The 54,800-nt window shown below is 65.1% G+C and carries 56 protein-coding genes and 1 pseudogene (2 of these 57 only partly in view); 21 read left to right on the top strand and 36 right to left on the bottom strand.

Annotated elements, in window-relative coordinates; all coding sequences use genetic code 11:
- On the top strand, window positions 1–496 hold the 3' portion of the coding sequence (locus tag QRQ56_RS17565) for a L,D-transpeptidase (protein WP_438741805.1). The gene continues 191 nt to the left of window position 1, outside the view; 496 of the gene's 687 nt are visible here — the last part of the coding sequence; its start codon lies off the left edge, out of view; its stop codon occupies window positions 494–496.
- A 36-nt stretch (window positions 497–532) separates the two neighbouring features.
- Here the strand turns inward: QRQ56_RS17565 and QRQ56_RS17560 are convergent, their stop codons facing one another.
- Window positions 533–1,663 carry an extensin family protein gene (locus QRQ56_RS17560; protein ID WP_438741804.1) on the bottom strand — a complete coding sequence of 377 codons (1,131 nt, stop codon included), beginning with the start codon at window positions 1,661–1,663 and terminating at the stop codon, window positions 533–535.
- A gap of 64 nt (window positions 1,664–1,727) precedes the next feature.
- On the opposite strand from QRQ56_RS17560, the gene QRQ56_RS17555 reads away from it, so the two are divergent.
- Together QRQ56_RS17555 and QRQ56_RS17550 are read left to right on the top strand one after the other, a co-directional pair.
- Window positions 1,728–3,356: a fatty-acid--CoA ligase gene (locus QRQ56_RS17555; protein ID WP_438741803.1), complete on the top strand. Its 1,629-nt coding sequence runs from the start codon at window positions 1,728–1,730 to the stop codon at window positions 3,354–3,356.
- Window positions 3,357–3,568: 212 nt separating this feature from the next.
- A complete protein-coding gene (locus QRQ56_RS17550) occupies window positions 3,569–4,423 on the top strand; it encodes a DUF1499 domain-containing protein (RefSeq protein ID WP_438741802.1) in 855 nt (284 codons plus the stop codon).
- A 118-nt stretch (window positions 4,424–4,541) separates the two neighbouring features.
- On the opposite strand, the gene QRQ56_RS17545 is transcribed toward QRQ56_RS17550, so the two are convergent.
- From QRQ56_RS17545 to QRQ56_RS17530, 4 genes are all read right to left on the bottom strand, one after another.
- A complete protein-coding gene (locus QRQ56_RS17545) occupies window positions 4,542–5,465 on the bottom strand; it encodes an MBL fold metallo-hydrolase (protein ID WP_438741801.1) in 924 nt (307 codons plus the stop codon).
- A 170-nt stretch (window positions 5,466–5,635) separates the two neighbouring features.
- Window positions 5,636–6,850: an acyl-CoA dehydrogenase gene (locus tag QRQ56_RS17540; RefSeq protein WP_438741800.1), complete on the bottom strand. Its 1,215-nt coding sequence runs from the start codon at window positions 6,848–6,850 to the stop codon at window positions 5,636–5,638.
- Between the two features lie 179 nt (window positions 6,851–7,029).
- Window positions 7,030–8,106 (bottom strand): 3,4-dihydroxy-2-butanone-4-phosphate synthase, encoded by a 1,077-nt coding sequence (ribB, locus tag QRQ56_RS17535; protein ID WP_438741799.1) that lies wholly within the window; start codon window positions 8,104–8,106, stop codon window positions 7,030–7,032.
- 174 nt (window positions 8,107–8,280) lie between these two features.
- Entirely contained in the window at window positions 8,281–10,011 is a 1,731-nt protein-coding gene (locus tag QRQ56_RS17530) for a cation:proton antiporter domain-containing protein (RefSeq protein WP_438741798.1), read from the bottom strand.
- Between the two features lie 67 nt (window positions 10,012–10,078).
- Between QRQ56_RS17530 and QRQ56_RS17525 the strand changes: the two genes are divergently transcribed.
- Together QRQ56_RS17525 and QRQ56_RS17520 are read left to right on the top strand one after the other, a co-directional pair.
- Window positions 10,079–10,606, top strand: coding sequence for a DUF3124 domain-containing protein (locus QRQ56_RS17525; RefSeq protein ID WP_438741797.1), 528 nt, complete (start codon window positions 10,079–10,081; stop codon window positions 10,604–10,606).
- An 88-nt stretch (window positions 10,607–10,694) separates the two neighbouring features.
- The gene (locus QRQ56_RS17520) at window positions 10,695–11,927 is read left to right on the top strand and encodes a PLP-dependent aminotransferase family protein (RefSeq protein ID WP_438741796.1); all 1,233 of its coding nucleotides are present in this window, start codon (window positions 10,695–10,697) and stop codon (window positions 11,925–11,927) included.
- Between the two features lie 10 nt (window positions 11,928–11,937).
- Here QRQ56_RS17520 and hpaD read toward each other — a convergent pair whose 3' ends face one another.
- Window positions 11,938–12,792 (bottom strand): 3,4-dihydroxyphenylacetate 2,3-dioxygenase, encoded by an 855-nt coding sequence (gene hpaD, locus QRQ56_RS17515; RefSeq protein ID WP_438741795.1) that lies wholly within the window; start codon window positions 12,790–12,792, stop codon window positions 11,938–11,940.
- Window positions 12,793–12,810: 18 nt separating this feature from the next.
- Window positions 12,811–13,083: a helix-turn-helix domain-containing protein gene (locus tag QRQ56_RS17510; protein WP_438741793.1), complete on the bottom strand. Its 273-nt coding sequence runs from the start codon at window positions 13,081–13,083 to the stop codon at window positions 12,811–12,813.
- 157 nt (window positions 13,084–13,240) lie between these two features.
- Here QRQ56_RS17510 and QRQ56_RS17505 point away from each other — a divergent pair, with 157 nt between their 5' ends.
- Both QRQ56_RS17505 and QRQ56_RS17500 read left to right on the top strand, forming a co-directional pair.
- Window positions 13,241–13,693: a hypothetical protein gene (locus QRQ56_RS17505; protein WP_438741792.1), complete on the top strand. Its 453-nt coding sequence runs from the start codon at window positions 13,241–13,243 to the stop codon at window positions 13,691–13,693.
- 95 nt (window positions 13,694–13,788) lie between these two features.
- Window positions 13,789–14,019 (top strand): hypothetical protein, encoded by a 231-nt coding sequence (locus tag QRQ56_RS17500; protein WP_438741791.1) that lies wholly within the window; start codon window positions 13,789–13,791, stop codon window positions 14,017–14,019.
- A 225-nt stretch (window positions 14,020–14,244) separates the two neighbouring features.
- Here QRQ56_RS17500 and QRQ56_RS17495 read toward each other — a convergent pair whose 3' ends face one another.
- The 5 genes from QRQ56_RS17495 to QRQ56_RS17475 form a co-directional block, all read right to left on the bottom strand.
- Complete coding sequence (locus QRQ56_RS17495; protein ID WP_438741790.1) at window positions 14,245–15,063, bottom strand: aldo/keto reductase; 819 nt, start codon at window positions 15,061–15,063, stop codon at window positions 14,245–14,247.
- 248 nt (window positions 15,064–15,311) lie between these two features.
- A complete protein-coding gene (locus QRQ56_RS17490; protein ID WP_438741788.1) occupies window positions 15,312–16,886 on the bottom strand; it encodes an alkaline phosphatase D family protein in 1,575 nt (524 codons plus the stop codon).
- A 336-nt stretch (window positions 16,887–17,222) separates the two neighbouring features.
- Complete coding sequence (locus QRQ56_RS17485; RefSeq protein ID WP_438741787.1) at window positions 17,223–17,642, bottom strand: hypothetical protein; 420 nt, start codon at window positions 17,640–17,642, stop codon at window positions 17,223–17,225.
- A 110-nt stretch (window positions 17,643–17,752) separates the two neighbouring features.
- Entirely contained in the window at window positions 17,753–18,754 is a 1,002-nt protein-coding gene (locus tag QRQ56_RS17480; RefSeq protein ID WP_438741785.1) for an NAD(P)H-dependent flavin oxidoreductase, read from the bottom strand.
- A gap of 65 nt (window positions 18,755–18,819) precedes the next feature.
- A complete protein-coding gene (locus tag QRQ56_RS17475) occupies window positions 18,820–19,557 on the bottom strand; it encodes an SDR family oxidoreductase (protein WP_438741784.1) in 738 nt (245 codons plus the stop codon).
- 160 nt (window positions 19,558–19,717) lie between these two features.
- Between QRQ56_RS17475 and QRQ56_RS17470 the strand changes: the two genes are divergently transcribed.
- Entirely contained in the window at window positions 19,718–20,182 is a 465-nt protein-coding gene (locus QRQ56_RS17470) for a winged helix-turn-helix transcriptional regulator (RefSeq protein ID WP_438741783.1), read from the top strand.
- Window positions 20,183–20,295: 113 nt separating this feature from the next.
- Here QRQ56_RS17470 and QRQ56_RS17465 read toward each other — a convergent pair whose 3' ends face one another.
- From QRQ56_RS17465 to QRQ56_RS17455, 3 genes are all read right to left on the bottom strand, one after another.
- Window positions 20,296–21,909 (bottom strand): DHA2 family efflux MFS transporter permease subunit, encoded by a 1,614-nt coding sequence (locus QRQ56_RS17465; RefSeq protein ID WP_438741782.1) that lies wholly within the window; start codon window positions 21,907–21,909, stop codon window positions 20,296–20,298.
- The gene (locus tag QRQ56_RS17460; protein WP_438741780.1) at window positions 21,906–23,066 is read right to left on the bottom strand and encodes an HlyD family secretion protein; all 1,161 of its coding nucleotides are present in this window, start codon (window positions 23,064–23,066) and stop codon (window positions 21,906–21,908) included. Before QRQ56_RS17460 ends, QRQ56_RS17465 begins: the two co-directional genes overlap by 4 nt.
- Window positions 23,067–23,449: 383 nt before the next feature.
- A complete protein-coding gene (locus QRQ56_RS17455; RefSeq protein ID WP_438741779.1) occupies window positions 23,450–23,824 on the bottom strand; it encodes a PRC-barrel domain-containing protein in 375 nt (124 codons plus the stop codon).
- Between the two features lie 160 nt (window positions 23,825–23,984).
- Between QRQ56_RS17455 and QRQ56_RS17450 the strand changes: the two genes are divergently transcribed.
- From QRQ56_RS17450 to QRQ56_RS17435, 4 genes and pseudogenes are all read left to right on the top strand, one after another.
- Window positions 23,985–25,781 carry a thiamine pyrophosphate-requiring protein gene (locus QRQ56_RS17450; RefSeq protein WP_438741778.1) on the top strand — a complete coding sequence of 599 codons (1,797 nt, stop codon included), beginning with the start codon at window positions 23,985–23,987 and terminating at the stop codon, window positions 25,779–25,781.
- Between the two features lie 2 nt (window positions 25,782–25,783).
- A complete protein-coding gene (locus QRQ56_RS17445) occupies window positions 25,784–26,011 on the top strand; it encodes a hypothetical protein (protein ID WP_438741777.1) in 228 nt (75 codons plus the stop codon).
- 85 nt (window positions 26,012–26,096) lie between these two features.
- Window positions 26,097–26,648 carry a DUF4142 domain-containing protein gene (locus QRQ56_RS17440; RefSeq protein WP_438741776.1) on the top strand — a complete coding sequence of 184 codons (552 nt, stop codon included), beginning with the start codon at window positions 26,097–26,099 and terminating at the stop codon, window positions 26,646–26,648.
- 225 nt (window positions 26,649–26,873) lie between these two features.
- Window positions 26,874–27,763, top strand: a pseudogene (locus QRQ56_RS17435) (SDR family oxidoreductase).
- A 77-nt stretch (window positions 27,764–27,840) separates the two neighbouring features.
- Here the strand turns inward: QRQ56_RS17435 and QRQ56_RS17430 are convergent.
- Together QRQ56_RS17430 and QRQ56_RS17425 are read right to left on the bottom strand one after the other, a co-directional pair.
- Window positions 27,841–28,035 carry a hypothetical protein gene (locus tag QRQ56_RS17430; protein ID WP_438741775.1) on the bottom strand — a complete coding sequence of 65 codons (195 nt, stop codon included), beginning with the start codon at window positions 28,033–28,035 and terminating at the stop codon, window positions 27,841–27,843.
- The gene (locus QRQ56_RS17425) at window positions 28,019–28,177 is read right to left on the bottom strand and encodes a hypothetical protein (RefSeq protein WP_438741774.1); all 159 of its coding nucleotides are present in this window, start codon (window positions 28,175–28,177) and stop codon (window positions 28,019–28,021) included. The genes QRQ56_RS17430 and QRQ56_RS17425 overlap by 17 nt, the downstream gene beginning before the upstream one ends.
- 171 nt (window positions 28,178–28,348) lie before the next feature.
- Between QRQ56_RS17425 and QRQ56_RS17420 the strand changes: the two genes are divergently transcribed.
- Window positions 28,349–28,597, top strand: a complete 249-nt coding sequence (locus QRQ56_RS17420) for a hypothetical protein (RefSeq protein WP_438741772.1) — start codon at window positions 28,349–28,351, stop codon at window positions 28,595–28,597.
- A 138-nt stretch (window positions 28,598–28,735) separates the two neighbouring features.
- On the opposite strand, the gene QRQ56_RS17415 is transcribed toward QRQ56_RS17420, so the two are convergent.
- The 3 genes from QRQ56_RS17415 to QRQ56_RS17405 form a co-directional block, all read right to left on the bottom strand.
- The gene (locus tag QRQ56_RS17415; protein ID WP_438741771.1) at window positions 28,736–28,942 is read right to left on the bottom strand and encodes a hypothetical protein; all 207 of its coding nucleotides are present in this window, start codon (window positions 28,940–28,942) and stop codon (window positions 28,736–28,738) included.
- Between the two features lie 69 nt (window positions 28,943–29,011).
- Window positions 29,012–29,143 (bottom strand): hypothetical protein, encoded by a 132-nt coding sequence (locus QRQ56_RS17410; RefSeq protein WP_438741770.1) that lies wholly within the window; start codon window positions 29,141–29,143, stop codon window positions 29,012–29,014.
- A 132-nt stretch (window positions 29,144–29,275) separates the two neighbouring features.
- On the bottom strand, window positions 29,276–29,470 hold the full coding sequence (locus QRQ56_RS17405) for a hypothetical protein (protein ID WP_438742334.1): 195 nt from the start codon (window positions 29,468–29,470) through the stop codon (window positions 29,276–29,278).
- A gap of 95 nt (window positions 29,471–29,565) precedes the next feature.
- On the opposite strand from QRQ56_RS17405, the gene QRQ56_RS17400 reads away from it, so the two are divergent.
- Window positions 29,566–30,075 carry a DUF4142 domain-containing protein gene (locus QRQ56_RS17400; RefSeq protein WP_438741769.1) on the top strand — a complete coding sequence of 170 codons (510 nt, stop codon included), beginning with the start codon at window positions 29,566–29,568 and terminating at the stop codon, window positions 30,073–30,075.
- 6 nt (window positions 30,076–30,081) lie between these two features.
- Here QRQ56_RS17400 and QRQ56_RS17395 read toward each other — a convergent pair whose 3' ends face one another.
- Window positions 30,082–30,375 (bottom strand): hypothetical protein, encoded by a 294-nt coding sequence (locus tag QRQ56_RS17395; RefSeq protein WP_438741768.1) that lies wholly within the window; start codon window positions 30,373–30,375, stop codon window positions 30,082–30,084.
- Window positions 30,376–30,655: 280 nt separating this feature from the next.
- Here QRQ56_RS17395 and QRQ56_RS17390 point away from each other — a divergent pair, with 280 nt between their 5' ends.
- Window positions 30,656–36,952, top strand: a complete 6,297-nt coding sequence (locus QRQ56_RS17390) for a HAMP domain-containing protein (RefSeq protein WP_438741767.1) — start codon at window positions 30,656–30,658, stop codon at window positions 36,950–36,952.
- Between the two features lie 14 nt (window positions 36,953–36,966).
- Window positions 36,967–38,457, top strand: a complete 1,491-nt coding sequence (locus QRQ56_RS17385; RefSeq protein WP_438741766.1) for an HWE histidine kinase domain-containing protein — start codon at window positions 36,967–36,969, stop codon at window positions 38,455–38,457.
- A 47-nt stretch (window positions 38,458–38,504) separates the two neighbouring features.
- On the opposite strand, the gene QRQ56_RS17380 is transcribed toward QRQ56_RS17385, so the two are convergent.
- A complete protein-coding gene (locus QRQ56_RS17380) occupies window positions 38,505–38,720 on the bottom strand; it encodes a hypothetical protein (RefSeq protein ID WP_438741765.1) in 216 nt (71 codons plus the stop codon).
- Window positions 38,721–38,872: 152 nt separating this feature from the next.
- On the opposite strand from QRQ56_RS17380, the gene QRQ56_RS17375 reads away from it, so the two are divergent.
- A complete protein-coding gene (locus QRQ56_RS17375; protein WP_438741764.1) occupies window positions 38,873–39,130 on the top strand; it encodes a hypothetical protein in 258 nt (85 codons plus the stop codon).
- A 94-nt stretch (window positions 39,131–39,224) separates the two neighbouring features.
- A complete protein-coding gene (locus QRQ56_RS17370; RefSeq protein ID WP_298244638.1) occupies window positions 39,225–39,473 on the top strand; it encodes a hypothetical protein in 249 nt (82 codons plus the stop codon).
- 122 nt (window positions 39,474–39,595) lie between these two features.
- Here the strand turns inward: QRQ56_RS17370 and QRQ56_RS17365 are convergent, their stop codons facing one another.
- Window positions 39,596–39,805: a hypothetical protein gene (locus QRQ56_RS17365; RefSeq protein ID WP_438741763.1), complete on the bottom strand. Its 210-nt coding sequence runs from the start codon at window positions 39,803–39,805 to the stop codon at window positions 39,596–39,598.
- Window positions 39,806–39,823: 18 nt separating this feature from the next.
- Window positions 39,824–40,045 (bottom strand): hypothetical protein, encoded by a 222-nt coding sequence (locus tag QRQ56_RS17360; RefSeq protein WP_438741761.1) that lies wholly within the window; start codon window positions 40,043–40,045, stop codon window positions 39,824–39,826.
- Between the two features lie 114 nt (window positions 40,046–40,159).
- On the opposite strand from QRQ56_RS17360, the gene QRQ56_RS17355 reads away from it, so the two are divergent.
- Together QRQ56_RS17355 and QRQ56_RS17350 are read left to right on the top strand one after the other, a co-directional pair.
- Entirely contained in the window at window positions 40,160–40,354 is a 195-nt protein-coding gene (locus tag QRQ56_RS17355) for a DUF3072 domain-containing protein (RefSeq protein ID WP_438741760.1), read from the top strand.
- 79 nt (window positions 40,355–40,433) lie between these two features.
- Complete coding sequence (locus tag QRQ56_RS17350) at window positions 40,434–40,721, top strand: DUF6496 domain-containing protein (RefSeq protein ID WP_438741758.1); 288 nt, start codon at window positions 40,434–40,436, stop codon at window positions 40,719–40,721.
- A gap of 12 nt (window positions 40,722–40,733) precedes the next feature.
- Here QRQ56_RS17350 and QRQ56_RS17345 read toward each other — a convergent pair whose 3' ends face one another.
- Together QRQ56_RS17345 and QRQ56_RS17340 are read right to left on the bottom strand one after the other, a co-directional pair.
- Window positions 40,734–41,096, bottom strand: a complete 363-nt coding sequence (locus QRQ56_RS17345; protein WP_194408207.1) for a hypothetical protein — start codon at window positions 41,094–41,096, stop codon at window positions 40,734–40,736.
- Window positions 41,097–41,357: 261 nt separating this feature from the next.
- Window positions 41,358–42,905, bottom strand: coding sequence for a Do family serine endopeptidase (locus tag QRQ56_RS17340; protein ID WP_438741756.1), 1,548 nt, complete (start codon window positions 42,903–42,905; stop codon window positions 41,358–41,360).
- 212 nt (window positions 42,906–43,117) lie between these two features.
- Between QRQ56_RS17340 and QRQ56_RS17335 the strand changes: the two genes are divergently transcribed.
- On the top strand, window positions 43,118–43,954 hold the full coding sequence (locus QRQ56_RS17335; RefSeq protein ID WP_438741755.1) for a universal stress protein: 837 nt from the start codon (window positions 43,118–43,120) through the stop codon (window positions 43,952–43,954).
- Between the two features lie 15 nt (window positions 43,955–43,969).
- Here the strand turns inward: QRQ56_RS17335 and QRQ56_RS17330 are convergent, their stop codons facing one another.
- The 10 genes from QRQ56_RS17330 to QRQ56_RS17285 all read right to left on the bottom strand — a co-directional run.
- Window positions 43,970–44,185 carry a hypothetical protein gene (locus QRQ56_RS17330; RefSeq protein ID WP_438741754.1) on the bottom strand — a complete coding sequence of 72 codons (216 nt, stop codon included), beginning with the start codon at window positions 44,183–44,185 and terminating at the stop codon, window positions 43,970–43,972.
- A gap of 181 nt (window positions 44,186–44,366) precedes the next feature.
- Window positions 44,367–46,238 carry a putative bifunctional diguanylate cyclase/phosphodiesterase gene (locus QRQ56_RS17325; protein WP_438742333.1) on the bottom strand — a complete coding sequence of 624 codons (1,872 nt, stop codon included), beginning with the start codon at window positions 46,236–46,238 and terminating at the stop codon, window positions 44,367–44,369.
- 2 nt (window positions 46,239–46,240) lie between these two features.
- Window positions 46,241–47,392: an FIST signal transduction protein gene (locus tag QRQ56_RS17320; RefSeq protein WP_438741753.1), complete on the bottom strand. Its 1,152-nt coding sequence runs from the start codon at window positions 47,390–47,392 to the stop codon at window positions 46,241–46,243.
- 199 nt (window positions 47,393–47,591) lie between these two features.
- Window positions 47,592–48,329, bottom strand: coding sequence for a ribulose-phosphate 3-epimerase (gene rpe / locus QRQ56_RS17315; protein WP_438741752.1), 738 nt, complete (start codon window positions 48,327–48,329; stop codon window positions 47,592–47,594).
- The gene (cbbX, locus tag QRQ56_RS17310; protein WP_438741751.1) at window positions 48,326–49,258 is read right to left on the bottom strand and encodes a CbbX protein; all 933 of its coding nucleotides are present in this window, start codon (window positions 49,256–49,258) and stop codon (window positions 48,326–48,328) included. The genes rpe and cbbX overlap by 4 nt, the downstream gene beginning before the upstream one ends.
- 99 nt (window positions 49,259–49,357) lie before the next feature.
- Window positions 49,358–49,765: a ribulose bisphosphate carboxylase small subunit gene (locus QRQ56_RS17305; protein WP_438741750.1), complete on the bottom strand. Its 408-nt coding sequence runs from the start codon at window positions 49,763–49,765 to the stop codon at window positions 49,358–49,360.
- Between the two features lie 11 nt (window positions 49,766–49,776).
- Window positions 49,777–51,237, bottom strand: coding sequence for a form I ribulose bisphosphate carboxylase large subunit (locus QRQ56_RS17300; RefSeq protein ID WP_438741749.1), 1,461 nt, complete (start codon window positions 51,235–51,237; stop codon window positions 49,777–49,779).
- A gap of 38 nt (window positions 51,238–51,275) precedes the next feature.
- Entirely contained in the window at window positions 51,276–52,361 is a 1,086-nt protein-coding gene (gene fba, locus QRQ56_RS17295) for a class II fructose-bisphosphate aldolase (RefSeq protein ID WP_438741748.1), read from the bottom strand.
- A gap of 10 nt (window positions 52,362–52,371) precedes the next feature.
- The gene (gene tkt / locus QRQ56_RS17290) at window positions 52,372–54,390 is read right to left on the bottom strand and encodes a transketolase (protein WP_438741747.1); all 2,019 of its coding nucleotides are present in this window, start codon (window positions 54,388–54,390) and stop codon (window positions 52,372–52,374) included.
- A 16-nt stretch (window positions 54,391–54,406) separates the two neighbouring features.
- Window positions 54,407–54,800: the end of a phosphoribulokinase gene (locus QRQ56_RS17285; RefSeq protein ID WP_438741746.1), read on the bottom strand. It continues 482 nt past the right edge of the window; the window shows 394 of its 876 coding nt (coding positions 483–876); the start codon falls outside the window, past its right edge; its stop codon occupies window positions 54,407–54,409.

Below are 54,800 nucleotides of genomic sequence, written 5' to 3'. Positions count from 1 at the left end.
CCGCAAGGAGTCCCCGGGCTCGATCGTGGTCGATTCCGACAACCATTACCTCTATTACGTGCAGGACGGCGGCAAGGCGATCCGCTACGGCATCACCGTTGGCGAAGAAGCCATGGCCTGGTCGGGCATCGCCAAGGTCGGCAGCAAGACCGAGTGGCCGGCATGGCACCCCACCCCCGGCGAAATCTCGCGCTTGGGCGTGCCGACCTATGTTGCGCCCGGCCCGGACAATCCGATGGGCTCGCGCGCGATTTACCTCTATTCCGGCGGCAAGGACACGCTGTTCCGCATCCACGGCACCAACCAGCCGGAATATATCGGCGCCTCGATCTCGTCGGGCTGCATCCGCCTGACCAACGAGGACGCGATCGATCTCTATGATCGCGTCAAGGTTGGCACGATCGTGGTCGTGCTCGAGCCGAAGCATGGCGACTCGCCCTACAATTCGCGCCTCGCGCTCGGCGGCAGCCAGACCGGCCAGGCGGGCAGCTACTGATCGCCTGCGATCTCTGAACATTCAAAAGCGCCGGTTTTACCGGCGCTTTTTTGTTGCCGGCTTGTGCGGCTGTGATTTGCCGGTTTCAGCCGCCTTGTCTGTCGGCGCGGCCTTCTCGGCGGGTTCGTCGTCAGCTCCGTCCTTGCCTTCAGGCTTGGCTTCGGACTTGCCGTCAGACTTGCCGTCCGACTTGGCCGCGACCTCGCGCGGCGGCGCCTCCTCAGGACGTTCCGCCGGCAGCAGCGGGGCAACGTGCGGCAGGGGATCCCAGACATTCCACTGGCAGATCCGGTAATCGTTGCGCCGCTGCGCCAGGTCGAGATGGATATGGTCCTCGTGGTACCAGTCCGAGCCCGGGCCGAGCACGGTGGAAAACCGGGAACAGACCGAGTGCAGCACGCGCTCGCGCACCTCGCGCGGCATGGCGCGATCGGTGAGGCCGATCGACTGCCCGTTGGCCAGCTTGATGCCCCTGACGTCGAGGGCGTTGGCCTTGCCGTGCTCGGACAGCAGCGCGCCGGCGACGCGGTTGCGGCCACGGCACTCGAAGCTGTCGAAATTGTCGAGCTCGCCAATAGTCGAGCCGAGGCTGGTGGCGAGCGGCACCATGTCCTTGCGCAGCCAATCGGCGATCGCGGAGGCCATGGTGCAGCGGAGGACGGCTGCCGGCTTGACCGGCACCTTACGCTTGTCCGGCAGCACGACGGCCTCCAGCCGCACCAGATCCTCGCCGCCGCAGGCACCGGGGCCGCGGATATCCGGAATAGAGGGCGCGATCGCAATTTCCTCGGTTAGCGCGAGACGGCAGGCCGAGGCCTGCTTCTCGGGCGGCGGCGCGGCCTCGGCGGGCTTGCTGGCGCCTTGCTTCTCAGCAGGCGCCTTGTCCGGGGAAGGTTTGCCCTCGGCCTCTGCCGGGGCTTGGTCAGGCGCCTTGGGAGCCTCCTCGGGGCGTGGTTTGGGCAGCGGAATCCTGGCGGAATGGACCGCGGCACGCGGCCGTGGCGCGGCAATGCCGAAGATATCCAGCGGGGAATTATATTTTCGCGCCTCTGCCCTCTCGGTGAGCACCAGCGACAAACCGAGCGCAGCGGTAACCATTGCCGCGCCAGCGGACATATAGCCGCGACAAGACCATTTGCGGCGAAAGTCCGGCAGGCTAAAACTCATGGCAATCTTTGGCCCAACGCTGAGAGCGACAACGCGCCCAGCGACTTCTCGGAGGAACGTCGGAATGCTTGGTTTGATGCAAGATTGGCCCCTGCTCTGCCACCGGATCATCGAACACGCCGCCAGGATTCATGGCAAGCAGGAGGTCGTCACGCGATCGGTCGAGGGACCGATCCATCGCACCACCTATGCCGAAATCCACAAGCGCGCGCTCAAGGTCTCGCAGGTTCTGGAGCGCGACGGCATCAAGCTCGGCGACCGCGTCGCCACGATCGCCTGGAACACCTGGCGCCATCTCGAAGTCTGGTACGGCATCATGGGGATCGGCGCCATCTGCCATACCGTCAATCCCCGCCTTTTCCCCGAGCAGATCGCCTGGATCATCAACCATGCGCAGGACCGCATCGTGATGGTCGACCTCACCTTCGTTCCGATCCTGGAGAAGATCGCCGACAAGCTGCCGAGCGTGGAGCGCTACGTCGTTCTGACCGACAAGGCGCATATGCCGAAAACCACGCTGAAGAATGTCGTCGCCTATGAGGACTGGATCGCGGAGGCCGACGGCAAATTCAAATGGAAGGACTTTGACGAGAACACGGCAGCCGCGATGTGTTACACCTCCGGCACGACGGGCGATCCGAAGGGTGTGCTGTATTCGCATCGCTCCAACGTGCTGCACGCGCTGATGGCCAACAATGTCGACGCACTCGGCACGAGTGCCTCCGAGACAATGCTGCCGGTGGTTCCGCTGTTCCATGCCAACAGCTGGGGCATTGCCTTCTCCGCTCCCTCGCAGGGCACCAAGCTGGTCATGCCCGGCGCCAAGCTCGACGGCGCCTCGGTCTACGAGCTGCTCTCGACCGAGAAGGTGACGCACACCGCCGGCGTGCCGACGGTGTGGCTGATGCTGCTCCAGCACATGTCCGCCAATAACCTCAAGCTGCCGGACCTGCAGATGGTGATCTGCGGCGGCTCGGCGATGCCGCGCTCCATGATCAAGGCGTTCCTCGACATGGGCTCGAACGTGCGTCACGCCTGGGGCATGACCGAGATGAGCCCGATCGGCAGCGTCGCGGCTCTGAAGCCGCCGTTCCAGAACGCAACGGGCGATGCCAGGCTCGACGTGCTGCAGATGCAGGGCTATGCGCCCTTCGCGGTCGAGATGAAGATCACCGACGATGCCGGCAAGGAGCTGCCCTGGGACGGCAAGACCTTCGGCCGCCTCAAGGTCGCCGGCCCCGCCGTCGCCAAGGCCTATTACCGCGTCGACAGCAACATCCTCGACGAGGAAGGCTTCTTCGACACCGGCGACGTCTCGACCATCGACGAGGACGGCTACATGCGGATCACCGACCGCTCCAAGGACGTGATCAAGTCCGGCGGCGAGTGGATCTCCTCGATCGACCTCGAGAACCTCGCGGTCGGCCATCCCGCCGTGGCGGAAGCCGCCGTGATCGGCGTGTTCCACCCCAAATGGGACGAGCGTCCGCTTCTGATCGTGCAGCTCAAGCAGGGTCAGCAGGCCACGCGCGAGGAGATCCTGAACTACATGGACGGCAAGATCGCCAAATGGTGGATGCCCGACGACATCGCCTTCGTCGACGGCATCCCGCATACGGCCACCGGCAAGATCCTGAAGACGGCGCTGCGCGACCAGTTCAAGGATTACCGCTTCCCGAACGCGGCGGCGTAGCGGGCCATATTCACCGTCATTCCGGGATGGTCCGAAGGACCAGACCCGGAATCTCGAGATTCCGGGTTCGATGCTTCGCATCGTCCCGGAATGACGGTTGGTCTGGGCCGTAACAGCCCGGTGTCCCTTGAATTTGCCCCCGCGCCGTGGTCTCAACGGCTCAGCGTCGCGCCATATCGGCCGGCATAGCCAACCCCGGCAGAGCTCACCCGATGGCCCGCAGGTTTTCCGCTCCCTATCAGTCGGAGCCCGTGTCCAGCCTCGCGAGTTGGGCACGCAATCTGGCCGTGTTCGCCGTGGTCGCGGTGCTGGTCTCCATCATCATCGTCCGCTTCGACTTCCTGGAGCCGAAGCCGGCGCTGACTACCTTCTTCGGCGGACTCGCGATCGCTGCCCTCTCGATCCTGTTCGGCCTCGCCGGCTTTGCCGCGATCTGGCAGAACGGCTCGCGCGGCATGGCGCGCATCCTGCTCGCCTTCCTGATCGACGGGGCGATCCTCGCCTATCCCGCCTATCTGGCCTTGCAATATCGCAAGCTGCCGGCGATCCACGACATCACCACCGACCCGATCGATCCGCCGCGTTTCGAGGCGCTGGCGCGCCTGCGCACCGGCGAGGGCGCCAACACCGCGGTCTATGCCGGCCTCTATTCGGCCGAGCAGCAGCGCCATTTCTATCCTGATATCGAGCCCGTCGAGCTCGAGATATCCGTCGACCGCGCCTATGCGATCGCGCTGCAGCTCGTCAACAAGCGCAAATGGATCGTCATCGACGAGCGCGCGCCGCAGCCGCCGCGCCGCATCGGCCGCATCGAGGCCGTTGCGCGCACGCCGATCATGGGCTTTCGCGAGGACATCTCGATGAGGTTCGTGGCGGACGGCGAGGACTCCCGCGTCGATATCCGCTCGGCCTCGCGAAATTTCGACAGCGATCTCGGCAGCAACGCCGCACGCGTCAAGAAATTCATCGACGATCTCAACACCGCCGCCGACGCCGACGCGCTCAAGCCGGTGAAGAAGACGCCGGTGACACCGCCGAAGGCGCCGGCAAAGACGGTGAAGAAGTAGCTGGTTGTCATTCCGGGGCGGTCCGCAGGACCGAGCCCGGAATCCATCGGGCGGCAGAGTTTGTCGATGAATGGATTCCGGGCTCTCGCTTCGCGAGCCCCGGAATGACGACGGAGAGCTAAGCGCCCGCCATCCGGTACGTTCCGCCGATCACGGGATCGCCATCCGTCGTCACCACGCCGCGGGCGACCAGGTCTTCCAGATGCGCCAGCACGGAATAGCCGGCGGCCGTCGTCAGCCTCGGATCGATGCCGATATAAATCGCGCGCACCATGGTCGGGATGTCGGTCTCGCCCTTGGCGAGGCGGTGAAGGATCGAGGCTTCGCGCGCCTTGCGATGGCGGATCAGGAAGCGCACGAAACGCTGGCCTTCCGGGATCTCCGGGCCGTGGCCGGAGAAATAGAGATCCTCCTCGCGGGCGGCGAGGCGGTCGAGCGAGTCCATGTAGTCGATCATCGAGCCGTCGGGCGGCGCCACGATCGAGGTCGACCAGCCCATCACGTGATCGCCGACGAAGTTGATCTTTCGCTCCGGCCAGGCAAAGGCGAGATGATTGGCGGTGTGGCCGGGCGTCGCCACCGCCTCGAGCCGCCAGCCGTCGCCTTCAACGACGTCGCCGTGGGCGATGGTGATGTCGGGCACGAAATCGCGGTCGGAGCCGGATTCCGGATTGTGCTTCTCGCTCTCGAAGCGCGGACGCGAGGCCCTGTGCGGACCTTCGGCGTAGACCGGCGCGCCGGTCGCTTGCTTGATCCGCGGCGTGTTCGGCGAGTGGTCGCGATGGGTGTGGGTGACGAAGATGTGGCTCACCGTCTCGCCGCGCACGGCATCGAGCAGCGCAGCCGCATGCGCCTCATCATCCGGACCGGGATCGATGATCGCGACATTGCCCTTGCCGACGATGTAGCTGACCGTGCCGGTGAAAGTGAACGGGCTCGGATTGTTGCAGAGCACGCGGCGCACGCCGGGGCGGACTTCCTCGACGATGCCGGCTTTAAGCGGAAAGTTGCGGTTGAACGGGACGTCGTCGTTGTCGGACATGGAACTTCCTGTACGTGCCGCCACACTTTCCGCCGTCATACCCCGCGAAGGCGGGGTATCCAGTACGCCGTAGCGTCAGTGGCGAAGGCGAGGTCTCTGGAATACTGGATCGTCCGCCTACGCGGACGATGACAGCGGAGTAACCCAACCACGTCCGGCTCCCGAGGCGTCTAGAAAAACGCCTGAATGCCCGTGATCGCGCGGCCGAGGATCAGGGCATGAACGTCGTGCGTACCCTCGTAGGTGTTGACCGTCTCGAGGTTATGGACGTGGCGCATCACGTGATACTCGGCCGAGATGCCGTTGCCGCCGTGCATGTCGCGGGCGACGCGGGCGATGTCGAGCGCCTTGCCGCAATTGTTGCGCTTCATGATCGAGATCATCTCGGGCGCGAACTTGCCCTCGTCCATCAGGCGGCCGACGCGAAGCGAGCCCTGCAGGCCGAGCGCGATCTCGGTCTCCATGTCGGCGAGCTTCTTCTGCACCAGCTGGGTCGCGGCGAGCGGCTTGCCGAACTGCTTGCGGTCGAGCGTGTATTGGCGAGCGCGGTGCATGCAGTCCTCGGCGGCGCCGAGCGCGCCCCAGGAGATGCCGTAGCGGGCGCGGTTGAGGCAGCCGAACGGGCCCTTGAGGCCGGAGACGTTCGGCAGCAGCGCGTCTTCGGGAACGACGACGCCGTCCATCACGACTTCGCCGGTGATGGAGGCACGCAGCGAGAGCTTGCCGCCGATCTTCGGGGCGGACAGGCCCTTCATGCCCTTGTCCAGCACGAAGCCGCGGATCTGGTTGTCATGCGCGGCCGACTTGGCCCAGACCACGAACACGTCGGCGATCGGCGCGTTCGAGATCCACATCTTGCTGCCGGTCAGGCGATAGCCGTCCGACACCTTCTCGGCGCGGGTCTTCATGCCGGCCGGATCGGAACCGGCATCGGGCTCGGTCAGGCCGAAGCAGCCGACCCACTCGCCGCTGGCGAGCTTGGGCAGGTACTTCTTGCGCTGATTCTCGTCGCCATAGGCGTAGATCGGGTACATCACCAGCGAGGACTGCACCGAGTTCATCGAGCGATAGCCGGAATCGACCCGCTCGATCTCGCGCGCGACGAGGCCGTAAGCCACGTAGCTCGCATTGGCGCAGCCATATTCCTCGGGCAGCGTGATGCCGATCAGGCCGAGCTCACCCATCTCGTTGAAGATCTCGCGGTCGGTCTTCTCTTCGAGATAGGCCTTGGTGACGCGCGGCAGCAGCTTGTCCTGGGCATAGGCACGGGCGGTGTCGCGCACCATGCGCTCGTCTTCGGTGAGCTGCTCGTCGAGCAGGAACGGATCGTCCCACTGGAAGGAAGCCGCAGCCGGCTTGTCCTTGGTCTGAGGGCGCACGCTCATGAAACGTCCTTTCGGTCTGGTTCCGTCAAAATTTGCCGGACAAAGTAAAGCGCCACGGCAACAAGTGCAATTGCATCCTGATTTCGTCATTCCGGAGCGCGAACCCGGAATCTCTTTCTCTGTCACTTCGAGATTCCGGGTCTGGCGCTTGTCGCGCCATCCCGGAATGACGCTTCGCGTCAGCTTTCGAGCTGCTCGTTGGCGACGATCTCGATGCCGAAGCCCGACAGGCCCTTGTAGTCGTGTACCGAGGAGGTGAGATGGCGGATCGAGGTGACGCCGAGATCGCGCAAGATCTGCGCGCCGACACCGACCTCGCGCCACTGGCGGTTGCGATCGGCCTCGGTTGCCGACTCGTCGGGCAGCGCCGCCACGGGGACACCCGCCGCGCCGTCGCGCAAGTACACCAGCACGCCACGGCCGGACTTCCTGAAATGCTCGAGCACGGCCGCCATGCGCTTGTGGCCGGTGAAGATGTCCTTGACGATGTTCGGCTTGTGGAAGCGCGTCAGCACGTTCCTGCCGTCGCCGACGCCATTATAGACGAAGGCGACATGGGCGATGGAATCGAACGGCGAGCGGTAGGCATAGCCCTGCAGCGGCCCGATCGGGCTTTCGGTGACGAACGTGGAGACCCGCTCGATCAGCTTCTCGCGTGCCTGGCGGTAGGCGATCATGTCCGCGATGGTGACGTGCTTCAGCTTGTGCCTGGCCGCGAATTGCGCGACCTGCTCGCCCTTCATCACGCTGCCGTCGTCGTTCATCAACTCGCTGATGACGCCAACCGGCGGCAGGCCGGAGAGCTTGCAGAGATCGACCGCGGCTTCGGTATGGCCGGAGCGCAGGAGCACGCCGCCGTCCTTGGCGATCAGCGGGAAGATGTGGCCCGGACGGGCGAAATCGTTGGCGCCGACATTCGGATTGGCGAGCGCGCGGCAGCAGGAGGCGCGCTCATCCGCCGAGATGCCGGTACCGCCGTCGGGCTTGTAGTCGATCGAGACCGTGAACGCGGTGGTGTGCGCGGAATCGTTGTGGGCCACCATCGGATCGAGCCGCAGGCGGCGCGCATCCTCGCTGGTCACGGGCGCGCAGACGATGCCCGAGGTATGGCGGATGATGAAGGCCATCTTCTCGGCGGTGCAGAGCGAGGCGGCGACGATTAGATCGCCCTCGCCCTCGCGGTCGTCGTCGTCGGTGACGACCACGAGTTCACCCCGGGCAAAGGCCTGCAAGACTTCCTGGACGCTATCGGGCATGTCCCAATCTCTATCGGTTATGGGCGGGAGGCTTAGCCGGACTTGGGCCGGGGCGCTAGGGGCCTGGACGCAACCGCATATGCCGCCGGCAGCCCCGCCCGGGCCGGACAGGCTTGCACCGAAGATACCAGCCCTATAGGCGCAGGTCGCCGCGGAGGAAGGCGGCCGGCCGCCTCAGGGCAGCACTTCGCGGCGCTCGCCGAGCCGCTGATCGAGCTCGGCGCGCTTGTCGGCGAGAAGGCCGGCCTGGGCGGCCTCGATCACCGTGAACAGCTCATGGGCATCGCTGAGCCGGGTCACGGTGACATAGCTGGCGCCGGCCTCGTAGAGCGCAGCGACGTCGGACAGCAGATCGGCCGTGGCGACGATCATGGCGGTCGGGTTCAGGGTGCGGACGTGGCGGACCAGCTTCTCGTTGCTGGCGCCCTTCAGCAGCGAATCCGGCACGCTGAGGATGATCATCTCGGACTTGCCGACGCCGGCATGGAGCAGCGTATCCGCGCTGCTGATGTCGCCGTAGATCACGTGCAGGCCGCGCGACAGCAACGTCTGGTACACATTGGGGTTGAAATCGATCACCGTGATCTGCTCGAGCAGCACCGGCGTCTGTCGCTCGATCTCCGCCAAAAGTGCGCTCGCCGCGCGGAAAAAGCCCAGGATGACGATGCGGCGGGCTTCGCCATGGCCGCCCTCGTGCCCGTCCTCGCCGTGACCGCTGCCATGGTCGAGGTCGCGCAGGCCGATCCGCTTCAGGGGGCCGATCGCCCAGCGGGTGATCTCGTCGCTGCGGCTCATCGCGAAGGTCGAGAGCACGGCGAGCACCACGAAGGCAAAGGAGGCGGCATTCGCCGTCTGCGCCGCGATATGATGATCGTTAACGCCGGTCTGGATCACCACCAGCGAAAATTCGGAGATCTGCGCGAGATTCAGCGCCGGCAACAGGCTGGCGCGCAGGCCCTGCTTCATCAGATAAAGCGGCGTGAAGGTGGTGACGATGCGGCTGACCACCGTGAAGGCGGCGATCATCAGCGCCAGCCCGATCACGGAGAGGCCGGGCACGGGAATGGTCATGCCGAGCGCGACGAAGAACAGCGTGATGAAGAAGTCGCGCAGCGTGGTGACCTTGGCGGTGACGTCGAGCGCATAGGGAAAGGTCGAGAGCGAGACGCCTGCGATCAGCGCGCCCATCTCGCGCGACAGCGAAAGCCGCTCGGCGGTCTCGGCGACCAGGAAGCACCAGGCCAGCGCCCCGAGCAGGATCAGCTCGGGCCGACGGGCGATCTGGTGGAACAGGCGCGGCAGCACGTAGCGGCTGACCAGCAGCGCGGCGGCGACCAGCACCGCGACGCGGCCGATAGAGAGCAGGATGACGCTGGCCTGCAGATTGGCGAGGCTCGGCTGCACCGCCAGGAACAGGATGGCGAAGATGTCCTGCAGCACCAGCACGCCAAGCGTGATGCGGCCCGGCAGCGTGTCGAGCTCACGCTTCTCGTAGAGCACCTTGACGATGATGACGGTGCTCGACAGCGCGCAGGCGACGCAAAGGTAGACCGCATCGAAATGCCCGCCGCCGAGCGACAGGCCGATGCCGACGAAGAACAGGACCCCGAGCAGGCAGCCGCCGAGCAGCTGGCCGCCCGCCGCGAACAGAATCACCTTTCCCGCCCGCACGATCTTCTTCAGATCGATCTCGAGGCCGATCATGAACAGCATGAAGATCAGGCCGAGCTCGGAGATGACGCCGATCGATTCCTGCGAATGGACCCAGCCGGCGCCGAATGGACCTATGCAAAAGCCGGCGATAAGATAGGCCAGGATCAGCGGTTGCCGGGAGAAATGGGCGAGCAGGCCCAGCATCCAGGCAAACAGAATACAGAGAGTGATGTCGCGAATGAGCTCGTGCATACCAAATTGGTCCGTTTTGCCGCACCCTAGAGCCGGGTTGCGGCGCGGCAAGCGAGCAATTCGTCACATGCAAAAAGGCCTGCTCGCAGCAATGCTGCTATGCCCTCTCGCCTTTGCCGTGCCCGCGGCCGCACAATCCAAGGTCAATATCGAACAGAACTTTGCCGATTCCCTCGCCACAATGCCGAAGGGGGAACTCGATGTCTCCGGCGGGTTCTATGTGCCCGCTTATTCCAGCGTCGCCATGAGCCAGGGCAAGCTGCGCGTCGACTTCTCGGTGACCTTGAGTGTTCACAACGCCTCCGAGACGCAAGCACTGGTGATCAAACGCATCGCCTATTTCGACACCGCAGGCAAGCAGGTCGAGAGCTACCTGACGGCGCCGGTAGCCCTGAAGCCGCTGGCCACCGTCTCGATCTTCATCCCGACCGACGACGTGCGCGGCGGGACCGGGGCCAATTTCCTGGTCGATTGGGCCGCGGCAGGCGAGATCGCCGAGCCCGTGGTCGAGGCCTTGATGGTTGGCGGCGTCGCCAATGCGCATTACGCTTTCATCAGCCAGGGACGTCCGACCCGGACGGCCACGAAGAAGTAAGGCCGTCCAGCCCGGACGGCCACCTAGAACCAAAGCGGCCGGTGCAACGCCGGATGGCTCAACAAGAACAGAAACGAGGAACGCTCCCATGACGTCCAGCTTCGATTTCGCGCCCCTGTTTCCGGCAGGGCTGCCGGCCCCCTCTGCGCGCTGGACGGGACTTGCCAAATACAGCTTCGTCGGCGGCAACAACGATTCCGAACAGGTGCCGCTCGACGAGCTGGTCGAGGCGACCAATGCTGTGCTGCGCAGCGAGGGCCGCTCGCTCGCGACTTACGGGCTGGCGCATGGGCCGCAGGGCTACCTTCCCTTGCGCGAATTCCTGGTGACGAAACTCAAGCGCGATGCCGGCATCACCTGTACCGTCGACGATCTCATGATCGTCTCGGGCTCGCTGCAGGCACTCGACCTCGTCAACGCGACGCTGCTGACGCGCGGCGACACCGTGATCTTCGAGCAGGACAGCTATCAGGGCTCGCTGACCCGCCTGGCGCGGCTCGGCGTCAACGTGGTCGGCGTCCCCCTCGACGAGGACGGCATGCGCATGGACGCGCTGGCCGCGACGCTGGCCGACCTGAAGAGCCGCGGCATCCGTCCGAAATACATCTACACCATCCCGACCGTGCAGAACCCGACCGGCAGCATCATGCCCGAGAGCCGCCGCGCCGAACTGGTGCGGCTCGCCACCGAATATGGCGTGCCCATCTTCGAGGACGATTGCTATGCCGACCTTGTCTGGTCGGGGCAGCGGCCGCCGGCGATCCATGCGATGGGCCCGAATGGTGGCGTGATCCATATCGGCTCGTTCTCCAAATCGATCGCGCCGGCGCTACGCGTCGGCTTCATCGTGGCGCCCTGGGCCGTGATGTCGCGGATGCTGGCGCTGAAGACGGATGCGGGCTCCGGTGCGCTGGAGCAGATGGTGCTCGCCGCCTATTGCAAGCCGCATTTCGCAAGCCATGTGCCGGCCCTGACCAAGGCGCTGCGCACCAAGCTGGACACGCTGATGGAGGCGCTGAACGAGCAGTTCGGCACGGCGGCCGAATTCGAGGAGCCGAAGGGCGGCATCTTCCTCTGGGTCAAGCTGCCCGACCAGGTCGACACGCTGAAACTGTATCAGGCCGCGCTCGCCGCCGGCGTCTCGATCAATCCGGGGCCGGAATGGTCGACCGACAAGAGCCATGCGGGCTCACGGCTGAGACTGTGCTTTGCAAGTCCGACGCATCAGCAAATCCGCGAGGGCGTCGCGGTGCTGGCCGAGGTCTGCCGCAAGGAGTTCGGCGTGCCCGCCCGCAGCGCCAATGTGGAGAAACGGGCCTGAGGCCACGGCCTCACGCCTCGACGTGAAACTCCACGTTGACCTGGCCGGAGCCGGACGACGGAAAATAGTCACAAAGCTGCTCGGCGGCGCCGCGATAGTCGGTCCAGCCGAGCGCAGCGAACAGCATGATGGTGTCGGCCATGCCGCCTTCGCCGTTGCACTTGGTGGCGTAGTCCGGAAGCATGTCGAGGAATTCGCGGTAGCGCCGGCTTTGCCACAGCTCGAGCACGCGCAGATCGACCTGACGGTTGAACTCGCTGGCGACGGAAGTCCACGCCTCGGGGCCGAGCTTCTTGTTCGGCCAGAGCCGGTGTGAGAGCGAACCGCTGGCGAGGATTGCAACCCGCTCACCGGATTCGTCGATCGCCCTTCGGGTCGCTTCACCGAGGATCCGGCTCTCCTCGAACGAGGTGAAGAGCGGCGAGGCCACCGAGACGACCTTCGCAAAGCCGTCCGGGTTCAAATAGTGCATCGGCACGACCGTGCCGTATTCGAGCCCGAGGCTGGCCACTTGATGAGCGATCACGTTGAGGCCCGCGTCACCGGCCCTGCCGGCGATGGCCTCGGCCAGGCGCGTGTCGCCGGGCAGGTCGTAGCGCAGGTCCTGGATCATATGCGGCGCCTCGTGGCTCGTGAACGAGCCGCGATGCCGCGCATTGGCATTGATGTGGTAGCCGAAATTGGAGAGCCAGTGGGTGTCGAACACCACGAAGCAGGTGACGCCGCGCTGCTTCGCCCGCAGGCCGAGCTCGCGCAAGGAGCTGACCGCCGGCGCGCGCGCATCGCGTAACGGGCTGCCGGGTTGCTCCGACAGCATCAACGATGGAACGTGGGTGACCTTGGCGGCGAGTACGAGCTGCCCCATGGCGGTCACCTCGAAACGTCAGGCCGCCTGGGGCTGGCTGCCGTGGATGGCGGAGGCCAGTCGCAGCAGGAGCACGATCGAGACGTTACCCTTGCCGGCTTCGATCTGGGCGATATAGCGCTCGGAAATCCCGGAACGGCGGGCCAGCTCACGGCGCGACAGGTCGCAGCGCATGCGCGAGGACCGCAGGCGATCACCCAGCTCGCTCAGAAACTCGGTCTCGGAGTACGGCGGCAGGGCGCAGCTCCCCGGCAGCACTTCGCCCGCAAAATCCATGACTTGATTCAGCATTGCTCTATCCAGGTTCGCCTTCGGGACCGCCATCCTACCCCGGACAAGACCGGGCTCATTGACGCGGATCAAATTCGCGAGCGATCGGGGGCCGCCATGGACGGACGCGGGCGGGATGCTACACTTTGGAATTCTTCGAGGCGGGGTTCTTCAGGACATGACGCGTTGTTTGGGCCGCTGGATCGCGGCTGCGATGCTGTGGGCGGCAACCGCTCCCACGGCCGGTGCCGAGACGTTGGCCACGACGGTCGAGCAATGGGGGCTGCTCGGCTCATGGGCGGTCGACTGCGCCGCCAAGCCCGACCGCGACAAGGGCGCGCTCCTGACCTACGAGATCCACCGGGACGGCCGGGTGATGTACCGGCGCAATTTCGGCGACGCCAAAGACGAGAACGAGGTGGTGTCGGCCACGGTCAACGCCGAGGGCCTGCTCAACGTCATGGTCTACTTCCCCTCGCTGCACCAGGCGCGCGAGTTCGGGCTGCTGCTGGCGAAGGACGGCAGGTTGCGCGCGATCTACAATCGCAGCGAACGCGGCGAGTACACGATCAGGGACGGCAAATTCGTCGCGACCGGCGCGCCGACGCCCGTACAACAGCGCTGCGATTAACCACCTGAACAGCCGTTCAGAATTCTCCTGCAATCCTTGCGGAACGTTCGCGTCAATGCGCGGTTTAACTGTGCATTCGATTGGAGGAGGACATCATGAAGAAGCTTGGTTTTGTGGTTGCGGCCCTGGGTGCGCTCGTGATCGCGGCGCCGACGCTGGCAAGCGCGGAGACTGTGGTGATCAAGCGCGGCGGCTATCATCATCATCATCACGGCCCGTACGGCGCCCGCGCCGAATTCCGCGGGCATCGTGATTACGGCTGGCATCGCGGCCATCATCGCGACAAGGTCGTCGTGATCAAGCGCAGCCATCGTCACTGGGACTAACTGAAAGCGTATATGGAAATGGCCCCTCGCGGGGCCATTTCTTTTGCGTTCTTTTTCCTTCTCCCCTTGTGGGAGAAGGTGGCGCGAAGCGCCGGATGAGGGGCATCTCTCCACAAACTCGCCAGAGTGATACGCGGAGATATACCCCTCACCCGTCTCGCCGCTTCGCGGCGAGCCACCCTCTCCCACAAGGGGAGAGGGTAAAACAGCGGTTGCCTCGGCCTACTAATCCCACGCCGGCGCGAAGCCCGGATTGACGCAGCGCTTGTCCTTCGGCAGCGCGGCGATTTTTGCGCGGTCGGCATCGTCGAGCGTGATCTTCAACGCGTCGAGATTGGCCTGCTGGCTCTCGCGGCGCGAGGCTTTCGGGATCGCCGCGACGCCGTCCTGGTCGAGCAGCCATTTCAGCGCGACTTGCGCGGCGGTCGCGCCGTGCTTGGAACCGATCTCGGCCAGTACCGGGTCCGAAGCGGCGCGCCCTTGGGCCAGCGGGCAATAAGCGACCAGCGGGATCGATTTGGCCGTGAGATAGGCCAGCACCTTCGATTGCTCGAGCATGGCGTGATATTCGATCTGGTTGCAGGCGATCGGCGCCTTGACCTCCTCGACCGCGATCTTGAGCAGCGCCGTGGTGAAATTGGCAACGCCGATGGCCCGCGTGCGGCCTTCCTCCTTCAGCTTCATCAAGGTCTCGAACACCGCGCCCCAGTTCGCCGATGCCGAGGGCCAGTGCACGAGATAGAGGTCGACATGGTCGAGCCTGAGCTTGTTCAAGCTGGCGTCGAAGGCGCGGCGGATCGCATCGGGAGCGAGATTCTCGTGCCAGACCTTGGTCGTGACGTGCAGCTCGTTCCGCGGCAGGCGGGACGCGGCGATGGCTGAGCCGATCGGCTCCTCATTGGCGTACATCTCGGCCGTGTCGATGTGGCGGTAGCCGATCGACAGCGCGCTCTCGACCGCGGCGCGGCAGGCATCGCCCTGCATGCGGAAGGTGCCGAGGCCGAGCTTGGGCAGGCTGATGCCCTGTGTCTTCAGATTGTCCATGAACAGGCTCCTGACAATTGCATCCCGTCGGTCGCGCGGTGGGGGCCGCGGGGAACAGACTCTTCGGTGATGGAAAAGAGGTGGCGGGGGCGAGCACTATAGCGCGGAAGGCGTGGGGCGGCCAATCAAGATCAGGTTAGACATTCCCTCGCCGTCATGCCCGGGCTTGTCCCGGGCACCCATGTTCTTCGTACCGGAAAGCAAGACGTGGATGGCCGGGTCAAGCCCGGCCATGACGACGGAGAGAGCTACGAATGCTGCGCCACCAACGCGGGCCGCGCCTGCGGCTGCGGCACGATGTCGACCGACCAGAGATCGCGATTGTCGACATCCTTTAACGTCACGGTCATCACGCCATCGCGGCCGTCGATGTCGACGCGGCCGAAGAACTGCAATCCGAAGCACGGTGCCAGATTCTCGCCTTGCGCCGCGCTGCAGCCGTTCTGGTACATCGCGGCCGGACCAAAGGTGTTGTCGAGCTGGCCCGGGCCCCAGGTGCCGGCATGCAGCGGGCCGGAGACGAACTCCCAGAACGGCTCGAAATCCTGGAATTGCGCCTTGTTCGGATCGTAGTAATGCGCGGCGGTGTAGTGCATGTCGGCGGTGAGCCAGACGACGTTGCGCACGCCGGTGCGCTTGATGGAGCTGAGCAGGTCGGCGATCTCGTGCTCGCGCCGGTCGGGCAGCCCGTCGCCGAGCGCGACGGCGTCCAGGCTGATCAGGCCGATCGGCAGGTCGGCCGCAATCACCTTCCAGGTCGCGCGCGAGGCGGCGAGCTCGCGCTTCAGCCAGGCGAGCTGCTCGGCGCCGAGGATCCAGCCACGATGATCGCCGCCCTTGTTCCAGCTGTCGTCGCGATAGCTGCGCATGTCGATCATGAAGACGTCCAGCAGCGGACCATAGGCGATCTTGCGATAAAGGCGGCCCTGCCGCGCGCCGATATCGCGGATCGGCATGAAGTCGAAGAAGGCGCGGCGGGCGCGCGCGACCAGGCGCGGGGTGCCGTCATCCTCGTGGCCGGCATCGTCGAAAGTGCCGGTCGGCGACCAGTCGTTGCTGACCTCGTGATCATCCCATTGCGCGAACATCGGCACCTCCGCGTGGAAGGCGCGAAAATGTTCGTCGAGATGGTTGTATTTGTAGTTGCCGCGGAACTGGGCCAACGTGTGCGCGACCTCGGCCTTCTCCTCGGTGACGAGGTTGCGCCAGGTCTCGCCGTTCGGCAGCGTCTGCTCGGCGGGAATCCTGCAGTCGGCGTAGATGTGATCGCCGGAATGGATGAAAAAGTCCGGGCGATTGTCGAGCATGGTGCGATAGCTGCGATAGCCGCCGCGCGCGACGTCGATGCCCCAGCCCTGCCCCGCGACATCGCCCGACCACACGAAGGAGATCGACCGGCCGGCGGCCGGCGCGGTGCGGAAATGTCCGATGCGGCTTTCTCCGGCGATGCCGGTTGCGACATCGTCGAAGCGGACGCGATAGAAGATGTCCTGCCCGGGCGGCAGGTCGTTCAGCAGCAGCTTTGCCGTGAAGTCGGCATCCGGCAGCGCGTCGCGCGAAGCCGACGCAATGATGGTCTTGAAGCTCTCGACGGTGGAGCACTCCACGTGCATCCGTGCGGCGCGGTCCGCACGCGCCCAGACCAATGCGGAGCCATCGCTGACGTCGCCGGACTGGATGCCGCCCGCGATCTGCGGACGATCCGCTGCGCGGCTGAGATAAGGTGTTGCGAGCGTACCGAGCGAGGCGACCGCAAGGCTTGAGGTCGAGCGGACCAGGAATTGCCGCCGGGTCCATGCGCGCGTGGCGCGGAGCGTTGCCATTCAGGAAACCTTCGTCGAATCGCGACGGAAGGTGCCTGCGCTCCTTGACTGCTAGCCTGACGGTTTCTTGACTCCAAGCCGACGGTTTTGCGACGCGGGGATGACGTGCTGAACGGGGAGCTGCAGCGGCGCTCTGCTCCCTCGCCCCGCTCGCGGGGAGAGGGTTGGGGTGAGGGGACTCTCCGCGGGGACGTTGAGAGTTGGCAGACACCGCTAGCAACTCCCCTGCGGAGACTCCCCCTCACCCGCCGCGCGCGAGACGATGCTTCGCATCGCTCGGAGCGCGTCGGCCTCTCCCGCAAGCGGGAGAGGCGAAGGAAGCCCGCAGCTCCGCGCCTAGTGCTTCCAGTTACAGATGCCGCCGGTGCGGCACGGCCAGGTCTGGATGCGGGTGTCCATCGCCTGCGCGTCGAGCGGGTTGCCGTGGCGATGCGCAAGCTTGGTGCGGGCGACGCCGCGCGGCTGCGCGCTCCGGGTCTGCGCGACCTTCGGCTCGGCCGGACGGACGCGTTCGGCGGCGACCTTCTTCGGCACGTCGATCGGCTCGGCGCGGGCCTGCGCCTCGTTGCCACCGCGCGCTTCCAGTGCGACGGGGGCGAACTGCGTCTCGGGCCCGAGACGTTTCGGCGAGAGCACCGCCTTGGAGAGATCAAGGCCGAGATATTCGTTTGGCTTGTAGTCGTCAGCGCGCGCAAAGCCGCTCCCCGCGAGCACGAGGGCAACGGCAACCGCAAAATGAACGCTCTTCAGGACCACGGGACGCCTCCTGAAATTGATTATTTAAGGGGGTAATTTATCCCTATTTAGGAGGCCTCGCGTGGAATTCCAGCGGTCAGTTCCCGCCGTGGTTAAGAAGTTTGGCGGTGTCAGGCGACCTTTCGCGTCGCCCCCGTCCCATCCAGGAACCCGATCAGGCGGCTGCGGATGATCTGCTCCGACTCGGCCATGATCCGATCGACGAGTTCCTTGCAGGTGGGGATGTCGTGGATCAGCCCGGCGACCATGCCGCAGCTCCAGGCGCCGGCGTCCATCTGGCCTTCCAGCATGATCTTGGGGTAGACGCCCGCCACCTGGTCGTGGATGTCGTCGATCTTCAGCTTGTCGCCCTTCTCGCGCTCGATCTCGATGAGGCGGTCGACATTGGCGTTTCTCAGCACGCGCTCGGTGTTGCGCAGGGAGCGCATGATCAGGCGGGTATCGAGTTCGGTGGCCGCGACCAGCGCGTTCTTCACGTTCTGATGCACCGGGGCTTCCTTGGTGGCGATGAAGCGCGTGCCCATGTTCATGCCAGCCGCGCCCAGCGACAGCGCCGCGACGAGGCTGCGGCCGTCGGCCATGCCGCCGGAGGCGACGAACGGGATCTTCAACTCCTCCGCCGCGCGCGGCAGCAGGATCATGTTGGGAATGTCGTCCTCGCCGGGATGACCGCCGCACTCGAAGCCGTCGACGCTGACGGCGTCGCAGCCGATGCGCTCGGCCTTCAGCGAGTGGCGGACCGAGGTACATTTGTGGATGACCTTGATGCCGGCAGCTTTCAGCGCGGGCATGTAGGCTTCCGGGCTGCGGCCCGCGGTCTCCACCGCCTTGATGCCGCCTTCGACGATGGCGGCTATGTATTCCGGATAGGGCGGCGCCGCGAAAGTCGGCAGGAAGGTGAGGTTCACACCGAACGGCTTGTCGGTCATGTCGCGGCAGCGCGCGATCTCCTTGGCCAGCAATTCCGGCGTCTTCTGCGTGAGGCCTGTGATGATGCCGAGCCCGCCGGCATTGGAGACGGCGGCGGCAAGCTCGGCAAAGCCGACGAAATGCATGCCGCCCTGGATGATGGGATGCTCGATGCCGAACAGTTCGGTGATCGCGGTCTTCACTTAAATACCTCCCCGGAATTTTGCTTGGTTATTGGGTTCAGTTTAACCGGACTTTTGCGCCGCGGTCACCATTTCTCTCCGAACGGGCGGATCTCCATCTCGAAGGTCCAGGCACTCTTCGGCTGCTGGTAGAGCTGCCAATAGGAATCCGCGACCGCCGAGGGCGGCATCAGCAGATCGGGATTGTCGAGCGCATTCGGCCCCAGCGCCTCGAGCCGGCGCTGCCGCACCCATTCGGTGTCGACGCCGGAATCGATGATGAGATGGCCGACATGGATGTTCTTCGGACCGAGCTCGCGCGCCATCGCCTGCGCCACCGCGCGCAGGCCGAACTTGGCGCTGGCGAAGGCGGCAAAGCCGCTGCCGCCGCGCAAGCTCGCCGTCGCGCCGGTGAAGAAGATGTTGCCGCCGCCGCGCGGCAGCATCAGCCGTGCCGCCTCGCGGCCGGCGAGGAAGCCGGAATAGCATGCCATCTCCCACACTTTGCGAAACACCCGCTCGGTGGTGTCGAGGATGGGGAAGTTGACGTTGGCGCCGACGTTGAAGATGCAGACCTCGAGCGGCGCATGCTTGTCGGCATCGTTGAGGAAGGAGATGACCTCCTCCTCCTTCCGCGCATCGAGCGAGCGGGCGTGGATCTCTCCGCCCGAGGCCTCGATGTCCTTGACCAGCGGCGCGAGCTTGTCGCCGTTGCGGCGGCCGGCGAAGACCGAAAACCCTTCGGCGGCGAATTTCTTGGCGATTTCGGAGCCGATGAAATCGCCGGCCCCGATCACGGCGGCTGTCGCGTTTCGTTTGGGCAAGGTCGCCTCCTCCGGTCAGAGCGATGTGATTGGAGAGAGGCTATAGTTCTAAAATAGAACTGTCAAACTTCCGGCCCGAATGCTAGCTTCCGCGACAAATTGCTTCGAACATTCAAGTCAGTTCCTTTTTCTGACTGACAAGGCGAGCCGGAGACCGCGCATGAAATGGGACACGCTGGATGAAGAGCAATGCTCGCTCTCCCGCACCATTGCCGTGGTCGGTGATCGCTGGACGCTGCTGATCCTGCGCGAATGTTTTCTGCGCGTGCGGCGCTTCGAGGGATTTCAGTCATCGCTCCAGATCACGCGGCACCTGCTCTCGGAGCGGCTGAAGAAGCTGGTGCGCTCGAGCATCCTGCGCCGTGTACCCTATTCAGAGGCGCCCAAACGCTACGAATACATCCTCACCCAGAAGGGGCTCGATCTCTACCCGATCATCATGGCGATGGTGCATTGGGGCGATACCCACATGGGCGACGAACGCGGACGCCCGCTGCTGCACGAGCACAAGAGCTGCGGCAAGATGTTCGATCCCGTGATGGTGTGCTCGGAATGCGGCGAGCCGCTGCTTGCCAAGCAGGTGCATGTGCATGCGGGCCCGGGACGGAAGGAAGCGGTGGGGTGAGGCCAGCTTCACGACACCGTCGTCATTGCGAGGAGCGAAGCGACGAAGCAATCCAGACTATCCCCGCGGATGCACTCTGGATTGCTTCGCTGCGCTCGCAATGACGGAAGAGTTCAATGCCCCCGCGCCGGTCCGCCCAGCTTGATCGGCCGCAGCACCGCCGCCGTCGGGATCATCAGCACGGCGATGATCGCAAGCGTCCAGAACACGTCGATATAGGCGAGCAGATCCACCTGCTGCTGCAGGGTGCGCCCGACCCAGGCGAGCGCCTGCGCTGCGGCATCGCTCGCATTCGAGCCCTGCGCCTGGAAGTAGCGCGTCATCGCCTCGATGGTCTGCTGATAGCCGAGGTCCGACGGCGCGGCATGCTCGATCAGCCGGCTTTGATGGAATTGCTGGCGCTGCGCCAGCACGGTCTGCGCCAGCGCGACGCCCATGGAGCCCCCGATGTTGCGGGCCACGTTGATCAGGGCTGAGGCCTGGTTGGTCTTGTCGGGCGGCACCCCGTCGTAAGATGCGGTCGTCACCGGCAGGAACAGGAACGGCAGACCGAGCGCGAGGAAGACGCGCGACAACGCCGCATAGCCATAGGTGATGTCGCCGGTGAGCCCGGTGAGATGCCACATCGAGAACGCGACGATGGCCGCACCGAACATGATCAGATATTTCGGCTGCACGGTGCCGACGAGGCGGCCGACCACGGGCATGAGCACGAGGGTCGCGATGCCGCCGGGCGACAGCGCAAGGCCCGCCAGCATCGCCGTGTAGTTCAGCTCGGTCTGAAGCAATTGCGGCAGGAGCTGCGTGGTCGAGATCAGCACCGCGCCGGTACCCAGCATGACCAGGAAGCAGGCGGCGAACTGGCGGCGGCCGAGCAGACGGAGGTCGACGATCGGGTCTTCGCGCGTCAGCTCCCACGGGATCAGCGCGAGCAGCGAGACCGCAGCCAGCACCGCGAAAAACACGATCATGTTCGAACCGAACCAATCGTTGCGCTGGCCTTCGTCGAGCACGAATTCGAGCGAAGCCAGACCGATCGCGACGAGCAGGAAGCCGATGTAGTCGACCCGCAGGCCCTTGCTCAGCAACTTCGCCCGCTCCTCCTCCGCGCCGGAGGGCTCCTTCACCAGGGTGCCGACCAGGAACAGCGAGAGCATGCCCATGGGAACGTTGATCAGGAACACCCAGTGCCAGCTATAGGTATCGGTGATCCAGCCGCCGAGCGTCGGCCCGACCACCGGCGCGACCACGACGGCGACGCCGTAGATCGCGAAGGCCTGGCCGCGCTTGTGCGGCGGGAAGGAGTCGGCGAGGATCGCCTGCTCGCTGGTCGCCATGCCGCCGCCGCCGAGACCTTGCAGGATACGGAACACCACCAGCGATTCCAGATTCCACGCGAAGCCGCACAGCAGCGAGGCGATCGAAAACGTTGCGACGCACATCATGTAGAAGCGCTTGCGGCCTATCACGGTCGACAGCCAGCCCGAGATCGACAGCACGATGGCGTTGGCGACGAGATAGCTGGTGATGACGTAGGTGCTCTCGTCGATGCCGACGGCAAGCCCGCCCGCGATGTGGCGCAGCGCGACATTGGCGATAGTGGTGTCGAGCACCTCCATGAAGGTCGCGATCGAAACCACGAAGGCGATCAGATAGGGATTGTGCCCGCCTGCCGCCGAGCGCTCCGGCGACCAGCCGGATGCGTCCCCTCGCGCGGCGTCGCTCATCTCACCTTGGTCCAGGGCACGACCGACATGCCGGGGCCGACGGGCAGATCAGCCGGCCAATTGTCGACCACGATCTTGACAGGCACGCGCTGCACCACCTTGACGTAATTGCCGGTGGCGTTTTCCGCCGGCAGCAGGCTGAACGCGGTGCCGGAGCCCGGCTGCACGGAATCGACATGGCCGGTGAGCTTGCGGCCGGGATAGGCGTCGATGCGGATCTCGACCTGCTGCCCCGGACGCATGTCGCGGAGCTGGGTCTCTTTGTAATTCGCGACCACCCAGACCTCGTCGGGCACGAACATCATCAGGCTCTGTCCCGCCGCGACGAAGGTGCCCTTGGCGCCCGAGAGCTTGACGACGCGGCCGGACTGCGCCGCGACGACGCCGGTATATTGCAGGTTCAGCTTCGCCTGATCGAGCTGCGCCTGCGACTGCGCAAGCTGCGCCCTGGCGCCTTCGAGCTGCGCCTGCAGCGTCTTGATGCCGATTTGAGCGGCCGAGACCGCGGTCTTGGCACGCTCGGTATTGGCCTGCTGCGCCTGAAGGTCGGACCGGGTCTGCTGCTGGCGCTGCACGGTGCCGGCGCCCTTCTCGACCAGCTCTTCCGCGCGCTTGAATTCTTCCTGCGAGAATTGGAGCTGGGCCTGTGCCTGTTCGAGCTGCGCTTCGGCCTGCTTGATCTGCTCCTGCTGCGAAACGATCTGTGCCTCGAAATTATCGATGTTCGCCTTCGACACCGCAACCTGCGCATTGGCCTGATCGACGGCGATGCGATAATCGCGCTCGTCGATCCTGGCGAGAAGGTCGCCGGCCTTGACGTGCTGATTGTCCGTGACGGGAATGTCGGTCACGTAACCGCCGACCTTCGAGGCCACCGAGAAGCTGCGCGCCGCGACGAAGGCATCATCGGTCGATTCAAAGTGCCGGGCCTCGAGCCAATAGAGCAGGCCACCGACGAGCGCGGCGATCAGCACGACGGCGCCGGCGCTGGCCAACAGCCAATGCTGACGCAGGCGGTCGCGCAGCGACGGTGTCTTCTCCCGCGTCTTCGCCTGATCCGGGCTGTCCGGCGCCGGACCTGGCGACGTCGTTGGAGCCTGCTTTGCCCGCTGCGGCTGCTCCGCGGACGGCCCACGCTCCCGTGTCTGAGCATCCACGGCCAACAACCTCTCTCGGAATTGATCTTGCGCCAGGCCGTTTGGCACCGGCTTTTCGCGCCGCGGGCCTAACCACGGCGCTGAAACATGGTTCCGCCGACCTGAAGCGCCGCCGGCATTCGTGATCTCGCTGCCGAAAAAAGAAGCGCGGCACCAGGGATGCCGCGCTCATTTTAGTATTCCGGAGGAGTGCACCTTCTTCAGTGCGTCTTCGTCCGATGCCATTTCTCGAGATCGGGCTTCAAATCGTCCGATCCCTGCTCCTTCTCCGGGTTACCCTTCCAGGGCTTGTCCGTCTGTTTGTGCGATCCCCAATCATTCTGATCCCGGGGATCGTCATTGGGCCCTTCCTTGCTCATCGAACTCCCTTTCCATGCAATGGTCTATGCGAAGGGAACGCCATAGTAGGAATTGATGCCGCGAACCGCGGCTTCATCGCCCCAGTTCCAGTCGCTGCGTTCGCTATATTTCGGCGCGGTCTGCAGATCGTTAGCGGTGATCGCGGTGATGTAGCCGCCGAGATCGGTGTCGTATTTCAGCGATTGCCATGGCAACGGGTAGTGATCGTTGCCAAGTCCGAGAATCCCGCCGAAGCCCAGCACGGCGTAGGACACCTTGCCGCTGATCTTGTCGATCATCACGCGTTCGATCGAACCGATCCGGTTGCGATCGGCGCCGTAGACCGATGTTCCCTCGACCTTGTCGCTGCCGATCAATCGCCCCATCTCGGCGCGATCCAGCTCGCCTTGATTCAACATTGCACTGCTCCACTCAGCCAATATCGGATTCAACCGGCGCGGCACGCGATCGTTCCGCCGCTGTTCCGCAAGCGGCCCGAAAACATCGCGAGGCCAGGAACATCGCGGGAAACGATGGGTTCTCAAGCTTCAGCCAGCCTGCAGAACCGAAGGCCGCCCGATGTCCCAGACTGTCTCCGACTTCATCGTCCAGCGTCTGCATCAATGGGGCGTGCGCCATATTTTCGGTTACCCTGGCGACGGCATCAACGGCGTGTTCGGCGCGATGAGCCGGGCTCAGGACAAGGAAGGCAAGATCAACTTCGTGCAGGCACGGCACGAGGAGATGGCGGCCTTCATGGCAACCGCCTATGCGAAATTCTCCGGCCAGCTCGGCGTCTGCATCGCGACCTCCGGCCCCGGCGCCTCGCATCTCATCACCGGGCTTTACGATGCGCTGCTCGATCATCAGCCGGTGCTGGCGATCGTCGGACAGCAGGCCCGCAATGCCCTCGGCGGGCACTATCAGCAGGAGCTCGACCTCCTCTCGATGTTCAAGGACGTCGCCGGAGCCTACGTGATGCAGGCCTCCTCGCCCGCCCAGGTACGGCACCTGATCGACCGCGCGGTCCGAATCGCGCTGGCGCGGCGGACCCCGACCGTCATCATCCTGCCCAATGACCTGCAGGAGTTGCCTTACGAAAGCCCGCCCCGCGCACACGGCACACTGCATTCCGGCATCGGCTACAGCGCCCCCAGCATCATGCCGCGCGAGGAAGATCTCGATCGCGCCGCAGAGGTGCTCAACGCCGGCAAGAAGGTCGCGATGCTGATCGGCGCCGGCGCACTTGGCGCCACCGACGAGGTGATCGCGGTCGCCGACCGTCTGTCGGCCGGCTGCGCCAAGGCGCTGCTCGGCAAGGCCGCGCTGCCCGACGATTTGCCCTGGGTCACCGGCTCGATCGGACTGCTCGGCACCGAGCCCAGCTACAACATGATGATGGAATGCGACACGCTGCTGATGGTCGGCTCGGCCTTTCCCTACGCCGAATTCCTGCCGAAGGAGGACGCCGCGCGCGGCGTGCAGATCGATATCGACGCCAGCATGATGTCGATCCGATTTCCCATGGAGGTCGGCCTCGTCGGCGATGCCGCCGAGACACTGCGCGCCCTGCTGCCGCGACTGGAGCCAAAGCGTGCCGGGGCCTGGCGCGGGGGTATCGAGGAGGACGTCGCAAAATGGTGGAAGACACTGGATGGCCGGGCACACCAGCTCGCCGCGCCGGTCAATCCGCAGCTCGTGGCCTGGGAATTGTCACCGCGCCTGCCCGACCGCGCCATCATCACCAGCGATTCCGGCTCCTGCGCCAACTGGTTCGCCCGCGATCTGAAGATGCGGCGCGGCATGATCGCCTCGCTCTCCGGCGGCCTCGCCTCGATGGGTGCCGCGGTGCCCTATGCACTCGCGGCGAAATACGCTCGTCCGGATCGACCGGTGATCGCCCTCGTCGGCGACGGCGCGATGCAGATGAACAACATGGCCGAGCTGATCACCGCAGCGAAATATTGGCGATCCTGGCGCGATCCGCGCTTCATCGTCTGCGTCTTCAACAACGAGGACCTCAACCAGGTGACATGGGAGCAGCGCATCATCAACGGCGATCCCAAATTCGAGGCCTCGCAGCGCATCCCCAATGTTTCCTATTCCCGCTTCGCCGAGTTGATCGGCCTGCGCGGTATCTTTGTCGACAGCCCAGAGCTGCTCGGCTCGGCATGGGAGCAGGCGCTCGCGAGCGAGATGCCCGTCGTGCTCGAAGTGAAGACCGACCCCGAAGTGCCGCCGCTGCCGCCGCACATCACGCTTCAACAGGCAAAGAACTTCTCCCTCGCGCTGATGAAGGGTGATCCAAACGAGACCAGCGTCATCAAGGGCGCCGCGCGGCAGGTGCTCGAAACCATCTTGCCCGGAAAGAACTGAACATGAGCGACTTCCGCGATATCCAACACGGCGTCAACGATCCCGTCGACGGCGTCGACGTGAAGCAGAAATTCAACGACAACAAGACGCCGCACGAACGCGCACAGCGCCATGCCGACGTGCGTGCCGACGCCACGGCGTCTTCCGCCGAGCCGTTCCTGCCCGAGCGGCTTCGGCGCAAGCCCACCGATCCCATCAATCCGCGCACCGGCCGAAACCCTGCGGATTAGCGCGTAGGAACCACGGCCCGTGCAGCGTGTTGATCGGCGCAACATCGCGCGGCACGGCGCCGCGCCCCCAATCGGAGGGATCAGCATGAAACGGACCGTCATTACCCTTGCCTGCGTACTTCTCGCAGGCCCTGCCCTCGCCCAGTCGCTGGGCGAGAAGACCGGCGTCAATTCCGCACTCGGCGTCGCACCGGCCACGGCCGACTTCGTCAAGGAAGTCGCCATCAGCGACATGTTCGAGATCGAATCGAGCAAGCTCGCCGCGCAGAAGGGCAACGCCCAGGAGAAGAGCTTCGCTCAGCAGATGATCACCGATCACACCAAGACCAGCTCCGAGCTCAAGGGCCTGGTCGGGGAGAAGAAGATCCAGGCCACGCTGCCGACGGCTCTCGACAGCTCGCACCAGAGCAAGCTCGACAAGCTCAAGAACGCAAACGGCAAGGACTTCAGCTCGGACTACAATTCCTATCAGGTCAGCGCCCATGAGGATGCCGTGTCGCTGTTCGAGCGTTACGCCAAAGGCGGCGACAATAGCGCGCTGAAGGATTGGGCCGGCAAGACCCTGCCCGCGCTCAAGCACCATCTCGACATGGCCAAGGAGCTCGGCAAGGCGCCGAGCGTAGGCCAGTCGAAGTAACGTACCCAGGTCACCGCACCAGGTCACGTATTGCTCAAGGACGCCGGCGCACCCGGCGTCCTTCGTTTAGCAACATCGATCCTCTCCGCGCATTGAGCCTCGAGCATCGCGGAGAACGTCATGTCGAACCCCAGCAAGACCTCACTGTCCCGCCGCCACGTCGTGCACGCCGCGAGCGCGACGCTCGCGGCTTCGCTGGCATCCACAGCGAAAGGAGATACATCCATGGCCGAGCAAAACTTGATCGACCCCGTTGGCCGCTATCCGAAGCCGCCATTCAAGAAGCAGTCGCAGCCATGGCCGGGTCTCGCCGGCCAGATGGAGCCGCGGCCCGACCATGGCGAGACCAGCTACAAGGGCTCCGGCCGGCTCGCCGGCCGCAAGGCGCTGATCACCGGCGGGGATTCCGGCATGGGCCGCGCCGCCGCGATCGCCTATGCGCACGAAGGCGCCGACGTCGCCATCAACTATCTGCCGGCGGAAGAGCCCGACGCGCAGGAGGTGATCGCGCTGATCAAGAAGGAAGGGCGCACCGGGCTTGCGATCCCCGGCGATCTCAAGGACGAAGCCTTCTGCAGCAAGCTGGTCGAGCAGGCGGTGCAAGGCCTCGGCGGGCTCGACATCATCGTCAACAACGCAGCCCGGCAGCAGACCCGCGCCTCCATCCTCGACGTGTCGTCGGAAGATTTCGACGCGACCATGAAGACCAACATCTACGCCCCGTTCGGATCATCAAGGCGGCGCTGCGGCATCTCAAGCCCGGCTCCTGCATCATCGGCACCACCTCCGAGCAGGCCTACGATCCCTCGCCCGATCTCTACGACTATGCGCAGACCAAGGCGGCGACGATGAATTATGTGAAGTCGCTCGCCAAGCAACTCGCCTCAAAGGGCATCCGCGTCAACGGCGTGGCGCCGGGACCGATCTGGACGCCGCTCCAGGTTTCCGGCGGCGCCACGATGGAGAAGTTGGAGAAGTTCGGCGGCATGACGCCACTCGGCCGTCCCGGCCAGCCGGTCGAGCTCGCCTCGATCTACGTGCAGCTTGCCGCCGCCGATGCCAGCTATGCGACAGGTCAGGTCTATGGCGCTGCGGGCGGATCCGGACAGCCCTGACCGAGCCGAGGCGGACACCGGCGCAGGGACAGCGGCGAAAGTTTCGCGTCACCTCTCACACCGAGCGCCGCGGCCAATCAGCGAGACGCCGCGGCATCTCCGCGTAGCATCAGAAATCCGTGCATCTCGGCAGCCGTCTGAAGCTGATCGATGCGCGCAAGAACGACCTCGCGCTGGCGACCATCCGGCAGGCTCTCCAGCTCGTGCTCGAGCCGCTGCTTCTGCGCCGTGAGACGTTGCTCGAATGTATGTGGCTCAGACCGTTTTCGCATCTTCCGTCCTCGGTGGCTGCAGCCCCGGGCTGTTGGCCCAGCGCTCGACTTGATCAATGAGCTTCTGGTGGCTCGGACGCACCGGTTTTGGGGCTTCCGGCTCCTCGGAAAGCTTACGAGGCAAGCTGACTTCGTCCGTCATGGCTTCTCTCCCTCTTCGAGACAATGCGCCGCCGCGGGAGTGGTTCAATATAACTTATTGATTTTATTGGATATTTCTACTAATTTGGAGATTCTCACACCTCTTGTGGAACTCCAGCCAAGTTGGTTCGTTGAGCAATCTACTCAATCTACTCATTTTGCGTGATCGACTATGAACGACCTTCGCGCCGAGCGGCTTCAGGTCATGCTCTCGCCGGAAGAGTTGGCTGCCGTTGACGATTTCCGGTTCAAACATCGCATGCCGACGCGTGCGGCAGCGGTCCGCGAGCTGCTCAAGCTCGGACTTGCCGCGGTCGGCGTCGATGCCGGACCCGGCGTGAAATCGAGCAACATCGGCGTGTTCGGCCGCGGACCCGAGGGACATACCCAGGGCGAGCCAGAGAGCGGCGCAGAGGACTGACCCCTTCAGCTCTCCTCAAGCAAACGACCCCGGCACGGGGGTGCCAGGGTCGCTCTTGGAGATTGCTTCCGGCGCACCGGGGGCATGACAGCCGAAAGCAATCATTCGACTCGTCGCACGAGGATTGGTTCCTCGAACCTAACCCGTCGCGTCGCTTGAACCGTCGGGCATCGCGCCGGAGCCCGGCGTCTTGCTGTTGTCGTTCAGCTTCGGATCGCGCGTCGCCTCACGCGACGGCGAGCTCTGCTGCGAATCCGTCTTGTGCACGGACTGAGCGCGCTGCTTGTCGCGCGGCTGATCCTCAGCCCGCTTGTCCTTGACGATACCGTGGTCGGAATGGGCCATGATGTGCTTCGCCTCTCCTGATGTGTCGAAGCGGTTACGCATCACGGCGGCGAATGTTCCGAAGCGGCGCTAGCTGCGCGCCGCGTGGAACGTGGCCGGTGTGTTCTCCAGATGCACCTGACGCACCGTCGTCACCGTCGCAAATGCGACCGAGACGCCAAAGGCGAGAACGAGTGAAAGCAAAGCCAGACGTGGAGCCATCGCAAAACCTCCTTCTGGAATCGAAAACTTCTGGAATCGAAAACCTGGGCGATTGACTGTCCCGATCATGCCGGATGGGTCGCTTGCATTCCGTGAGCGGTCTCACACGCGGATACACGAAGTGGAAAGCACTCACGCGTCCCGCGGCCGCGGGAAACGACCGGCAAGGGGCGGGATTTCGCCATCGAGCCAATCCTGTTCGTAGGCGAGCGCCGTCCATGCGTCCGCCATGCGCGAAAAGCGCTTGTGAGCGGGTTGTCCGTCGGCTCGCTCGGCGAGCTGAAGACAATTGTCGGCGTTGTCTCTGAAGATGTCAGACTGTTTCATGGATAAGACGTGGGGATGGAACTGTGGCATCGCAACCCGATTGCCGTATCGTAATGTTCCCCGGAACTCCGCAATACCCTCAGCGATTGTTAGCGATGCGAATTCTCGTCGCCATCATTCTGGCATTCATCAGCACCGCGGCGTTTGCCGACAGCGGTGAACAAAAGCCGGTCGGCCCCGCGCCAAGCGCAACTGACGTTATCAGCGGCCTCTATAATTTCAGCCGCTTCCAGCAGGGCCTGCTCGAGAGCACCGATTTGAGAGGTAATGCCGAGGTCAAGAACCTCGCTGCCCTGCGCGCGGAAGAGGCGGCCAAGCGCGACAAGGCCCTGCGGCAGATCCAGGAGGCGATCGGTGCAGAGCCCCGTGCCGGCAAGACGACGTCCGTCGGCGCGAGCCTGGGCGAGCCCGAAACGTCGGATGGGCCGACTTACGTCCGAAGCTTCTATGCCTCGCAGATTCCCGAATATGAATCGGCCATCGACCTGCTCGAACGCTATCTGAAGGCGCCCGACAACGCGGCGCTCGCGGCGTTCGCGCGCGAGCAGCTGCCGCTGCTGCGCGCGCAGGTCAGGGATGCCGAGCGCACCATGGCGGACAAGTAGCCGCCCCTATTTGTCATTGGGATGATGTTGCTGGCTCTCCGGCCGCACCGTGCGATTGCTCTCCGGCATCTTGTCCCGGCCCGCATCGCCATTGTCATCCTTGCCGCCCGACGACGAGGTGCCGCTTCCGCTCGGATTGGACCGGGCCGCCGTCCCCGTTGTGGACGTATCCGCCTTGGGGCTGGCGGAGCTGGCGGCGGGATCGCCGGTCACCGACCCACGCCCGCTGGGCGCGCCGTTTTGCGCCAGCGCCGTCCCTGCCAACAGCACGATGACCATCGCTGCAAGTCCTGCTTTCATGTCCGTTCTCCCTGGTTGCGGGCTAACCGCAAGGCTCGACGCTCCGTTCCTCGCCGAATGCCGCAGACGAGCCGACCGGCGGGCGAATTTGGCCCTCGATTTTTCTTGGGAACCGGATGGAACCAATTCGAGCGGTTGACGTTATTGACGTCGGGCTGAGCAAGGCAGGTTCCACTTCCTCGCGTCGTACCTTGGCGCTTGATTTCGAATTTGGCTGACGCTCTATTTTGACTAAACGCGTCTTGCCTTGGATTCGGCCGGCGCCCGCGGGGGAATTAGTATGAGCGACCTCGATTCCGGAACTGCATCACGGTCCGGTCGTCGCGTCCCAAAGCCAAAAACCAACGGTGTGCCGGATCCGGATTCCCGGGCTGAACTGCTGCTCGCCCTGCAGGCAATGCGGAGCGGCGATTTCTCGGTCCGCATGAGCGGCGACTATCTTGGCATCGACGGCAAGATCGCCGACACTTTTAACGAAATCATCGCCGCCAACCAGCGTATGGCGCAACAGCTCGAGCTGGTCGGCCAGGTCGTCGGCCGCGAAGGCAAGACCCGGCAGCGCGTGAAGTTCGGCCTCGCCTCGGGCTCCTGGGCCGACATGGAAGGCTCCGTCAACACCCTGATCGACGATCTGCTCTGGCCGACCCGCGAGGTGACGCGCGCCGTTGCAGCCGTCGCCCAGGGCGACCTGCTCCAGACCGTCAAGCTCGATGTCGACGGCCGTCCGCTGCGGGGCGAATTCCTGCAGTCGGCCAACATCGTCAACACCATGATCAAGCAGCTCGGCGTGTTCACCTCCGAGGTGACGCGCGTGGCGCGCGAGGTCGGCACCGAAGGCAAGCTCGGTGGCCAGGCCCAGGTGCCGGAGGTGACCGGCGTCTGGAAAGACCTCACCGAGAGCGTCAACTCGATGGCGAACAACCTGACAAACCAGGTTCGCAACATCGCCGAGGTGACGATCGCGGTCGCCAACGGCGACTTGTCGAAGAAGATCACGGTCGACGTCCGCGGCGAGATTCTTCAGCTCAAGGAAGCCATCAACACGATGGTGGACCAGCTCCGCTCCTTCGCCTCGGAAGTGACGCGCGTGGCCCGCGAGGTCGGCACCGACGGCAAGCTCGGCGGCCAGGCCATCGTGCCCGGCGTCGCCGGCACCTGGAAAGACCTCACGGACTCCGTCAACGCGATGTGCGGCAACCTCACCGCACAGGTCCGCAACATCGCCAACGTGACGACCGCCGTGGCGCGCGGCGACCTCTCGCGCAAGATCACGGTGGACGTGCGCGGCGAAATCCTGGAGCTGAAAGACACCATCAACACCATGGTGGACCAGCTCAACTCCTTCGCCTCGGAAGTGACGCGCGTGGCGCGCGAGGTCGGCACCGAAGGCAAGCTCGGCGGCCAGGCCCAGGTGCCCGGCGTGGCCGGCACCTGGAAGGACCTCACCGATAACGTCAACTTCATGGCGTCGAACCTGACCGCGCAGGTCCGCAACATCGCCGACGTCGCCACCGCCATCGCGAGCGGCGACCTCTCGAAGAAGATCACGGTGAACGTCTCGGGCGAAATCCTTCAGCTGAAGGAAACGCTCAACACCATGGTGGACCAGCTCAATGCCTTCGCCGGCGAAGTGACGCGCGTCGCGCGCGAGGTCGGCACCGAAGGGCGGCTCGGCGGCCAGGCCAACGTGCTCGGCGTCGCCGGCACCTGGAAGGACTTGACCGAGAGCGTCAACTCGATGGCCTCGAACCTGACCGCCCAGGTCCGAAACATCGCGGAGGTGACGACCGCGGTCGCCGGCGGCGACCTGTCGAAGAAGATCACCGTGGACGTGCGCGGCGAAATCCTGGAGCTGAAGGACACCATCAACACCATGGTGGACCAGCTCAACGCGTTCGCCGGCGAAGTGACGCGCGTGGCGCGCGAGGTCGGCACCGAAGGCAAGCTCGGCGGCCAGGCCGTTGTGCGCGGCGTCGGCGGCACCTGGAAGGACCTCACGGACTCCGTCAACTCGATGGCCTCGAACCTCACCGGCCAGGTCCGCAATATCGCCGAGGTCGCCACCGCGGTCGCCAAGGGCGATCTGTCGAAGAAGATCACCGTGAACGTGTCGGGCGAGATCCTTCAGCTGAAGGAAACGCTCAACACCATGGTGGACCAGCTCAACGCCTTCGCCGGCGAAGTCACGCGCGTGGCGCGCGAGGTCGGCACCGACGGCAAGCTCGGCGGCCAGGCCGGCGTGCCCGGCGTCGCCGGCACCTGGAAAGACCTCACGGACTCCGTGAACTCGATGGCGGGCAACCTCACCGCCCAGGTCCGCAACATCGCCGAAGTCGCGACCGCGATCGCCGGCGGCGACCTGTCGCGCAAGATCACCGTGGACGTGCGCGGCGAGATCCTTCAGCTCAAGGACACCCTGAACACGATGGTCGACCAGCTCAACCGCTTCGCGGGCGAGGTGACGCGCGTGGCGCGCGAGGTCGGCACCGAAGGCCGCCTCGGCGGCCAGGCCAACGTGCCCGGCGTCGCCGGCACCTGGAAGGACCTCACGGACAGCGTGAACTCGATGGCGGGCAACCTCACGGCCCAGGTCCGCAACATCGCCGAAGTGACGACCGCCGTGGCGCGCGGCGACTTGTCCCGCAAGATCACCGTGGACGTGAAGGGCGAAATCCTCGAGCTGAAGAACACCATCAACACCATGGTGGACCAGCTCAACGGCTTTGCCGGCGAAGTCACGCGCGTGGCGCGCGAGGTCGGCACCGAAGGCAAGCTCGGCGGCCAGGCCGAAGTGCCCGGCGTCGCCGGCACCTGGAAGGACCTCACAGACAACGTCAACTTCATGGCGTCGAACCTGACGGCCCAGGTCCGCAACATCGCCGAGGTCGCAACCGCGATCGCCGGCGGCGATCTGTCGAAGAAGATCACGGTGGACGTGCGCGGCGAGATCCTGCTGCTCAAGGACACCCTCAACACCATGGTCGAGCAGCTCCGCTCCTTCGCCGCCGAAGTGACGCGCGTGGCGCGCGAGGTCGGCACCGAAGGCCGTCTCGGCGGTCAGGCCGTCGTGCCCGGCGTCGGCGGCACCTGGAAGGACCTCACCGACAACGTCAATCTTCTGGCCGCGAACCTTACCACCCAGGTCCGCAACATCGCCGAAGTCACCACGGCCGTGGCGCGCGGCGACTTGTCGCGCAAGATCACCGTGGACGTGAAGGGCGAAATCCTCGAGCTGAAAAACACCATCAACACCATGGTGGACCAGCTCAACGCCTTCGCCGGCGAAGTCACGCGCGTGGCGCGCGAGGTCGGCACCGAAGGCAAGCTCGGCGGCCAGGCCCAGGTGCCCGGCGTCGCCGGCACCTGGAAGGACCTCACCGACACCGTGAACTTCATGGCGGCGAACCTGACCGAACAGGTGCGCGGCATCGTCAAGGTGGTGACCGCGGTTGCCGACGGCGACTTGAAGCAGCAGCTCACCGTGAAGTCGAAGGGCGAAGTCGCCGCGCTCGCCGACACCATCAACAACATGACCGAGACGCTCGCGACCTTTGCCGATCAGGTGACCAGCGTGGCGCGCGAGGTCGGCGTCGAAGGCCGGCTCGGCGGCCAGGCCAACGTGCCGAGCGCGGCCGGCACCTGGAAGGACCTCACCGGCAACGTCAACCTGCTCGCCGCCAACCTGACTTCGCAGGTGCGCGCCATTGCCGAGGTTGCGACCGCCGTGACCAAGGGCGACCTGACGCGCTCGATTCAGGTCGATGCGCGCGGCGAAATGGCCGAACTGAAGGACAACATCAACACGATGATCACGAATCTCCGTCTCACGACGGACGTGAACACCGAGCAGGACTGGCTGAAGACAAACCTCGCCAAATTCACCAACATGCTGCAGGGCCAGCGCGACCTCACCACGGTCGGCCGGCTGATGCTGACCGAACTGTCGCCGCTGGTGAACGCCCATACCGGCGTGCTCTACCAGGTCGAGAGCGAGGACAATCCGCAGCTATTGCTGCTGGCCTCCTATGCCAGCGACGGCATCTATCCCTATCAGCGCGTGCTGCAGTTCGGCGACGGCCTGATCGGCCAGTGCGCCCTCGACAAGCGCCCCCGGGTGGTCGCGGACATCCCGGCCGACGTGGTGCCGATCAACTCGGCGCTGTTCCGGGTCGCGCCGAAGAACCTCGTCGTGTTGCCGGTGCTGTTCGAGGGCCAGGTCAAGGCGGTGATCGAACTCGCCTCGCTCACCTCGTTCACGACCTCGCAGATGACCTTCCTGGAGCAGCTCACCGACTCCATCGGCATCGTGCTCAACTCGATCGAGGCGACGATGCAGACCGAAGGCCTGCTCAAGCAGTCGCAGCAGCTCGCCGGCGAGCTCCAGACCCAGCAGCGCGAGCTGCAGCAGACCAACGACCAGCTCGAGCAGAAGGCGCAGCAGCTCGCCGAGCGCAACGTCGAGGTCGAGCGCAAGAACCAGGAAATCGAGCAGGCCCGCCGCGCACTCGAGGAAAAGGCGACCGAGCTTGCACTGACCTCGAAGTACAAGTCCGAATTCCTCGCCAATATGAGCCACGAGCTGCGCACGCCGCTGAACTCGATCCTGATCCTCGGACAGCAGCTCACCGACAACCCCGACGGCAACCTCACCGGCAAGCAGGTCGAATTCGCCCGCACCATCCACGGCGCCGGCACCGACCTGCTCAACCTCATCAGCGACATCCTGGACCTGTCCAAGATCGAGTCCGGCACGGTGACGGTCGACGCCGAGGAAATCCTGACGGCGAATTTGCTCGAGACCGTCGGCCGGCCGTTCCGGCACGAGGCAGACAACCGCAATCTGTCGTTCAAGATCGACGTCGATCCGACGCTGCCGCGCAGCATCGTCACCGACTCCAAGCGCCTGCAGCAGGTCCTGAAGAACCTGCTCTCCAACGCCTTCAAGTTCACAGCCGAAGGCGAGGTGCGCCTGAAGGTCACAGGCGCGGTCGGCGGCTGGGGAACGGATCACCCGGTGCTGAACTCCGCTCCGGCCGTGATCGCGTTCGAAGTGTCCGACAGCGGCATCGGCATTCCCCTGGAGAAGCAGAAGCTGATCTTCGAGGCGTTCCAGCAGGCCGATGCCGGCACCAGCCGGAAATATGGCGGCACCGGCCTCGGCCTTGCCATCAGCCGCGAACTCGCGAGCCTCCTCGGCGGCGAGATCCATTTGCGCAGCGCGCCCGGCAAGGGCTCGTCCTTCACGCTTTACCTGCCGCTCAAATATTCCGGCCCGACGCTCGCACCGCGCGCCGCGCCCGCACCGCAGCAGCATGGCCAGCCGCCTGCGCTGCAGCCCGCCGTGCCCGACCAGCAGCGCGTCATCGAGCAGCTTCCCGACGACCGGCTCAACCTCGAGCCCGGCGACAGCATCCTCCTGATCGTCGAGGACGACCCGCATTATGCCCGCGTGCTGGTCGATCTCGCCCGCGACAAGGGATTCAAGGTCCTGGTCGCCGCCCGCGGCGCCGAGGCGCTGGAGCTCGCCAAGCAATACCAGCCGCGCGCCGTGTCGCTCGACGTGTTCCTGCCCGACATGCTCGGCTGGACCGTGCTGAGCCAGCTCAAGCACAATCCGCTGACCCGCCACATCCCCGTGCAGATCATCACGCTCGACGAGGATCGCCAGCATGCGCTGGCGCGTGGCGCGTTCTCCTTCGTCAACAAGCCGACCACGACCGAAGGCGTCGCGGCCGCGCTGACACAGATCAAGGAATATGCAAGGCCGCGGCGCAAGCGCCTCCTGATCGTCGAGGACAACGAGGCCGAGCAGATGTCGATCCGCGAGCTGCTGCATCACGACGACATCGAGATCGTGACGACCGACACCGGTGCCGGCGCGCTCTCGACGCTGCGCGAGGCCCCCTGCGACTGCGTGGTTCTCGATCTCCGCCTGCCCGACATGAGCGGCTTCGAGGTGCTGGACCAGATCCGCAGCGACGAAGCGCTGGCGAACGTTCCGGTCGTCGTCTTCACCGGCCGCGAGCTTTCGGCGGAAGAGGATGCGGAACTCCACACCATGGCCCGCAGCATCGTGGTCAAGGGCGTGGAATCGCCGGAACGCCTGCTCGACGAGACCGCGCTGTTCCTGCATCGCGTCATCACGGAACTTCCGATCGAGAAACAGCGCATGCTGGAGAAGCTGAACAGTTCCGACGAGGACCTGATCGGCAAGACCGCCCTGCTCGTCGACGACGACGCGCGGAACATCTTCGCGCTGTCGAGCGTGCTGGAACGGCGCGGCATGAAGGTGCTGACCGCCACTACGGGCCGCGAAGCGGTGGCGCTGGTCGAGTCCAATCCGGAAATCGCCATCGTGCTGATGGACATCATGATGCCGCAGATGGATGGCTATCAGACCATCGGCGTCATTCGCGAAAACCCGGCTTTCGCCCGCCTTCCGATCATCGCGCTGACCGCCAAGGCGATGAAGGGCGACCGCGAAAAATGCCTGGAGGCCGGCGCGTCCGACTATCTCGCCAAACCCGTCAACACCGATCAATTGCTGCTTGCGATCCGCATGTGGCTGCACCGTTGAGTTTGGATCCGCGAATGGACCACGAAAAGGTCAACATCCTCCTCGTCGACGACCAGCCCGCCAAGCTGCTCGCCTATGAGGTGATATTGAAGGATCTCGGCGAGAACCTCGTGATCGCCTCGTCCGGGCGCGAGGCGCTCGAGGTGCTGCTCAAGACCGAGATCGCCGTGATCCTGGTCGACGTCTGCATGCCCGAGCTCGACGGCTTCGAGCTCGCCGCGATGATCCGCGAGCATCCACGCTTCCAGAAGACCGCAATGATCTTCATCTCCGCCATTCAAGTCAGCGACATCGACCGGTTGCGCGGCTACGAGATGGGCGCGGTCGACTACGTGCCGGTGCCGGTCGTGCCCGAGGTGCTGCGTGCGAAGGTGAAGGTTTTCGCCGAGCTCTATCGCAAGACCCGCGAGCTCGAGCGGCTGAACCATGATCTCGAGGATCGCGTCCGCGCCCGCACCGCGGAGCTGGAGAATTCCACGGCGAAGCTGCGCGAGAGCGAGCAGCGGCGCAGCATGGCGATCGCTGCCGGCAACATGGGCTCCTGGGATTGGGACTGGATCAGCGGCGACTGGATGTGGGACGAAGGCCAGTATCGCATCTTCGGCGTCGGCCCCGAAAATTTTGCGGTCAACCCGGCCAACGTCCAGGCGTTGTTGCATCCCGATGACGTCGATCAACTGCGCAAGGCGATTGCCGAGTTCAACAAGGGCACGCGGGCCTATGAGACCGAGTTCCGAATTATCCGGCCCGACGGTGAGGTCCGCTGGTGCGTCGGCACGGCGGCGGCGACGGTGGACGACAGCGGCCGCGTCGTGCGCGTGAGCGGCGTCACCGTGGACATCACCGAACGCAAGCGCGCCGAGGAACGGCAGAATCTGCTGGCACGCGAAGTCGATCATCGCGCCAAGAACGCGCTGGCACTGGCGCAGTCGATCGTGCGTCTCACCCGGGCCGACGAGGTGAAAGCCTATGTCAACGCCGTCGAGGGACGCATCAATGCTCTGGCGCGCGTGCACACCATCCTGTCGCTGTCGAGCTGGCAGGGCGCCGAACTGTCCCGGCTGATCGACGAGGAGCTTGCGCCCTATTCGCTCGGCGGACAGATCCTCCTGGCAGGTCCGAAGGTCCAGTTGCTGCCGGCGACGGCGCAGACGCTGGCGCTCGCGCTGCACGAGCTCTTCACCAACTCGGCCAAGTACGGCGCCCTCTCGACCCGGTCGGGACGGCTCGCGATCGGCTGGCAGGTCGAGGACCAATTGCTGACGCTGAACTGGGAGGAATCCGGCGGACCGCTGGTCATGCCCCCGAAGTCCCGCGGCTTCGGCACGCGGAGCTTGCTTGCGAGCGTCGAGTCGCAGCTTGGCGGACAGGCGCAGTTCGATTGGCGGGCCGAAGGCCTGTTGTGCCGTCTCGAAGTGCCGTTGATACGCAAGACGGCGGCGACGAACGCGTCCGGCAAATTCGAGGATGCCAGCTCCGCCGAATTGCAGCGCGCATCGGGTTAGACGTTTTTCGAACGTGCCTTCGGGTTCGACCCCGAAGGCAGAAAGCTTCAGCCGGACGCCCTCATGCGTTGCACCGTCCGCGGTCCGCGTGCGACCCGGCCTTCGAGCCAGGCTTCCGTGCGGGCGAGATCACGCAGCGCCCTGGCGTAGCGGCGAGCCGCACTCCGCTCCGCGCCGCGCGGTAGCTTGCGCGCCTTGCGCAGAATGTCCGCTGCCGCGTTGCGATAGGCCAGCGAGCGGTAAAGGAAGACAACCTTACCCATAGCGAATGTTCCCGGCGAATGTTCCCGTTTGTCGTGTCCATCCTCTCAAGCCCGGCATGAACGTCCGATGAAGCCGGGCATGACAATTCCTTCATCCGATTGGAACCAGCGAATCTCGTCCGCGTTGCATGCCAAATCGGGAGCCAGTTCCCATGCCCACGAAAAAGTCGCCAGACCTGATCTCTGCGACCGGACTCATCAAGCTGGTGACGCACGCCACGATGGGCGCAGCCCTCGGCCTCGTCTTCGGTCTCGCATTGATCCTGTGCAATCCCGCCGTCGCCAGCCTGCTCAATCACGGCGGAAGCCAGGCCGCGATCGTCTTCGCGCTCACGCTGGTCACGACATTCGCGATCGGCGCGACACTCACCGGCGTGGTGTTCATCCTCGTCGAGGACAAGCAAACTTGAAACAGACGTGAGGCGCGAACACGCGCTGCGTTGGAACTCCTGCGGCAAATCGCGGTTGGCTGCCTGCGTCAATTTAACCCAGGGAGTTCCCCGCATGACAACGACCAAGCTCGTTCTCACCGCAATGGTGGCCGCCGGTCTCGCCGCCGCGCCGCTCGCCGCGCAGGCGAAGTCGCACAAGGCGAAACACGGATCCTCGATGTCGTCGTCACAGACCACGGGCGCCAACACCAAATCGTCGAAGGGCGCCGATCCCTCCGGCCAGGGCGGTTCGGGTCCCGGTTCAGACCAGGGCGGCACCATGACGAACCAGAGCAGCAAGGGCATGAGCAACACCAAGTGAGCTCACGCCACTGACATCAAAGGCCCCTGCGACAACGCAGGGGCCTTTCTCGTCGCGATGATTGTTTTTTGTCGCGATGATCGTTCGGGCCTCGCGCGCCGCATCGGCGGGCGCGCGTCACCTCACCGCAGCCGGCGCGTTTCGAGATTGATCCCCGGGCTCGCAGAGTTCGTCTTCACGAGCTGCTCGAGCTGCGCACGCTTGCGGCCAATCAGAAGCTGGGCCGCGGCATCGTCGAGGCCCGCACGCTGCAATTGCCGGATGGCAGAGCCGAGCTCGAGAATCTCGGCGCGTAGCCTCAGGATCCGGTAAGCGTCCGGGTCTTCCTCCACGACGCCCTCTCGAAAGATTCAGCGCCGCGAGATCGCGCGCGCGGACGTGCCGACGGACTTCACGAGACGAAGGCGAACCCGATCGCGGACGTCAGGCAGGACGTCGCCGCCGCCGGCGGCCTTCCATTCCCCGATCAAGAGATTGATCTTCTGGCGCAGATCCATCTGCGCCAGCGCCTGCCGGGTGCAGTCCCGGTCGCCGTCGATGGAAACGCGCACGGCCGCCTCAGCGTCGGCCATTTCCAGCCTCAAGGCGCTGATTTTGCGTCGAATTTCATTAATTCTGTTGTCCATGGCTTGTTAGAACAAAATAAGAACATATAGTCAAGCCACGATTTCAGAACGGAGATGGCAATGCAGGTTCAAGGTCAATTCAACGCCAGGGCCTTTCTCGCCGAGCAGATGACGCGGGCGCAGGGGCTGAAGCTGAAACGGCTGAGTGAAGAGGCGTATCAGCCCGCACAATTTGCGCGCGATCTGTCCTTCACCGAGGCCGCACGGCGCATCCAGGTGCTGGAAGCGGAGATCGAACTGGCGAACTCGTTCTAGGCTTTCGCCCCGAGCCTCCTGCGCTTTTTCGGAACCATGCCCGTATCGAACGGTTCTCCCCGCCCAAGGGAGAACAAGCATGGCACGCAAGGCAAAGAAGCGCCGCTACTCGCCCAGCTCCGGCAGCGATGTCGAGAGCGAGATGCGACGCTACAAGAAGGGCACCGCCAAGAGCGGTCCCAAGGGCCGTGGCGGGCGCGTAAAGAGCCGCAAGCAGGCGATCGCGATCGGACTGTCGAAGGCGCGCAAGAAGGGCAAGAAGGTCCCGAAGAAAGCCGCGAAGAAGTCGTCTAAGAAAAGCACGACCAGGAAGACGACCAAGAAGACCACCAGGAAATCGTCGAAGCGCAAATCCAGCAAGCGTTGACGCTGCGCCGGTTCAGATCATGCTGCCCGGCATGAAGCAGCGGATCGAAACCCCGAACGCGGTCTTCACCGGCCACACCATGGTGCGGCCGGCGCGGTTCGGCTCGGTGATGACGGCTTCGTCGGGCACTTCGACCCACTCGCCATCGAGGCGCACGCGATAATGCCCGTTGTGCGATTCCCAATCGGGATCGGCGACGGCAAAGCCATCGGCATCCGAGCAGCACGGACCGAGATGGCTGCGCAGGCTGTCGAACCAGGGCTTGAGCGGCGAGTCCGCATAGCGGCCGTCATCACGACCAAGCGCGTTGCCGCCCCAGAGCACGAATGGCGCCGCGAGCAGCGCCCCTCTCAGCGAGAGCTTCAATCGATCCATCTCGGCACCGATCAAATCCGAACCACCGGCCAGTTCCACAAGGCGGCTGCTGGTTCGATGTTCCACGCTTGCAACCGGTCCTCGGCGGCGTCGGTGCCGCAGCAGAGTTGCACGAGGTGGAACTGTGCGGCGCGAACACGGCTTTTTCGTATGAACCGCGTCACCATCGCTGCCGTTAACGAGAATGTTATCGGCGGCGTCCTGAATGGAAAAGGCGGCCCGAAGGCCGCCTTGCTTGATTGAAGAGGATCGATCTTCGCGTCAGGCGAGCGGCACCGCGACGAACCGCGTCGCCTCCGCGCTTCTGACCTGCAGCAGCACGCTGCGCTTGCCGGACGATTTGGCCTGCGCCAGTTCCGAACGCACCTCGCCGACATTGGTGACGGCCTTGCCACCGACATTGAGGATGACGTCGCCTGTCTGGATGCCGCGCTGCGCCGCCGGCCCTTGCGGATCGACCTCGGTCACGACGACACCCTTCTGGCCGGCACCCTGCACCTCGCCGGCCGGCGCGAGGCCAAGCCCGAGGCGCGGCGTGCCCGCGCCCGGCTGCTCCCTGCTCTCGTCGGTGCTACCATTGGCCTTGGCCTGCCGCTCGTTCGGCAGTTCGCCGAGGGCGAGCGTCAGCGTCTTGCTCCCGCCATTGCGGAACACGTCGAGCTTCACCGAGCTGCCCGGCGCCAGGGTGGCGATGGTCCTCGCGAGATCGCGGGAGTCCCTGATCGCGGTGCCGTTCACGGCGGTGATGACGTCACCCGCCGCGATGCCGGCCTTTGCCGCCGGGCTGCCATCCTGCGGATTGTCGACGATGGCGCCGCGCGCCTCCTTCAAGCCGAGGCTGTCGGCAATCTCCGACGTCACCGGCTGCACCTGCACGCCGAGCCAGCCGCGGGTCACCGCGCCCTTGTCCTTGAGCTGCGCGACGACGAGCTTGGCGGTCGAGGCCGGAATGTCGAAGCCGATGCCGACCGAGCCGCCGGAGGGCGAGAAGATCGCGGTGTTCACGCCGATCACGTTGCCGCTCATGTCGAAGGCAGGTCCCCCGGAATTGCCCTTGTTGATGGGCGCGTCGATCTGGATGAAGTCGTCATAGGGACCGTTGCCGATGTCGCGGCCGCTGGCCGAGACGATGCCGGCGGTCACCGTGCCGCCGAGACCGAAGGGATTGCCGACCGCGACCACCCAGTCGCCGATGCGCGGCTTCTGGTCGGAAAATTTGACGAACGGGAAGTCCGTCTTGCCGTCGACCTTGATCAGCGCGAGATCGGTCTTGGGATCGGTGCCGACGACCTTGGCGGTGTAGCTGGTACCGTCATCCAACGTCACCTGCACCGACGTGGCGTGGTCGACGACGTGGTTGTTGGTCACGGCATAGCCGTCGGCGGAGATGAAGAAGCCGGAGCCTTCGCCCGTGATCATCTGATGGCGCTGGCGCGGCATGCCGTTCGGGCCGCCCGGGAAGCGGAAGCCGAACTGGCGGGAGAACTGGTCGAACGGCGCCTGCTCGTCCTGATCCATCCGGTTCTGCTGCAGCATGGCGCTCTTGTCGTTGTCCTGGTCGATCTTGACCCGCACCGAGATGACGGCGGGCTTCACCTTGCTGACGAGATCACCGAAGCCCGGCGGCGTTGCCGCGGATTCCGCGGCCTGGGCCGGCGCGATGAAGGAGCCCGGACCGAAATGTGACGTACCGGGCGACGCCGCCAGCACGGCCACGCCGAGCGCGGCCACGGTGCCGAGCAGCGCGAGCCGGCGTGGTTTCAAGATCTTGCGGGACGTCGGAGTGTCGGAATTGGCGCGATCGTTCATGTCGAAATGTCCATGTTGGATAGGGTGTCGCCTTGCACCCAACATGGACATCGTCACCTTACGACGTCCCGTCCATCCCATTAAATCTTGGCAAAGAACATGCGAGCGCCGACCCGCGGCAAGGTGCGCTTCGGCATTTGATGCAGCTCAACGCGGCTCGTTGCCACAGTGAAAAACTGCTTCCATCGGACGATGTCCAGCGGAGGCGCCCCATGTACAAAGACATTCTCGTTCACATCCCCACCGAACGTCCCATGCGCGCGGCGATCGAAGGCGCGATTTCGCTGGCGGCGCAGTTCAACGCCCATCTCGACGCGGTCGCGCTCGGCTATGTCGCATCGAGCGCGGCCTACGTGATGGAGGGCGGCGCTGCGGTCGCCGCCGTGTTCGAACTGGAGCGCGAGCGCGCCGTGGAACGGGCGGAGGCTGCGCTTTCGGTGTTCAAGATCGAAGCGACCAACGCCGGCATCTCCCACGCCTGCCGCGCGCTCGGCGCGATCCCGGTGGATGCGGCCGCCTCGCTCGGCGAGATCGCGCGGCTGCACGACCTCAGCGTCGTGCTGCAGCCCGAGCCGGCAAACGGCTCGTTCGACAACGACGTGCCCGGCGAGATCCTGTTCCAGGCAGGCGGCCCGGTGCTGTTCCTGCCCTACACCTTCCGCGGCGCGTTCAGGGCGGGCCGGATCGGCATCTGCTGGGACGGCAGCCGGGTCGCCGCCCGCGCCGTGCACGACGCCGCCCCGTTCCTGGCACGCGCCGACGAGGTCGTGATCATCACCGTCAACGAAGCCAAGGCGCTCTCGGACGAAGTTTCAGCGAACAATCTGGCAAGACATCTCGGCCGGCGCGGACTGTCGACCCGCACGGTCAGCCTGTCGGCGTCGCGCGCCGACATCCAGCCGACCATCCTGTCGCTGGCGGCCGACGAGGCCCTCGATCTGCTGGTGATGGGTGGTTACGGCCATTCGCGGCTGCAGGAACGCGTGCTCGGCGGCGTCACCCGCGCCATGCTGGAAGCCATGACGGTGCCGACGCTGATGTCGCATTGAGACGATGCGGCGCCGTCACGCGGCGACCGGGGTCTCCCAAGCCTCGGGCGCCGCAACGGCGCCTTCGTCGTGCTTGACGTTGCAGGCGTCGAAATGCGCCTTCAGCGCGACTTCGGCGAGATATTCGAAATGTTCGGCCTGGCCGAGCAGCTCCCAGTTCTGCAGCGGCCGGTAGGCCGCCTGCTGACGACAGAGGGACGCCAGCGCCCGGTAGCGACGTACGTTCTCCATGAGACCCTCCCTCGCATTTGCAGAGCTTATTACTCCAATTTACGTCAGGGCGATGGCGGTTGTGCAAAAGATTTGCTGCACCCGCGGCGCGCTTGGGCCTCGCCTCGATGTTTAGGAAATATATGTCCGGCCTAAAGTTCCAAATGGACGCCGGCTGAAGCTCGGAACCCGGAGCCGACCGTCAGGCGTACAGCCGGCGCTCCACGGTCACGCCGACCAAGTCGAGATACCGCTCGATCAGGTCGGGCCGGCCGACCAGATAGCCCTGCATCTCCTCGCAGGCCTCGCGCGCCAGGAAAGCCCGCTGCGCTTCCGTCTCCACCCCTTCGGCAATGACGGGAATACCGAGGGCATGAGCGAGGCTCAGCACCGCGCGGACGATCTCCGCCGATTGCGGCGTCACCTCGAGATTGGAGATGAAGCCCCGATCGATCTTGATCTTGTCGAACGGGAACGACTGCAGATAGGACAGCGAGGAATAGCCGGTGCCGAAATCGTCCATCGCGATGCGGACGCCGAGCGCCTTCAGCCGCCGCAGCAGATTGAGCGCACGGGTGAAATCGCCGATTAAGACGCCCTCGGTGATCTCGACCTCGAGCCGCGTCGGCGTCAGCCCCGTTTCCAGCAGGATCTGGTGGATCGAACGTTCGAGATCGCCGGCCTGGAACTGGACCGGAGACAGATTGACGGCGACCTGCAACGGCCGCGGCCAGGACGCCGCCTCGCGGCAGGCCTCGCGCAGCACCCATTCGCCGATTTCGACGATCAGCCCGTTCTCCTCGGCCAGCGGGATGAACTGGTCCGGCGGCACGAAGCCGCGCGTCGGATGATTCCAGCGCAGCAGCGCCTCGAAGCCGATGACCTCGCCATCCACCCGCGCCTGCGGCTGGAAGTAGACCAGGAACTGGTTCTGCTCCAGCGCCTGGCGCAGATCGTGCTGTAGCAGCCTGCGATCGCGCAGCTCCTGGTCCATCTCGGATTCGAACACGCGGACCCGTCCCCTGCCCTCGCGCTTGGCGCGATAGAGCGCGGAATCGGCGTTGGCGAGCAGCGTGGCGGCATTCACGCCGTCGTCCGGATAGAAGGCGATACCGATGCTGAGGCCGACATGGGGCAGATAGTCGTCGACCGCGAGTTCCTTGCCGATGCTCTCGACCAGGCGCTCGGCCAGCGCCAGGACGTTCTCCCGGCTGATGTCGTCCTGCACCAGGATCATGAACTCGTCGCCGCCGATACGGGCGACGAAGGCGCCGTCGGCTTCCGCGGCAAGCCGGTCCGCCGCCGCCCGCATCAGCGTATCGCCGACGGGGTGGCCGAACACGTCGTTGACCTCCTTGAAGCGGTCGAGATCGAGGCTGAGCACGGCAAAGCTGGTCGCGGCGTCCTGTGCCTGCTCCAGCCGCTCGCCGATCGCGGCGTTGAAGGCGCTGCGGTTCGGCAGGTCGGTCAAGGCGTCATGATGCGCAAGATGGCTGATCCGCGCCTGGTTCGTGATCCTTTCGGTGACGTCCTCGATCACACCGACCAGATATTGCGGCGCGCCGCCGCCGTCCCTGATCAGCAGCTTGCGGGAATTGACCAGGCGATCGCTGCCCTTGACGCCGACTTCGAGCAGATGCCCCTCCAGGAACATCGGCGTGCCGCTGTCGACCACGCGGCGATCCTGCTCGCTGACGGCGCGGGCGACGTTGTCGGGGAAGATCTCTTCCGGCGTCTTGCCCAGCATCTGCTCGCGCGGCATTCCGTAATATTCTTCGCCGGCGCGGTTGAGCAGGACGTAGCGGGAATCTTTCGCATCCTTGGCGAACACCGCGATCGGAATATTCTCGATGATGCTGTCGAGGAATTCGCGGGCGCGCAGCAGATCCTGCTCGGCGCGCTTGTGCGTCTGCTCGAGCTCCTCGATCATCAGCTTGATCGCACGGTCGGTGCGGCGGCGATCGCAATCGCTCTCCTCATAGGCCGCGCTGACGAGCTCGCCGAGCTTGGTCAGGTCGACCTTCCCGGTTTCGTCCGTCGACTGGCGGATCTGTCTGGCGAGCAGGCGATGCATGGTCAAGCCGCCGCCTCGGCGATGACGGTGACGGTCATGGTCTGGTTGTGCAGCTCGCAGCGGCCGGACGCGGCCGGCGGAGCGATCTCGCCGTAGGAGTAGAAACCGATCCGCACGAAATCATCGCCGAGTTCGGCGGCAACCGCATCCAGCTCGTCTTGCGTGCGCTGTCCCATCACCCTGCGGCGGCCGGTGCAGCTCACCAGGATCGCGAGCTTGTCGCCGGCGACTTCGTCCGCAAGTGCGTTGCGCGCCTGCCTGCCGGCTTCGCCGGCACCGGCTGCGAGACTGTCGAAATTGGCGCGCATCAACTGCGCGGTGCATCCTTCGGGGATGTCGGCCGCGAATGTCAGCGTGCGGGCGTTGCGGTCCACCGCAAACACCGAGCGCACGATCTGCCGGTTCGGCTCGGCCTCGTCGTGAATGCGCAACGGAAACGCCAGGCCCGAACCCGGCATGGCCGCGGCCTCTTCCTCGCCGAGATAGCGGGTGTAGAGGTCCAGCGGCGGTTCGCCGTCGAGCTCCACGACCACGGAGCCTTCCGCCTTCGTCACCTTGCGGCGGGGCCCGAACACGTCCCAGCCGCCGGCGCAGCCATGCGCGAAACGGAACGAGGCGCCGTAGAATGCGATCGCGGCGATGCGGTTCGGCGACGGCTCGGCGTCGGCGCCGACGATCGTCTGCTCGAATTGAGCCCCATCGCCGGCGAGCCCGCCTGTGACGGGCAAGTCAGGTCCGAGGACGTCAGTGATACCGGCAAGCAATTCGCCGCCGTTCACGCCCAGTCCGTCCGACAGCACGAACAGGCCGGCCAGATCCGCCGCCTGCGCCTGGCGGGCAAGACGTGCGCCGCAAGCCCGCGACGCATCGCGGCTCTCGATGACCTCCTGCACCAGCCGCACCTGCGTCTGGGCGAAGCGCAACGCGACCGCGACGATCTCGTCATCGCAAATGTCGTCGCCATGGATTTGTCCGCCGGTGCTGCAACCGACGACATGGCTGCCGGGATAAAGATCGCGCAGCTCGCGATAACGCTGGCCGTCCACCAGTTGCTCACGGCTGCCGAAATAGAGCACGAGCTGGGGCGGCTCGCGCAGGGCTTCCGCTCCGCGCCAGCCATGGGCAGCATTCCAGTGAAGATATTGAATGTGCATCCCACGCCCTCTGCAGCACTTGAACCACAGATTGTGAAGCGGCGCATTGCATCGCCGTTAATCGGGCGCTTACTTCAACACCGTTGGTTACTCCGGCATGAAAGTTGTTGCCTATTCGCGTCAGATCTCCGTAGGACTCCGGGAAATGCAGTGCGGAGAAAATCACGACTCTGTGCAGATGCGCGGAAAGGCCCGTAATCTACCGGGTGCGCGCACTTTCGCCGAAACGCATCGACTGCACCGGATGATCGCGCAATTTCGGAACCCGGCCCGTCTCGGCAGCGATACGAATGGCCTCGATGTTCGCGGTATAGGCGGCCACACTGCTGCCGCGGAACACGGCGGAACCCGCTACCAGCGTATCGGCGCCCGCCGCCGCCACGGCAGCGGCATTGTCGCGCGTGACACCCCCGTCGACCTCGAGCCGGATCGGCCGGTCGCCGATCATGGCCTTGATCCGCGCGATCTTCTCCAGTTGCGATGCGAGGAAGGACTGGCCGCCGAAGCCGGGATTGACCGTCATCACCAGCACGAGGTCGAGACGATCGAGCACATATTCGATCGTACTCTCGGGCGTTGACGGGCACAGGCTGACGCCGGCCTTCTTGCCCAGCGCGCGAATGGCCTGGAGCGAACGGTCGAGATGCGCGCCCGCCTCCGCATGAACGGTGATGACATCGGCACCGGCCTTCGCGAACGCTTCCAGATAGGGATCGACAGGGGCGATCATCAGATGCACGTCGAAGATCTTCTTCGTCGCCGGCCGGATCGCCTTGATGACATCGGCACCGAAGCTGATGTTCGGCACGAAGTGCCCGTCCATGACGTCGCAGTGAATCCAGTCGGCGCCGGCGGCGTCGATTGCCGAAACCTCCTCGCCGAGCCGGGCGAAATCCGCGGCCAGGATCGAGGGCGCGATGATGATCTCTCCGCTCATGGCTTGGCACTCCGCGCATCCGCGCCGCCGCTGAAGACGCGGCTTGCCAGGACGTCCATGGGATCGATGGTCTCGAGGTCGGCGACGTCGAGCATGCGGTCGAGATCGGACACCAGCCGGTCGGCCTGCCGCAGCCGGATACGGTCGACCGCGTTGCGGATCGAACGCGCATTGGAGAAGAATGGTTGGGTCCGTCGCAGCGCGATGTATTTCTCGAACGCCTCGCGTGCCGCCGCCGAGAAGCGATAGCCGCGCTCCCTTAGCATCAGCTCGGCGATCACGAGCAGCTCCTCTTCCGCATAGTCAGGGAATTCGATGTGGTGGGCGATGCGCGAGCGGAAGCCGGGATTGGAAGCGAAGAAGCTCGTCATGCGCTCGCCATAGCCGGCGAGGATCACGACGAGGTCCTCGCGCTGGTTCTCCATCACCTGGAGCAGGATCTCGATCGCCTCCTGCCCGTAGTCGCGCTCGTTGTCGGGCCGGTGCAGGTAATAGGCCTCGTCGATGAACAGCACGCCGCCCATCGCCTTCTTCAGAATTTCCTTGGTCTTCGGCGCGGTGTGGCCGATGTACTGGCCGACGAGATCGTCGCGCGTCACCGAGATCACCTGCCCACGCCGCACGAAGCCGAGCCCGTGCAGGATCTTGGCCATACGCAGCGCCACGGTGGTCTTGCCGGTACCGGGATTGCCGGTGAAGGACATGTGCAGCGTCGGCGGCGCGGCGGCCAGGCCTGCGCGCTGCCGGATGCGTTCGATCAGGAGCAGCGAGGCGATCTGGCGCACGCGGCTCTTGACCGGCTTCAGCCCGATCAGCTCCCGCTCCAGTTCCTGCAGCGTCTCGGTGATCCCGGCCGCCTCGGCCTCCTTGCGGAGATCGAAATGGGTCTCGCCGGGTTCGGTCGTCGTTGCGTGGGGCACGTCGAGCATGGCTAGCCTCGAAGAAAGGAGCTTCGCCGCGGGGGAGCGGCGAAGCAGTGGTCCGCCAAGGATACGGAGCAGGGAGTGCTCCGTGCGGAGGAGAACGGGTCAGGTCGATGCGTGCGCAGCCGGCTTGCGCATCGTGGTGTAGCGGATGGCGCGGCCGCCCACCTCCTGCCGCACCAGCTCGAACTCGGCCTCATTCGGCGGCCGGTTGACGAGGAAGGAGATCCGAACCGATTCCCAGCCATGGCTGGAATCGAAGCCGCTGATGCGGATGTAGCGATCGCCATACACCCTGCGGCACTCCGCGAGCTCCATCATCACGCCCGCGGCGTCCTGGAGGTCGAACATCGGCAGGCCCCACATCTCCCAATAAGTGTTGCGGGGATGGGGATCGTCGGTGAACTCGATGTTCACCGCCCAACCGTTTGTCAGGCAATACTGCACCTGCTTAGTGATCTGGTCGTCGGTGAGATCGGGCAGGAACGAAAAGCAACCCTGAGTGAGTTTCATGCTGCGTCTCCTTAGACGGTTTCGAGCGCGGTCGGCACGAAGTCCGGCGTGTCGGTGGATTGATAGTTGAACGTCACGTCTTTCCAGACCTCGAGCGCCGCCTTCAGCGGCGTGCAGGTCTCCGCCGCCCGGGCCAGGATCTCCGGACCCTCATGGACGTAGTCGCGGCCCTCGTTGCGGGCGAGGATCATCGCCTCCAGCGCCACGCGGTTTGCGATCGCGCCGGCCGCGATGCCCATGGGATGGCCGATGGTGCCGCCGCCGAATTGCAACACGACGTCCTCGCCGAGCAGATCGAGCAGCTGGTGCATCTGACCGGCATGGATGCCGCCGGAAGCGACCGGCATCATCTTGTTGAGGCTCGCCCAGTTCTGGTCGAAGAACAGGCCGTGCTCGAGCCTGGTCGGATTGAAGTCCTCGCGGCAGACGTCGTAATAGCCGCGCGTGGTGTTGGGATCGCCCTCGAGCTTGCCGACCACCGTGCCGGCATGGATGTGATCGACGCCGGCAAGCCGCATCCATTTGGCGATGACGCGGAACGACACGCCGTGGCTCTTCTGCCGCGTATAGGTCGAGTGACCGGCGCGATGCAGATGCAGGATCATGTCGTTACGCCGCGCCCATTTGGCCATCGACTGGATCGCCGTGTAGCCGATCACGAGGTCGATCATGACGATGCACGAGCCGAGCTCCTTGGCGAATTCCGCGCGCTCGTACATGTCCTCCATCGTCCCCGCGGTGATGTTCAGGTAAGTGCCCTTCACCTCGCCGGAGGCTGCCTGCGCGCGGTTCACCGCCTCCATGCAATAGAGGAAACGGTCGCGCCAGTGCATGAAGGGCTGCGAGTTGATGTTCTCGTCGTCCTTGGTGAAGTCGAGCCCGCCCTTCAGCGCCTCGTAGACCACGCGGCCATAGTTGCGGCCCGAGAGCCCGAGCTTCGGCTTCACCGTCGCGCCCAGCAGCGGCCGGCCAAACTTGTCGAGGCGTTCGCGCTCGACCACGATGCCCGTCGCCGGGCCCTGGAACGTCTTCACATAGGCGACCGGGAAACGCATATCCTCCAGCCGCAGCGCCTTGAGCGGCTTGAAGCCGAACACGTTGCCGATGATCGAGGCCGAGAGGTTGGCGATCGAGCCCGGCTCGAACAAATCGAGGTCATAGGCGATGTAGGCGAAATAGGACCCCGGGGAGCCCGGGACCGGATCGACGCGATAGCACTTGGCGCGATACTTCTCGGCCGCGGTCAGGCGATCGGTCCACACCACCGTCCAGGTCGCGGTCGAGGACTCGCCGGCGACGGCGGCGGAGGCCTCGATCGGATCGACGCCTTCCTGCGGCGTCACGCGGAACAGCGCGATGACGTCGGTGTCCTTTGGCGTGTAGTCGGGCTCCCAATAGCCCATGCGCTTGTATTCCATCACGCCGGAGCGATAGCGTTCCTTGCCGCGGACGGTGCCTGCATGTGCGTTCATGTCTCTCTCCTGTTCGTTTCTCTGCTCTTTCCGATGGATCAGGCCGCGACCGGCTCGCGGGCGTCGACACGCGGGTCGAGCTCGCCGGCGCGGTAGCGCCGCGCCATCTCGCTCAAGGGAACGACCTTGATCTTGCTGGCGTGGCCCGCCGTGCCGAACTGCTCGAAACGGTTGCGACAAAGTTCGCGCATCGCGTCCATCGCGGGCTTGAGGAACTTGCGCGGGTCGAACTCCGAACGCGTTTGCGCGGCGACCTTGCGGAACACGGCCGTCATTGCGAGGCGGCAGTCGGTGTCGATATTGACCTTGCGCACGCCGCTCTTGATACCGCGGACGATCTCCTCGACCGGCACGCCCCAGGTCTGGGGCATCTCGCCGCCGAACTGGTTGAACATGTCCTGCAACGGCTGCGGCACCGAGGAGGAGCCGTGCATCACCAGATGTGTGTTCGGCAGCCGGCGGTGGATCTCCTCGACCACCCGCATCGCCAGGATGTCGCCATCGGGCTTGCGGCTGAACTTGTAGGCGCCGTGCGAGGTGCCCATCGCAATCGCGAGCGCATCGACCTTGGTAGCGCGGACGAAGTCGACCGCCTGGTCGGGATCGGTCAGGAGCTGGTCGTGGCTGACCGTGCCTTCGACGCCGTGGCCATCCTCCTGCTCGCCGCCGCCATGCTCGAGCGAGCCGAGCACGCCGAGCTCGCCTTCGACGGAGGCGCCGGTCCAGTGGGCGAGATCGACGACACGGCGGGTGATCGCGACGTTGTAGTCGTAGTCGGCCGCCGTCTTGGCATCGGCCTCGAGCGAGCCATCCATCATGACCGAGGTGAATCCGTGGGCGATGGCGGAGGCGCAGGTCGCCTCGTCATTGCCGTGGTCCTGGTGCATGCAGAGCGGAATGTCCGGATAGGTCCGCTCCAGCGCGTCGATCATGTGCGAGAGCATGAGATCGCCTGCATAGCTGCGGGCGCCGCGCGAGGCCTGGATGATGACGGGCGCATCGACCTCGGCCGCCGCCTGCATGATCGCGATGCCCTGCTCCATGTTGTTGATGTTGAACGCCGGCACCGCGTAACCGTGAGTGGCGGCGTGGTCGAGCAGTTGTCGAAGGGTAATACGTGCCACGAGAGTCTCCTTATTGACGCTTGCGGGCGATCGCCCGGCGGGCCGCCTCTGCGATGCTCTGCGACGTGATGCCGAACTCGCGGTAGAGCACCGGCGCCGGTGCCGAGGCGCCGAAGCCGCGCATGCCGACGAACTCGCCGTCAGCGCCGAGCCAGCGATGCCAGTCGCCGACAACGGCCGCCTCGACACCGACGCGCGGCGCCGTGCCGAGCACGGTGGCGCGGTAGTCGTCCGGCTGCTCCTCGAACAGGGCGAAACATGGCGCGGACACCACGGCCGCGCGGATGTGCTCGGTTGCGAGCAGGCGGGCGGCTTCGAGGGCAATCGACACTTCGGAGCCGGTTGCGATCAGCGTCACGTCACGGCCGCCGTCCGGGGAGACGACGAGATAGGCACCGCGTGCGACGCGGTTCCTGCCGCGCGCATCGCTACGGAAGGTCGGCAGCGCCTGACGGGACAGGCACAGCACGGAGGGGCGGTTCTCGGAGCTGAGTGCGCAATCCCATGCCTCCAGCGTCTCGACTGCGTCCGCCGGGCGGAACACGAGCAGGTTCGGGATCACCCGGAGCGCCGCGAGGTGCTCGACCGGCTGGTGCGTCGGACCATCCTCGCCGAGCCCGATGGAATCGTGAGTCATCACGTGGATGGCGCGCAGCCCCATCAAGGCCGCAAGGCGGATCGCGGGACGGCTGTAGTCTGAGAACGCGAGGAACGTGCCGCCGTAGGGGATGAAGCCGCCATGCAGCGCGAGGCCGTTCATCGCGGCGGCCATGCCGTGCTCGCGAATGCCGTAGTGGATGTAGTCGCCGGCGAATGCGCCGTTCTTGACCGGCGCCTGCGCCTTGGCGTGGGTCAGGTTCGAATGCGTCAGGTCCGCAGAGCCGCCGACCAGGCCCGGAATGGTTCCGGCGATGCCGTCGAGCACCTGCTGCGAGGCCTGCCGCGTTGCAAGCTTCGGCCGTTCGCTGGCGAAGCGTTCACGCAATTTCGCGGCGGCCAACGCATAGGCGGCCGGCAGCGCAACGGGCTTGCCCTCGACGAACAGATCACGTTGCTCGGGCGTCGCGTCTTCGTAGCGATCGAGCCAGGCAAGCCGATCAACCTGTCCGCGCTGCCCGATCATCCGCCACGCCCTGAGCACCGGGATCGGCACCACGAACGGCTGGTAATCCCAACCGAGCGCCCGGCGCGCCGCCGCAGTCTGCTCGGTGCCGAGCGGCGCGCCATGCGCCTTCTCCGTGCCCTGCCGATCGGGCGCGCCATAGCCAATGATGGTGCGGCAAGCGATCAGCGACGGCTTTGCAGTTTCCCGCTCCTCCGCAATCGCCTGTGCTACGGCTTCGGGATCATGCCCGTCGACGCGGCGCACCGACCAGCCGGAGGCGGCGAAACGCGCGAGTTGGTCGTCGGACGTCGCGAGCGACGTCGGGCCGTCGATGGAGATGCCGTTGTCGTCGAACAGCACGATCAGTCGGCCGAGCCCGAGATGGCCGGCGAGCGAGATCGCCTCCTGGCTGATGCCCTCCATCAGGCAGCCGTCGCCGGCGATGACATAGGTGAAGTGATCGACGAGACCGTCGCCGTGCCGCGCGTTGGCCATGCGCTCGGCGAGCGCCATGCCGACCGCGGTCGCGATGCCCTGCCCCAACGGCCCGGTCGTGGTCTCGACACCCGGCGTGTGGCCATATTCGGGATGGCCCGGCGTCTTCGAGCCCCACTGCCGGAAAGCCTTGATGTCGTCGAGGCTGACGTCGCCGCCGGTCAGGTGCAGCAGCGCGTAGAGCAGCATCGAACCGTGGCCCGCCGACAGCACGAAGCGATCGCGGTCCGGCCAGTTCGGATGCGCCGAGTCGAATTTCAGGAAGCGCGAGAACAGCACGGTCGCGACATCGGCCATTCCCATGGGCAGGCCGGGATGACCGGACTGCGAGGTCTCGATGGCATCGACCGCGAGGAAGCGGACGGCGTTGGCGAGATCGTGGTGCGCGACCGCATTGAGGTCGGCTTCGGCGTGGACGGAGATATTCATCGGCGTCTCTCCCTGTTCACTTCAGGCTGCGCTTGCGCTCGATCAACTGCATGATCAGCGGCGTCAGGATCAGCTGCATCGCGAGATCGAGCTTGGCGCCGGGGCAGACGATCGAATTGGCGCGCGACATCCAGCTCTGCGGCAGCATCGAGAGCAGATAGGGGAAGTCGATGCCGCGCGGATTCTTGAAGCGGATCACCACCATCGATTCGTCCGGCGTCGGGATCCAGCGCGCGACGAACGGGTTGGAGGTATCCACCGTCGGCACGCGCTGGAAATTGATGTCGGTCTCGGTGAACTGCGGGCAGATGTAGTGGATGTAATCCGGCATCCGCCGCAGGATGGTGTCGGTGACCGCCTCGGTCGAATAGCCGCGCGCGCTGCGGTCGCGGTGCAGCTTCTGGATCCAT

It is taken from the genome of Bradyrhizobium sp. U531 (assembly GCF_051710265.1).
Taxonomy (GTDB): domain Bacteria; phylum Pseudomonadota; class Alphaproteobacteria; order Rhizobiales; family Xanthobacteraceae; genus Bradyrhizobium.
Note: the sequence above shows the minus strand (reverse complement) of the source record. Positions and strands in the feature narration are given on the sequence as shown.

What these genes read in the sequence shown, in the direction of transcription:
- QRQ56_RS17560 (WP_438741804.1), bottom strand. Translation starts at nt 1,663, where the DNA reads ATGAGTTTTAGCCTGCCGGACTTTCGCCGCAAATGGTCTTGTCGCGGC.
- QRQ56_RS17555 (WP_438741803.1), top strand. Translation starts at nt 1,728, where the DNA reads ATGCTTGGTTTGATGCAAGATTGGCCCCTGCTCTGCCACCGGATCATC.
- QRQ56_RS17550 (WP_438741802.1), top strand. Translation starts at nt 3,569, where the DNA reads ATGGCCCGCAGGTTTTCCGCTCCCTATCAGTCGGAGCCCGTGTCCAGC.
- QRQ56_RS17545 (WP_438741801.1), bottom strand. Translation starts at nt 5,465, where the DNA reads ATGTCCGACAACGACGACGTCCCGTTCAACCGCAACTTTCCGCTTAAA.
- QRQ56_RS17540 (WP_438741800.1), bottom strand. Translation starts at nt 6,850, where the DNA reads ATGAGCGTGCGCCCTCAGACCAAGGACAAGCCGGCTGCGGCTTCCTTC.
- ribB (WP_438741799.1), bottom strand. Translation starts at nt 8,106, where the DNA reads ATGCCCGATAGCGTCCAGGAAGTCTTGCAGGCCTTTGCCCGGGGTGAA.
- QRQ56_RS17530 (WP_438741798.1), bottom strand. Translation starts at nt 10,011, where the DNA reads ATGCACGAGCTCATTCGCGACATCACTCTCTGTATTCTGTTTGCCTGG.
- QRQ56_RS17525 (WP_438741797.1), top strand. Translation starts at nt 10,079, where the DNA reads ATGCAAAAAGGCCTGCTCGCAGCAATGCTGCTATGCCCTCTCGCCTTT.
- QRQ56_RS17520 (WP_438741796.1), top strand. Translation starts at nt 10,695, where the DNA reads ATGACGTCCAGCTTCGATTTCGCGCCCCTGTTTCCGGCAGGGCTGCCG.
- hpaD (WP_438741795.1), bottom strand. Translation starts at nt 12,792, where the DNA reads ATGGGGCAGCTCGTACTCGCCGCCAAGGTCACCCACGTTCCATCGTTG.
- QRQ56_RS17510 (WP_438741793.1), bottom strand. Translation starts at nt 13,083, where the DNA reads ATGCTGAATCAAGTCATGGATTTTGCGGGCGAAGTGCTGCCGGGGAGC.
- QRQ56_RS17505 (WP_438741792.1), top strand. Translation starts at nt 13,241, where the DNA reads ATGACGCGTTGTTTGGGCCGCTGGATCGCGGCTGCGATGCTGTGGGCG.
- QRQ56_RS17500 (WP_438741791.1), top strand. Translation starts at nt 13,789, where the DNA reads ATGAAGAAGCTTGGTTTTGTGGTTGCGGCCCTGGGTGCGCTCGTGATC.
- QRQ56_RS17495 (WP_438741790.1), bottom strand. Translation starts at nt 15,063, where the DNA reads ATGGACAATCTGAAGACACAGGGCATCAGCCTGCCCAAGCTCGGCCTC.
- QRQ56_RS17490 (WP_438741788.1), bottom strand. Translation starts at nt 16,886, where the DNA reads ATGGCAACGCTCCGCGCCACGCGCGCATGGACCCGGCGGCAATTCCTG.
- QRQ56_RS17470 (WP_438741783.1), top strand. Translation starts at nt 19,718, where the DNA reads ATGAAATGGGACACGCTGGATGAAGAGCAATGCTCGCTCTCCCGCACC.
- QRQ56_RS17465 (WP_438741782.1), bottom strand. Translation starts at nt 21,909, where the DNA reads ATGAGCGACGCCGCGCGAGGGGACGCATCCGGCTGGTCGCCGGAGCGC.
- QRQ56_RS17455 (WP_438741779.1), bottom strand. Translation starts at nt 23,824, where the DNA reads ATGTTGAATCAAGGCGAGCTGGATCGCGCCGAGATGGGGCGATTGATC.
- QRQ56_RS17450 (WP_438741778.1), top strand. Translation starts at nt 23,985, where the DNA reads ATGTCCCAGACTGTCTCCGACTTCATCGTCCAGCGTCTGCATCAATGG.
- QRQ56_RS17445 (WP_438741777.1), top strand. Translation starts at nt 25,784, where the DNA reads ATGAGCGACTTCCGCGATATCCAACACGGCGTCAACGATCCCGTCGAC.
- QRQ56_RS17440 (WP_438741776.1), top strand. Translation starts at nt 26,097, where the DNA reads ATGAAACGGACCGTCATTACCCTTGCCTGCGTACTTCTCGCAGGCCCT.
- QRQ56_RS17430 (WP_438741775.1), bottom strand. Translation starts at nt 28,035, where the DNA reads ATGCGAAAACGGTCTGAGCCACATACATTCGAGCAACGTCTCACGGCG.
- QRQ56_RS17425 (WP_438741774.1), bottom strand. Translation starts at nt 28,177, where the DNA reads ATGACGGACGAAGTCAGCTTGCCTCGTAAGCTTTCCGAGGAGCCGGAA.
- QRQ56_RS17420 (WP_438741772.1), top strand. Translation starts at nt 28,349, where the DNA reads ATGAACGACCTTCGCGCCGAGCGGCTTCAGGTCATGCTCTCGCCGGAA.
- QRQ56_RS17415 (WP_438741771.1), bottom strand. Translation starts at nt 28,942, where the DNA reads ATGGCCCATTCCGACCACGGTATCGTCAAGGACAAGCGGGCTGAGGAT.
- QRQ56_RS17410 (WP_438741770.1), bottom strand. Translation starts at nt 29,143, where the DNA reads ATGGCTCCACGTCTGGCTTTGCTTTCACTCGTTCTCGCCTTTGGCGTC.
- QRQ56_RS17405 (WP_438742334.1), bottom strand. Translation starts at nt 29,470, where the DNA reads ATGAAACAGTCTGACATCTTCAGAGACAACGCCGACAATTGTCTTCAG.
- QRQ56_RS17400 (WP_438741769.1), top strand. Translation starts at nt 29,566, where the DNA reads ATGCGAATTCTCGTCGCCATCATTCTGGCATTCATCAGCACCGCGGCG.
- QRQ56_RS17395 (WP_438741768.1), bottom strand. Translation starts at nt 30,375, where the DNA reads ATGAAAGCAGGACTTGCAGCGATGGTCATCGTGCTGTTGGCAGGGACG.
- QRQ56_RS17390 (WP_438741767.1), top strand. Translation starts at nt 30,656, where the DNA reads ATGAGCGACCTCGATTCCGGAACTGCATCACGGTCCGGTCGTCGCGTC.
- QRQ56_RS17385 (WP_438741766.1), top strand. Translation starts at nt 36,967, where the DNA reads ATGGACCACGAAAAGGTCAACATCCTCCTCGTCGACGACCAGCCCGCC.
- QRQ56_RS17380 (WP_438741765.1), bottom strand. Translation starts at nt 38,720, where the DNA reads ATGGGTAAGGTTGTCTTCCTTTACCGCTCGCTGGCCTATCGCAACGCG.
- QRQ56_RS17375 (WP_438741764.1), top strand. Translation starts at nt 38,873, where the DNA reads ATGCCCACGAAAAAGTCGCCAGACCTGATCTCTGCGACCGGACTCATC.
- QRQ56_RS17370 (WP_298244638.1), top strand. Translation starts at nt 39,225, where the DNA reads ATGACAACGACCAAGCTCGTTCTCACCGCAATGGTGGCCGCCGGTCTC.
- QRQ56_RS17360 (WP_438741761.1), bottom strand. Translation starts at nt 40,045, where the DNA reads ATGGCCGACGCTGAGGCGGCCGTGCGCGTTTCCATCGACGGCGACCGG.
- QRQ56_RS17355 (WP_438741760.1), top strand. Translation starts at nt 40,160, where the DNA reads ATGCAGGTTCAAGGTCAATTCAACGCCAGGGCCTTTCTCGCCGAGCAG.
- QRQ56_RS17350 (WP_438741758.1), top strand. Translation starts at nt 40,434, where the DNA reads ATGGCACGCAAGGCAAAGAAGCGCCGCTACTCGCCCAGCTCCGGCAGC.
- QRQ56_RS17345 (WP_194408207.1), bottom strand. Translation starts at nt 41,096, where the DNA reads ATGGATCGATTGAAGCTCTCGCTGAGAGGGGCGCTGCTCGCGGCGCCA.
- QRQ56_RS17340 (WP_438741756.1), bottom strand. Translation starts at nt 42,905, where the DNA reads ATGAACGATCGCGCCAATTCCGACACTCCGACGTCCCGCAAGATCTTG.
- QRQ56_RS17335 (WP_438741755.1), top strand. Translation starts at nt 43,118, where the DNA reads ATGTACAAAGACATTCTCGTTCACATCCCCACCGAACGTCCCATGCGC.
- QRQ56_RS17330 (WP_438741754.1), bottom strand. Translation starts at nt 44,185, where the DNA reads ATGGAGAACGTACGTCGCTACCGGGCGCTGGCGTCCCTCTGTCGTCAG.
- QRQ56_RS17325 (WP_438742333.1), bottom strand. Translation starts at nt 46,238, where the DNA reads ATGCATCGCCTGCTCGCCAGACAGATCCGCCAGTCGACGGACGAAACC.
- QRQ56_RS17320 (WP_438741753.1), bottom strand. Translation starts at nt 47,392, where the DNA reads ATGCACATTCAATATCTTCACTGGAATGCTGCCCATGGCTGGCGCGGA.
- rpe (WP_438741752.1), bottom strand. Translation starts at nt 48,329, where the DNA reads ATGAGCGGAGAGATCATCATCGCGCCCTCGATCCTGGCCGCGGATTTC.
- cbbX (WP_438741751.1), bottom strand. Translation starts at nt 49,258, where the DNA reads ATGCTCGACGTGCCCCACGCAACGACGACCGAACCCGGCGAGACCCAT.
- QRQ56_RS17305 (WP_438741750.1), bottom strand. Translation starts at nt 49,765, where the DNA reads ATGAAACTCACTCAGGGTTGCTTTTCGTTCCTGCCCGATCTCACCGAC.
- QRQ56_RS17300 (WP_438741749.1), bottom strand. Translation starts at nt 51,237, where the DNA reads ATGAACGCACATGCAGGCACCGTCCGCGGCAAGGAACGCTATCGCTCC.
- tkt (WP_438741747.1), bottom strand. Translation starts at nt 54,390, where the DNA reads ATGAATATCTCCGTCCACGCCGAAGCCGACCTCAATGCGGTCGCGCAC.